Annotated in this window: 64 protein-coding genes and 1 tRNA gene (2 of these 65 running past the window's edge); 25 read left to right on the forward strand and 40 right to left on the reverse strand. The window is 70.4% G+C overall.

Features of this window, described 5'->3' with window-relative positions; all coding sequences use genetic code 11:
• From ACQP10_RS33740 to ACQP10_RS33765, 6 genes are all read right to left on the reverse strand, one after another.
• On the reverse strand, window positions 1–1758 hold the 5' portion of the coding sequence (locus ACQP10_RS33740) for an ABC-F family ATP-binding cassette domain-containing protein (protein ID WP_433540346.1). Its footprint begins 57 nt before the window's first position; 1758 of the gene's 1815 nt are visible here — the first part of the coding sequence; its start codon is at window positions 1756–1758; its stop codon lies beyond the left edge, outside the window.
• Window positions 1759–1907: 149 nt separating this feature from the next.
• The gene (locus ACQP10_RS33745) at window positions 1908–2819 is read right to left on the reverse strand and encodes a 4-(cytidine 5'-diphospho)-2-C-methyl-D-erythritol kinase (protein WP_346018917.1); all 912 of its coding nucleotides are present in this window, start codon (window positions 2817–2819) and stop codon (window positions 1908–1910) included.
• A 142-nt stretch (window positions 2820–2961) separates the two neighbouring features.
• Window positions 2962–3810 (reverse strand): 16S rRNA (adenine(1518)-N(6)/adenine(1519)-N(6))-dimethyltransferase RsmA, encoded by an 849-nt coding sequence (gene rsmA / locus ACQP10_RS33750; protein WP_390000987.1) that lies wholly within the window; start codon window positions 3808–3810, stop codon window positions 2962–2964.
• A gap of 159 nt (window positions 3811–3969) precedes the next feature.
• Window positions 3970–4830: a TatD family hydrolase gene (locus tag ACQP10_RS33755; RefSeq protein WP_433540347.1), complete on the reverse strand. Its 861-nt coding sequence runs from the start codon at window positions 4828–4830 to the stop codon at window positions 3970–3972.
• 7 nt (window positions 4831–4837) lie between these two features.
• Window positions 4838–6625 (reverse strand): methionine--tRNA ligase, encoded by a 1788-nt coding sequence (gene metG / locus ACQP10_RS33760; protein ID WP_433540348.1) that lies wholly within the window; start codon window positions 6623–6625, stop codon window positions 4838–4840.
• A 213-nt stretch (window positions 6626–6838) separates the two neighbouring features.
• Window positions 6839–8101 (reverse strand): glycosyltransferase family 2 protein, encoded by a 1263-nt coding sequence (locus tag ACQP10_RS33765; protein ID WP_179825643.1) that lies wholly within the window; start codon window positions 8099–8101, stop codon window positions 6839–6841.
• A gap of 100 nt (window positions 8102–8201) precedes the next feature.
• Between ACQP10_RS33765 and ACQP10_RS33770 the strand changes: the two genes are divergently transcribed.
• Window positions 8202–9782, forward strand: a complete 1581-nt coding sequence (locus ACQP10_RS33770; protein WP_433540349.1) for a hypothetical protein — start codon at window positions 8202–8204, stop codon at window positions 9780–9782.
• Between the two features lie 73 nt (window positions 9783–9855).
• Here the strand turns inward: ACQP10_RS33770 and rsmI are convergent, their stop codons facing one another.
• Window positions 9856–10710: a 16S rRNA (cytidine(1402)-2'-O)-methyltransferase gene (rsmI, locus tag ACQP10_RS33775; protein WP_386151220.1), complete on the reverse strand. Its 855-nt coding sequence runs from the start codon at window positions 10708–10710 to the stop codon at window positions 9856–9858.
• 282 nt (window positions 10711–10992) lie between these two features.
• Here rsmI and ACQP10_RS33780 point away from each other — a divergent pair, with 282 nt between their 5' ends.
• The 3 genes from ACQP10_RS33780 (at window position 10993) to ACQP10_RS33790 (ending at window position 15113) form a co-directional block, all read left to right on the forward strand.
• Window positions 10993–12510, forward strand: a complete 1518-nt coding sequence (locus ACQP10_RS33780) for a dolichyl-phosphate-mannose--protein mannosyltransferase (protein ID WP_346019712.1) — start codon at window positions 10993–10995, stop codon at window positions 12508–12510.
• A gap of 46 nt (window positions 12511–12556) precedes the next feature.
• The gene (locus ACQP10_RS33785; protein ID WP_433540350.1) at window positions 12557–13756 is read left to right on the forward strand and encodes a hypothetical protein; all 1200 of its coding nucleotides are present in this window, start codon (window positions 12557–12559) and stop codon (window positions 13754–13756) included.
• A gap of 157 nt (window positions 13757–13913) precedes the next feature.
• Window positions 13914–15113 carry an AI-2E family transporter gene (locus tag ACQP10_RS33790; protein WP_346018912.1) on the forward strand — a complete coding sequence of 400 codons (1200 nt, stop codon included), beginning with the start codon at window positions 13914–13916 and terminating at the stop codon, window positions 15111–15113.
• 69 nt (window positions 15114–15182) lie between these two features.
• Here ACQP10_RS33790 and ACQP10_RS33795 read toward each other — a convergent pair whose 3' ends face one another.
• A complete protein-coding gene (locus ACQP10_RS33795; RefSeq protein ID WP_433540351.1) occupies window positions 15183–15806 on the reverse strand; it encodes an NAD(P)-dependent oxidoreductase in 624 nt (207 codons plus the stop codon).
• Between the two features lie 102 nt (window positions 15807–15908).
• On the opposite strand from ACQP10_RS33795, the gene ACQP10_RS33800 reads away from it, so the two are divergent.
• Window positions 15909–16334 carry a winged helix-turn-helix transcriptional regulator gene (locus ACQP10_RS33800; RefSeq protein ID WP_346018910.1) on the forward strand — a complete coding sequence of 142 codons (426 nt, stop codon included), beginning with the start codon at window positions 15909–15911 and terminating at the stop codon, window positions 16332–16334.
• 148 nt (window positions 16335–16482) lie between these two features.
• Here ACQP10_RS33800 and ACQP10_RS33805 read toward each other — a convergent pair whose 3' ends face one another.
• Window positions 16483–17529: an SMP-30/gluconolactonase/LRE family protein gene (locus ACQP10_RS33805; protein WP_346018909.1), complete on the reverse strand. Its 1047-nt coding sequence runs from the start codon at window positions 17527–17529 to the stop codon at window positions 16483–16485.
• A gap of 120 nt (window positions 17530–17649) precedes the next feature.
• Between ACQP10_RS33805 and ACQP10_RS33810 the strand changes: the two genes are divergently transcribed.
• A complete protein-coding gene (locus ACQP10_RS33810; protein WP_346018908.1) occupies window positions 17650–18111 on the forward strand; it encodes a MarR family winged helix-turn-helix transcriptional regulator in 462 nt (153 codons plus the stop codon).
• A 108-nt stretch (window positions 18112–18219) separates the two neighbouring features.
• Here ACQP10_RS33810 and ACQP10_RS33815 read toward each other — a convergent pair whose 3' ends face one another.
• A complete protein-coding gene (locus ACQP10_RS33815; protein ID WP_390000968.1) occupies window positions 18220–18735 on the reverse strand; it encodes a DoxX family protein in 516 nt (171 codons plus the stop codon).
• Window positions 18736–18864: 129 nt separating this feature from the next.
• Here ACQP10_RS33815 and ACQP10_RS33820 point away from each other — a divergent pair, with 129 nt between their 5' ends.
• From ACQP10_RS33820 to ACQP10_RS33830, 3 genes are read left to right on the forward strand one after another with little or no spacing between them, the layout of a single operon-like run.
• A complete protein-coding gene (locus tag ACQP10_RS33820) occupies window positions 18865–19497 on the forward strand; it encodes a TetR/AcrR family transcriptional regulator (RefSeq protein WP_346018906.1) in 633 nt (210 codons plus the stop codon).
• A gap of 2 nt (window positions 19498–19499) precedes the next feature.
• Complete coding sequence (locus tag ACQP10_RS33825) at window positions 19500–19940, forward strand: acyl-CoA thioesterase (protein ID WP_179825658.1); 441 nt, start codon at window positions 19500–19502, stop codon at window positions 19938–19940.
• Entirely contained in the window at window positions 19934–20401 is a 468-nt protein-coding gene (locus tag ACQP10_RS33830; protein WP_433540352.1) for a hypothetical protein, read from the forward strand. The genes ACQP10_RS33825 and ACQP10_RS33830 overlap by 7 nt, the downstream gene beginning before the upstream one ends.
• Here the strand turns inward: ACQP10_RS33830 and ACQP10_RS33835 are convergent.
• The 4 genes from ACQP10_RS33835 to ACQP10_RS33850 form a co-directional block, all read right to left on the reverse strand.
• On the reverse strand, window positions 20347–20616 hold the full coding sequence (locus ACQP10_RS33835; protein WP_346018904.1) for a hypothetical protein: 270 nt from the start codon (window positions 20614–20616) through the stop codon (window positions 20347–20349). The genes ACQP10_RS33830 and ACQP10_RS33835 overlap by 55 nt on opposite strands.
• 301 nt (window positions 20617–20917) lie before the next feature.
• Window positions 20918–21607 carry a hypothetical protein gene (locus ACQP10_RS33840; RefSeq protein ID WP_399501757.1) on the reverse strand — a complete coding sequence of 230 codons (690 nt, stop codon included), beginning with the start codon at window positions 21605–21607 and terminating at the stop codon, window positions 20918–20920.
• On the reverse strand, window positions 21604–22176 hold the full coding sequence (locus ACQP10_RS33845) for an RNA polymerase sigma factor (RefSeq protein ID WP_346018902.1): 573 nt from the start codon (window positions 22174–22176) through the stop codon (window positions 21604–21606). Before ACQP10_RS33845 ends, ACQP10_RS33840 begins: the two co-directional genes overlap by 4 nt.
• 373 nt (window positions 22177–22549) lie before the next feature.
• The gene (locus ACQP10_RS33850; RefSeq protein ID WP_433540353.1) at window positions 22550–23482 is read right to left on the reverse strand and encodes a hypothetical protein; all 933 of its coding nucleotides are present in this window, start codon (window positions 23480–23482) and stop codon (window positions 22550–22552) included.
• Between the two features lie 334 nt (window positions 23483–23816).
• On the opposite strand from ACQP10_RS33850, the gene ACQP10_RS33855 reads away from it, so the two are divergent.
• A complete protein-coding gene (locus ACQP10_RS33855; RefSeq protein ID WP_189246409.1) occupies window positions 23817–24173 on the forward strand; it encodes a helix-turn-helix domain-containing protein in 357 nt (118 codons plus the stop codon).
• 27 nt (window positions 24174–24200) lie between these two features.
• On the opposite strand, the gene ACQP10_RS33860 is transcribed toward ACQP10_RS33855, so the two are convergent.
• The 3 genes from ACQP10_RS33860 to ACQP10_RS33870 form a co-directional block, all read right to left on the reverse strand.
• Entirely contained in the window at window positions 24201–24791 is a 591-nt protein-coding gene (locus tag ACQP10_RS33860; protein WP_189246408.1) for a ClpP family protease, read from the reverse strand.
• Complete coding sequence (locus tag ACQP10_RS33865) at window positions 24788–25414, reverse strand: ClpP family protease (RefSeq protein WP_346018900.1); 627 nt, start codon at window positions 25412–25414, stop codon at window positions 24788–24790. The genes ACQP10_RS33860 and ACQP10_RS33865 overlap by 4 nt, the downstream gene beginning before the upstream one ends.
• Before the next feature lie 488 nt (window positions 25415–25902).
• Complete coding sequence (locus tag ACQP10_RS33870) at window positions 25903–26787, reverse strand: NAD(P)-dependent oxidoreductase (protein WP_433540354.1); 885 nt, start codon at window positions 26785–26787, stop codon at window positions 25903–25905.
• A 49-nt stretch (window positions 26788–26836) separates the two neighbouring features.
• On the opposite strand from ACQP10_RS33870, the gene ACQP10_RS33875 reads away from it, so the two are divergent.
• Complete coding sequence (locus ACQP10_RS33875) at window positions 26837–27244, forward strand: MerR family transcriptional regulator (protein WP_433540355.1); 408 nt, start codon at window positions 26837–26839, stop codon at window positions 27242–27244.
• Between the two features lie 80 nt (window positions 27245–27324).
• On the opposite strand, the gene ACQP10_RS33880 is transcribed toward ACQP10_RS33875, so the two are convergent.
• On the reverse strand, window positions 27325–27741 hold the full coding sequence (locus ACQP10_RS33880) for a VOC family protein (RefSeq protein ID WP_390000949.1): 417 nt from the start codon (window positions 27739–27741) through the stop codon (window positions 27325–27327).
• Window positions 27742–27820: 79 nt separating this feature from the next.
• Here ACQP10_RS33880 and ACQP10_RS33885 point away from each other — a divergent pair, with 79 nt between their 5' ends.
• Window positions 27821–28399: a TetR/AcrR family transcriptional regulator gene (locus ACQP10_RS33885; protein ID WP_179825681.1), complete on the forward strand. Its 579-nt coding sequence runs from the start codon at window positions 27821–27823 to the stop codon at window positions 28397–28399.
• A 402-nt stretch (window positions 28400–28801) separates the two neighbouring features.
• Here ACQP10_RS33885 and ACQP10_RS33890 read toward each other — a convergent pair whose 3' ends face one another.
• From ACQP10_RS33890 to ACQP10_RS33915, 6 genes are all read right to left on the reverse strand, one after another.
• Window positions 28802–29230 (reverse strand): DUF4267 domain-containing protein, encoded by a 429-nt coding sequence (locus ACQP10_RS33890; protein WP_433540356.1) that lies wholly within the window; start codon window positions 29228–29230, stop codon window positions 28802–28804.
• A gap of 28 nt (window positions 29231–29258) precedes the next feature.
• On the reverse strand, window positions 29259–29747 hold the full coding sequence (locus ACQP10_RS33895; RefSeq protein ID WP_433540357.1) for a cupin domain-containing protein: 489 nt from the start codon (window positions 29745–29747) through the stop codon (window positions 29259–29261).
• A complete protein-coding gene (locus ACQP10_RS33900; RefSeq protein ID WP_433540358.1) occupies window positions 29738–30310 on the reverse strand; it encodes a TetR/AcrR family transcriptional regulator in 573 nt (190 codons plus the stop codon). The genes ACQP10_RS33895 and ACQP10_RS33900 overlap by 10 nt, the downstream gene beginning before the upstream one ends.
• A 383-nt stretch (window positions 30311–30693) precedes the next feature.
• Window positions 30694–31017, reverse strand: a complete 324-nt coding sequence (locus tag ACQP10_RS33905; protein WP_433540359.1) for a hypothetical protein — start codon at window positions 31015–31017, stop codon at window positions 30694–30696.
• A 593-nt stretch (window positions 31018–31610) separates the two neighbouring features.
• Window positions 31611–32069 (reverse strand): Clp protease N-terminal domain-containing protein, encoded by a 459-nt coding sequence (locus tag ACQP10_RS33910; RefSeq protein WP_346018885.1) that lies wholly within the window; start codon window positions 32067–32069, stop codon window positions 31611–31613.
• Between the two features lie 6 nt (window positions 32070–32075).
• The gene (locus ACQP10_RS33915; RefSeq protein WP_101787230.1) at window positions 32076–32279 is read right to left on the reverse strand and encodes a helix-turn-helix domain-containing protein; all 204 of its coding nucleotides are present in this window, start codon (window positions 32277–32279) and stop codon (window positions 32076–32078) included.
• 74 nt (window positions 32280–32353) lie between these two features.
• Between ACQP10_RS33915 and ACQP10_RS33920 the strand changes: the two genes are divergently transcribed.
• The gene (locus ACQP10_RS33920; RefSeq protein ID WP_390000938.1) at window positions 32354–33004 is read left to right on the forward strand and encodes a DUF998 domain-containing protein; all 651 of its coding nucleotides are present in this window, start codon (window positions 32354–32356) and stop codon (window positions 33002–33004) included.
• 502 nt (window positions 33005–33506) lie between these two features.
• Here ACQP10_RS33920 and ACQP10_RS33925 read toward each other — a convergent pair.
• From ACQP10_RS33925 to ACQP10_RS33935, 3 genes are all read right to left on the reverse strand, one after another.
• Window positions 33507–33668, reverse strand: a complete 162-nt coding sequence (locus ACQP10_RS33925; RefSeq protein ID WP_433540360.1) for a transposase — start codon at window positions 33666–33668, stop codon at window positions 33507–33509.
• Between the two features lie 105 nt (window positions 33669–33773).
• Entirely contained in the window at window positions 33774–34184 is a 411-nt protein-coding gene (locus ACQP10_RS33930) for a VOC family protein (RefSeq protein WP_399501765.1), read from the reverse strand.
• Between the two features lie 36 nt (window positions 34185–34220).
• Entirely contained in the window at window positions 34221–34505 is a 285-nt protein-coding gene (locus ACQP10_RS33935; RefSeq protein WP_433540361.1) for a DUF7710 domain-containing protein, read from the reverse strand.
• A 545-nt stretch (window positions 34506–35050) separates the two neighbouring features.
• Between ACQP10_RS33935 and ACQP10_RS33940 the strand changes: the two genes are divergently transcribed.
• The 5 genes from ACQP10_RS33940 to ACQP10_RS33960 all read left to right on the forward strand — a co-directional run bounded on the left by ACQP10_RS33940 (window position 35051) and on the right by ACQP10_RS33960 (window position 37803).
• Window positions 35051–35497 (forward strand): hypothetical protein, encoded by a 447-nt coding sequence (locus ACQP10_RS33940; RefSeq protein ID WP_433540362.1) that lies wholly within the window; start codon window positions 35051–35053, stop codon window positions 35495–35497.
• Window positions 35498–35590: 93 nt separating this feature from the next.
• Window positions 35591–35881: a hypothetical protein gene (locus tag ACQP10_RS33945; protein WP_433540363.1), complete on the forward strand. Its 291-nt coding sequence runs from the start codon at window positions 35591–35593 to the stop codon at window positions 35879–35881.
• Between the two features lie 83 nt (window positions 35882–35964).
• On the forward strand, window positions 35965–36510 hold the full coding sequence (locus ACQP10_RS33950; protein WP_433540364.1) for a tyrosine-type recombinase/integrase: 546 nt from the start codon (window positions 35965–35967) through the stop codon (window positions 36508–36510).
• Window positions 36511–36592: 82 nt separating this feature from the next.
• Window positions 36593–37186, forward strand: coding sequence for a hypothetical protein (locus tag ACQP10_RS33955; RefSeq protein WP_433540365.1), 594 nt, complete (start codon window positions 36593–36595; stop codon window positions 37184–37186).
• A 359-nt stretch (window positions 37187–37545) separates the two neighbouring features.
• Window positions 37546–37803, forward strand: a complete 258-nt coding sequence (locus ACQP10_RS33960) for a tyrosine-type recombinase/integrase (RefSeq protein WP_399501416.1) — start codon at window positions 37546–37548, stop codon at window positions 37801–37803.
• 840 nt (window positions 37804–38643) lie between these two features.
• On the opposite strand, the gene ACQP10_RS33965 is transcribed toward ACQP10_RS33960, so the two are convergent.
• From ACQP10_RS33965 to ACQP10_RS33985, 5 genes are all read right to left on the reverse strand, one after another.
• On the reverse strand, window positions 38644–39075 hold the full coding sequence (locus tag ACQP10_RS33965) for a type II toxin-antitoxin system VapC family toxin (protein ID WP_399501417.1): 432 nt from the start codon (window positions 39073–39075) through the stop codon (window positions 38644–38646).
• A 1-nt stretch (window position 39076) separates the two neighbouring features.
• A complete protein-coding gene (locus ACQP10_RS33970; RefSeq protein WP_399501418.1) occupies window positions 39077–39280 on the reverse strand; it encodes a hypothetical protein in 204 nt (67 codons plus the stop codon).
• A gap of 167 nt (window positions 39281–39447) precedes the next feature.
• Complete coding sequence (locus ACQP10_RS33975) at window positions 39448–39666, reverse strand: hypothetical protein (RefSeq protein WP_433540366.1); 219 nt, start codon at window positions 39664–39666, stop codon at window positions 39448–39450.
• 17 nt (window positions 39667–39683) lie between these two features.
• Complete coding sequence (locus ACQP10_RS33980) at window positions 39684–40640, reverse strand: IS481 family transposase (RefSeq protein WP_433539829.1); 957 nt, start codon at window positions 40638–40640, stop codon at window positions 39684–39686.
• A gap of 60 nt (window positions 40641–40700) precedes the next feature.
• A complete protein-coding gene (locus ACQP10_RS33985; protein ID WP_433540367.1) occupies window positions 40701–40991 on the reverse strand; it encodes a hypothetical protein in 291 nt (96 codons plus the stop codon).
• A 295-nt stretch (window positions 40992–41286) separates the two neighbouring features.
• Here ACQP10_RS33985 and ACQP10_RS33990 point away from each other — a divergent pair, with 295 nt between their 5' ends.
• Window positions 41287–41553 (forward strand): hypothetical protein, encoded by a 267-nt coding sequence (locus tag ACQP10_RS33990; protein WP_399501421.1) that lies wholly within the window; start codon window positions 41287–41289, stop codon window positions 41551–41553.
• Between the two features lie 86 nt (window positions 41554–41639).
• On the opposite strand, the gene ACQP10_RS33995 is transcribed toward ACQP10_RS33990, so the two are convergent.
• On the reverse strand, window positions 41640–42611 hold the full coding sequence (locus ACQP10_RS33995; RefSeq protein WP_433540368.1) for a zinc-binding dehydrogenase: 972 nt from the start codon (window positions 42609–42611) through the stop codon (window positions 41640–41642).
• Between the two features lie 751 nt (window positions 42612–43362).
• Between ACQP10_RS33995 and ACQP10_RS34000 the strand changes: the two genes are divergently transcribed.
• Window positions 43363–44445, forward strand: coding sequence for a DUF6461 domain-containing protein (locus ACQP10_RS34000; RefSeq protein ID WP_433540369.1), 1083 nt, complete (start codon window positions 43363–43365; stop codon window positions 44443–44445).
• A 152-nt stretch (window positions 44446–44597) separates the two neighbouring features.
• Here ACQP10_RS34000 and ACQP10_RS34005 read toward each other — a convergent pair.
• Window positions 44598–44674: transfer RNA gene (locus tag ACQP10_RS34005), tRNA-Ala, on the reverse strand.
• 318 nt (window positions 44675–44992) lie between these two features.
• Here ACQP10_RS34005 and ACQP10_RS34010 point away from each other — a divergent pair.
• From ACQP10_RS34010 to ACQP10_RS34020, 3 genes are read left to right on the forward strand one after another with little or no spacing between them, the layout of a single operon-like run.
• Entirely contained in the window at window positions 44993–45388 is a 396-nt protein-coding gene (locus ACQP10_RS34010; RefSeq protein WP_346018875.1) for an ArsR/SmtB family transcription factor, read from the forward strand.
• Window positions 45321–45803 carry an SRPBCC domain-containing protein gene (locus ACQP10_RS34015; RefSeq protein ID WP_433540370.1) on the forward strand — a complete coding sequence of 161 codons (483 nt, stop codon included), beginning with the start codon at window positions 45321–45323 and terminating at the stop codon, window positions 45801–45803. The genes ACQP10_RS34010 and ACQP10_RS34015 overlap by 68 nt, the downstream gene beginning before the upstream one ends.
• Window positions 45790–46377 (forward strand): TIGR03086 family metal-binding protein, encoded by a 588-nt coding sequence (locus tag ACQP10_RS34020; protein ID WP_346018873.1) that lies wholly within the window; start codon window positions 45790–45792, stop codon window positions 46375–46377. The genes ACQP10_RS34015 and ACQP10_RS34020 overlap by 14 nt, the downstream gene beginning before the upstream one ends.
• Before the next feature lie 127 nt (window positions 46378–46504).
• Here the strand turns inward: ACQP10_RS34020 and sepX are convergent, their stop codons facing one another.
• The 6 genes from sepX to galU all read right to left on the reverse strand — a co-directional run bounded on the left by sepX (window position 46505) and on the right by galU (window position 51412).
• Window positions 46505–47188, reverse strand: a complete 684-nt coding sequence (gene sepX / locus ACQP10_RS34025; RefSeq protein WP_386151200.1) for a divisome protein SepX/GlpR — start codon at window positions 47186–47188, stop codon at window positions 46505–46507.
• Window positions 47189–47312: 124 nt separating this feature from the next.
• On the reverse strand, window positions 47313–47966 hold the full coding sequence (locus tag ACQP10_RS34030; RefSeq protein WP_179825727.1) for a GNAT family N-acetyltransferase: 654 nt from the start codon (window positions 47964–47966) through the stop codon (window positions 47313–47315).
• 367 nt (window positions 47967–48333) lie between these two features.
• On the reverse strand, window positions 48334–48807 hold the full coding sequence (locus ACQP10_RS34035) for a MogA/MoaB family molybdenum cofactor biosynthesis protein (protein ID WP_346018870.1): 474 nt from the start codon (window positions 48805–48807) through the stop codon (window positions 48334–48336).
• Window positions 48808–48849: 42 nt separating this feature from the next.
• On the reverse strand, window positions 48850–49320 hold the full coding sequence (moaC, locus tag ACQP10_RS34040; protein WP_179825729.1) for a cyclic pyranopterin monophosphate synthase MoaC: 471 nt from the start codon (window positions 49318–49320) through the stop codon (window positions 48850–48852).
• Window positions 49317–50504, reverse strand: coding sequence for a molybdotransferase-like divisome protein Glp (glp, locus tag ACQP10_RS34045; RefSeq protein WP_433540371.1), 1188 nt, complete (start codon window positions 50502–50504; stop codon window positions 49317–49319). The genes moaC and glp overlap by 4 nt, the downstream gene beginning before the upstream one ends.
• A gap of 8 nt (window positions 50505–50512) precedes the next feature.
• A complete protein-coding gene (gene galU, locus ACQP10_RS34050; protein WP_179825733.1) occupies window positions 50513–51412 on the reverse strand; it encodes a UTP--glucose-1-phosphate uridylyltransferase GalU in 900 nt (299 codons plus the stop codon).
• Between the two features lie 25 nt (window positions 51413–51437).
• On the opposite strand from galU, the gene ACQP10_RS34055 reads away from it, so the two are divergent.
• Both ACQP10_RS34055 and ACQP10_RS34060 read left to right on the forward strand, forming a co-directional pair.
• The gene (locus ACQP10_RS34055) at window positions 51438–52010 is read left to right on the forward strand and encodes a 5-formyltetrahydrofolate cyclo-ligase (RefSeq protein WP_433540372.1); all 573 of its coding nucleotides are present in this window, start codon (window positions 51438–51440) and stop codon (window positions 52008–52010) included.
• 379 nt (window positions 52011–52389) lie between these two features.
• On the forward strand, window positions 52390–53705 hold the 5' portion of the coding sequence (locus tag ACQP10_RS34060; protein ID WP_346018867.1) for a potassium/proton antiporter. 190 nt of this gene lie beyond the right edge of the window; the window shows 1316 of its 1506 coding nt (coding positions 1–1316); its start codon is at window positions 52390–52392; its stop codon lies off the right edge, out of view.

Below are 53705 nucleotides of genomic sequence, written 5' to 3' on the forward strand. Positions count from 1 at the left end.
GGCCAGGATCTCCTTGAGCTCGGCGTCCAGCGAGGCCAGCCGGCCGTAGTCGGAGGCGGCCTCGGCCATGGCGGCGTGCAGCTTCTCCTCCCGGCCGCTCAGCTTGTCGAGCTGGCGCTCCAGGCGGGACAGCTCCTTGCGCAGCTCCCGCTCCTCCTTGGCCGACAGGCCCGTCTGAGCCTTCGTCCCGTCCGCCGGCGCGGACGTGGCCGGGGAGGCGGGCGCGGACCCGCCGGCGGCGGCGCGGGCCGACAGCGCCGCGCCTGAGGCCCGCCGGGCGAGATACTCGTCCACCCCGCCGGGCAGCATCGACAGCTTCCCGTCACCGAGCAGCGCCACGACCCGGTCGCACACCCGCTCCAGGAAGTAGCGGTCGTGGCTGACCAGGATCAGCGTGCCGGGCCAGCCGTCGAGCAGGTCCTCCAGCTCGTTCAGCGTCTCGATGTCGAGGTCGTTGGTCGGCTCGTCGAGCAGCAGCACGTTGGGGTCGTCCATCAGCAGCCGCAGCATCTGCAGCCGCCGCCGCTCGCCACCGGACAGGTCGCCGACGACCTTCCACTGCGCCTCGCCCTTGAAGCCGAGCCGCTCCAGCAGCGCCGAGGCCGTCCACTCCTTCTTGCCGACCTGGACGAACTTGCGGACCTCCTCGACGGTCTCCAGCACCCGCCGGGCGGGGTCGAGCTCGGCCAGCTCCTGCGACAGGTGCGCCAGGCGGACCGTACGGCCCCGCACGACCCGTCCCGCGTCGGGCTCGACCGTGCCGGACAGCAGCCGCAGCACCGAGGACTTGCCCGAGCCGTTCACGCCGATCAGGCCGATCCGGTCACCCGGGCCGAACTGCCAGGTCGAGTGGTCGAGCACCAGCGGGCCCCGGCCGGGACCGCCGGCGTGCAGGGTGACGTCCTCCAGGTCGTAGACCGTACGGCCCAGCCGCGCCGCGGCGAACTTGACCAGCTCGACGGTCTCCCGCGCCGGCGGCTCGTCGGCGATCAGCGCCTGGGCGGCCTCGATGCGGAACTTGGGCTTGGAGGTGCGGGCGGGCGGGCCGCGCCGCAGCCAGGCGATCTCCTTGCGCATGAGGTTCTGGCGGCGCGCCTCGGCGGCGGCGGCGATCCGGGCGCGCTCGGCCTTGGCCAGCACATAGGCGGCGTACCCGCCCTCGTAGCGCTCGACCGCGCCGTCCACGACCTCCCAGGTGCGGGTGGAGACGGCGTCCAGGAACCACCGGTCGTGGGTGACCACCAGCAGCGCCGACCTGCGGCCGGTGAGGTGCCGGGCCAGCCAGTCGATGGCCTCGATGTCGAGGTGGTTGGTGGGCTCGTCCAGGACGATCAGCTCGTGCTCGCCGATCAGCAGCCGGGCCAGCGCCGTACGGCGCCGCTCGCCGCCCGACAGACTCCCGACCGGGACGGTGAGGTCGATGTCGCCGAGGAGGTTGGCGAGGATCTCACGGATGCCCGCGTCGCCCGCCCACTCGTGCTCGGCCCGGCCGCCGAGGACGGTCTCGCCCACCGGCCGGTCCGGGTCGAGGTCGTCGCCCTGGGACAGCACGCCGATCTGCAGGCCGCGGTTGTGGGTGACGCGCCCCTCGTTGGGCTTGAGGGCGCCGGCGATCACCGAGATGAGCGTGGTCTTGCCGCCGCCGTTGCGGCCGACCACCCCGATGCGGTCGCCCGCCTCGATGCCGAGGGAGACGTCGCTGAGAAGGGGCTTGGGGCCGTAGGAGTGGGAGACCGACTCAAGATTGACCAGATTCATCGCCCTACAAGGGTATCCGCTCCCGGACGGCGCGGCCGTCGCCCCGGAGAGGGTCGGGCGGCCGACCGGTCACCGCGGACACGGGCCGCACAGACCGCACGGACGGCACGGCCGGCGCCGACGGCACGGACAGCCGTGAGCGGACCGGTTCAGGGGCGCTGCCCGACCGTCGGGCCGGGGACGGGGCCGTGGGCGGTCACCGCGTCGCGGGCCACGCCCTCGGCCCGCAGAGCGGCGGCCAGCTCGACCGCGTGGCTCTCGGAGTCGGCCAGGAAGGCGCAGGTCGGGCCGGAACCGGAGACGATCGCGCCCAGCGCGCCGTGCTCGCGCCCGGCGTCCAGCGTCCGGGCCAGGGAACGGCGGAGCATGACGGCGGCGGGCTGCAGGTCGTTGGCCAGCTCCGCGCCCAGCGCCTTGGCGTCTCCCCGGCGCAGCGCGTCCAGCAGCGGCTCCGACGCCTGCGGCCAGGCGGCCTCGGTGCCCGTCGCCTCGCGGATCCGGTCGCACTCGGCGTAGACGGCGGGCGTGGACAGGCCGCCCTCGGCCAGGGCGAACACCCAGTGGAAGGTGCCGCCGACCTCAAGCGGGGTCAGCCGCTCCCCCCGGCCGGTGCCGACGGCCGTGCCGCCGAGCAGGGCGAACGGGACGTCGCTGCCGATGTCCGCGCCGATCTCCATCAGGTCCGCCAGCGGCAGGCCCAGGCCCCACAGCTCGTTGCAGGCGACCAGCGCCGCGGCGGCGTCGGCGCTGCCGCCCGCCATCCCCCCGGCGACCGGGATCGACTTGCGGATCAGCAGGCTCACGCCGTACGACCGGCCGGCGTGGTGGGCCAGCGCGGAGGCCGCGCGGATGGCGAGGTTGTCGTCGTCCTCGGGCACCTGGCCGGCGCTGTCGCCCTCGACGCGGACCCGCATCCCGGTCTCGGCGGTGGCGGTCACCTCGTCGAAGATCGAGACGGCGTGGAAGACGTTCACCAGGTCGTGGTAGCCGTCGTCACGCAGCGGCCCGACCGCCAGTTGCAGGTTCACCTTGGCCGGCACGCGGACGGTCACGGAGTTCATGTTCCTCAAGGCTCTCGCTCAGGGGATGATGAGGTCCGATCGTAACCGGGCGCGTTCCCGCCTCCCCGCCAGCCCCGGCGTTTCGCCACGCTAGAGCCGGTTTTAAGGACCCACGACGCGACAAAGATCCGCGAAACAGAACCTAAGGGCGGTTCTCCGCGATACGCGCGAAGTCCTCGACCGTGAGCTGCTCGCCCCGGCGGGACGGGTCGATCCCCGCCGCCCGCAGCGCCCGCTCGGCGGCGGCGGGCGAGCCGGCCCAGGAGGCCAGGGCGGCGCGCAGGGTCTTGCGGCGCTGGGCGAAGGCGGCGTCCACGGCCGCGAAGACGTCCTCGCGGGACACCCCGGTGGTGGGCGGCTCGCGGCGGGTCATCGCGACGAGGCCGGAGTCGACGTTGGGCGCCGGCCAGAAGACCGTGCGGCCGACGGGGCCGGCCCGGCGCACGTCGGCGTACCAGGCGGCCTTGACCGACGGGACACCGTACACGCGGGAGCCGGGCGCCGCGGCCAGCCGGTCGGCCACCTCGGCCTGGACCATGACCAGCACGGTGCGCAGCGACGGCAGGGTCTGCAGCAGGTGCAGCACCACCGGGACCGCGACGTTGTAGGGGAGGTTGGCCACCAGCGCGGTCGGCGGGTCCCCCGGCAGGTCGCCGGGGGCGACCCGGAGGGCATCGGCGTGCACGACGGAGAGCCGGTCGGCCAGCTCGGGGGCGTGCTCGGCGACGGTCAGCGGGAGCTGCCCGGCCAGCACCGGGTCGATCTCCACCGCCGTCACGCCGCGGGCCTCCGGCAGCAGCGCCAGGGTCAGCGAACCCAGGCCGGGGCCGACCTCGATGACCACGTCGTCGGGGCGCAGCCCGGCGACGCGGACGATCTTTCGGACCGTGCCGCCGTCGATGACGAAGTTCTGGCCGAGCTTCTTGGTGGGGCGGATGCCCAGCCGCGCCGCCAGGTCGCGGATCTCCGCCGGGCCCAGGAGGCCGCTCATGACCGGCCTCCGCGCGCCGCCGGCCGTGTCCCGCGCGCCGCCGGCTGTGCCCCGCGGGTCACCGCGCCGTGCACGGCGGGACCGCCGGCCGCGTCGCGCACGCGGCGGATCTCACCACGCGCGCCGCCGCAGACCTCACCGTGCGCGCCGCCGCCGGTCTCACCACGCACCGAAGACCGCCTCGCCGTTCACACTGATCACGCGGGCCAGGGCGTCCGGGTCGGCCCCCCGGACCTCGGCCAGGCAGCGCAGGGTGAGCGGGATCAGGTAGGGGGCGTTGGGCTTGCCCCGGTGCGGCGTCGGCGGGAGGTAGGGCGCGTCGGTCTCGACCAGCATCAGCTCGTCGGGCACGATCGCGGCGGCCTCGCGGAGGCCGGCGGCGTTCTTGTAGGTGACCGGCCCGGAGAAGGACATGAAGTATCCCGCCCGGGCGCACCGCTTGGCCAGCTCGGCGTCGCCGGAGAAGCTGTGGAAGACCACCACGTCGGGGGCGCCCTGGTCGGCGAGCACGGCCAGCACGTCGTCGTGGGCGTCGCGGTCGTGGATCACCAGGGCCCGGCCGGTCCGCTTGGCGATCTCGATGTGCGCGCGGAAGCTCGCGTGCTGGTCCTCCTTGGAGGCCCAGTCGCGGTAGTAGTCGAGGCCGGTCTCGCCCACCGCGCGGACGTGCGGCAGGCGGGCCAGCTCCTCGATCTCGGCGAGGACCTCCGGGGTCGCGGCGTGCGCCTCGTTGGGGTGGATCGCCACCGCGGCGTACACGTCGGGGTGCGCCGCGGCGGCCTCGGCGTTCCACCGCGAGGACGGCAGGTCGTAGCCGACGGTGACCAGCCGGGTCACGCCCACCTCGCGGGCCTGCCGGACGATCTCCTCGACGCTCGCCCGGGCCGCCTGGGCGGCCAGGGCGACCGGGTCACCCGAGGACGCCTGGCGGTGGCCCACCATGATGTCCAGGTGACAGTGGCTGTCGAACACCTCCGTGGCGAGGGGCTCGGGGGCTGCGGGAAGCCTGGTGTCGCTCATCGTCGCGTCAGTCGCCCAGCCGGGCGAGCTCCTCGTCCACGATCTTGGGGTCCAGCTTGGAGAACAGCGGGGTCGGCGGCGCCAGCGGGACGCCGGCCCGGATGGGCGTGGACTCCCAGCGCGCGGCGCCGTCGTAGGACCCGGTGATGATCGGGTAGCTCCGGCCGGGCTCGTCGAGGTCCTCGACCTCCTGGATCTCCGGCATGCCGGACCAGGCGCCCTCACCGCCGAGCATGGCGTGGACCTTGTCGGAGGAGGCGGGCAGCACCGGGGTCAGCAGGGTCTTGGCGTCGTCGACGACCTGCAGGGCGACGTGCAGGATCGACTTCACCCGCTCCGGGTCTTCCTTGCGCTTCCACGGCTCCTGCTCGGCGAGATACTTGTTCGCCTCGCGGATGACGTCGAACGCCTCGTTCGTGGCGTTCTTGAACCGGGAGCGCTCGAACTCGGCGGCGACCCGGGGGAAGGCGGCCCGGCTGCGCTCCAGCATGGCGCGGTCGGCGTCGGTGAGGTCGCCCGCCTCTGGGACGACCCCGAAGTTCTTGGCGGCCATCGAGATCGAGCGGTTGACCAGGTTGCCCCAGGCCGCCACCAGCTCGCCGTTGTTGCGGTTGAGGAACTCCGACCAGGTGAAGTCGGTGTCCTGGGTCTCCGGGCCGGCCACGGCGATGTAGTAGCGCAGCGCGTCGGCGTCGTAGCGCGCCAGGAAGTCGCGCACGTAGATGACGACCTGGCGGGAGGAGGAGAACTTGCGGCCCTCCATGGTCAGGAACTCGCTGGAGACGACCTCCGACGGCAGGCTCAGCTCGCCGAGGGAGCCGGGCCGGCCGTCGCGGGCGCCCTGGCCGTTGTAGCCGAACAGCAGCGCCGGCCAGATCTCCGCGTGGAAGACGATGTTGTCCTTGCCCATGAAGTAGTAACCCCGGGCGTCGGGGTTCTGCCACCACTGCCGCCAGGCGTCGGGGTCTCCGGAGCGGCGGGCCCACTCGACGGAGGCGCTGAGGTAGCCGATGACGGCGTCGAACCACACGTACAGCCGCTTGTTGGGCTGGTCGCGCCAGCCGTCCAGCGGGATCGGCACACCCCAGTCGAGGTCGCGGCTCATCGCGCGGGGCTGCAGGTCGCCCAGGAGGTTCAGGGCGAACTTCAGCACGTTGGGCCGCCACTCGCCCTGCTTGGACTGCAGCCAGGAGCCGAGGACCTCGGCGAACGCCGGCAGGTCGAGCATGAAGTGCTCGGTCTCGACGAAGATCGGGGTCTCGCCGTTGATCCGGCTGACCGGGTTGATCAGCTGGATCGGGTCGAGCTGGTTGCCGCAGTTGTCGCACTGGTCGCCGCGGGCGCCGTCGAAGTGGCAGATCGGGCAGGTGCCCTCGATGTAGCGGTCGGGCAGGGTGCGGCCGGTGGACGGCGAGATCGCCCCCATGGTGGTGCGGGGGAAGATGTAGCCGTTGTCGTACAGGCCCTTGAAGATCTCCTGCACCACCGCGTAGTGGTTGGCGGTGGTGGTGCGGGTGAACAGGTCGTAGGACAGCCCCAGGCCCCGGAGGTCCTCGGCGATCACCCGGTTGTAGCGGTCGGCGAGCTCGCGGGCGGTCACGCCCTCCTTGTCGGCCTGGACCTGGATCGGGGTGCCGTGCTCGTCGGTCCCGCTCACCATCAGGACCTTGTTGCCCGCCATCCGCTGGTAGCGGCTGAAGATGTCGGACGGCACGCCGAAGCCGGACACGTGCCCGATGTGGCGGGGGCCGTTGGCATAGGGCCAGGCGACCGCGGTCAGGATGTGGTGGGACATGTGCCCAAGCCTAAGGGACACCACCCGGGCTTCGCCGCCCGGAATCGGGAGGCGCCGCCCCGCGAGGCCGCGCCGCCGTACCGGAGTCCGCCCGTACCGGAACCCGGCGCGCGGCCCGATGCGGCTCGGGCGCGCTGCGCGGGGATCAGGGCTACGCGGGGATCAGCGCTGCGCGGAGATCAGGGCTGCGCGGAGATCAGGGCTGCGCGGGGATCAGGCGGCGCCGCCCCGGCTGCCGGCCGGTTCGTCCCGGTTCGCGGCTCGGCCGTCCTCCCGGCTGACGGCCTCGGCCGCCTCCTCCGCCGCGGAGGCCGCCACGTCGATGGGCGTCTCCTTGGTACGGCGGATGCCCAGGATGCTGACGAACAGGGCCGCGAAGATGGTCTGGAAGCTCATGATCAGCGCGGTGGCCGAGGGCACGACCAGGCGCAGCGACTCCGACGGGATCAGCGTGCCGAAGCTGCGGGTCTGCCAGTGGACCAGCGAGGCGGCCAGGCCGCCGAGACCGGCCAGGGCCAGCAGGCCGCCCACGATCAGGCCCTTCTCCAGGGTGACCACGTCGACGAGCTTGCGCACCCGCCGGTCCTCCGGCAGGAAGCCCTCCTCGGCCGCGTACACCTTGGTGAACACCGCGAACAGCGTGGCCTGGAAGCCGATCACCATCGCGGCCGACGCCCCGACCAGGGTGTCGACGTCGAAGGCGAGCTTGCCGATGTAGACCGGGCCGAAGGTCAGCGCGGTGCCCGCCACCAGGCCCAGGGTCATCAGGATCATGCCCGGGATCAGGAACAGCCAGCGGGGGCTGTACAGGAGCAGGAAGCGCAGGTGGCGCCAGCCGTCGCGCCAGGAGCGCAGGTGCGGCGGGCGGGAGCGGCCGTCCGGCGAGAGCGTGGTGGGCACCTCGCGCACGTCGAGGCCGGAGAGGGTCGAGCGCACCACCATCTCGCTGGCGAACTCCATGCCGCCGGTCTGCAGGCCGAGCCGCAGGATGGAGTCGCGGCGGAAGCCCCGCAGGCCGCAGTGGAAGTCGCCGATGGCGCTGGGGAAGAACAGGCGGCCGATGAAGGACAGCACCGGGTTGCCGAGGTAGCGGTGCAGCGGGGGCATGGCCCCCGGCGCGATGCCGCCCTTGAACCGGTTGCCCATCACCAGGTCGGCGCCGTCGCGCAGCTGCTCGACGAACGGCAGCAGCGAGGTGAAGTCGTAGGAGTCGTCGGCGTCGCCCATGATGACGTACTTGCCGCGCGCCGCGCGGATGCCGCCCATGAGCGCGTTGCCGTACCCCTTGGCGTCCACGTGCACGACCCGGGCGCCGGCGTCGCGCGCCAGCTGCTGCGAGCCGTCGGTGCTGCCGTTGTCTGCGATCAGCACCTCACCGTCGATCCCGTGGTCCCGCATGCAGGCCAGCGCCTTGCGTACGCAGGTCTCCACGGTCTCCGCCTCGTTCAGGCATGGCATGACCACGGTCAGTTCCACGTCTCAACCCTTCGATCCGGCACAAGCCAATCTCATCATGATGCCCTGTGCCGACTCGCGCGCGGGCCAACTCCGTGAAAGGACTGGCATCCTGTAAGGCATGGTTACCGTGGCCGAACGACCATGCCTGGACGAGCCTCCATCTGGCTGGAGAGCGCGTCTCCTGGCGTTCGTCCGCCGTCACCGCGTCTTCCTCGCCGCCCTGACGGCGGCGTTCGCGCTGCGGCTGGTCACCATGATCGGCTACGGCCCGGCGTTGTGGTTCAACGACTCCTACGACTACGTCTCCGGGGCGGTGAACCCCGAACGGCCCAGTGCCCTGCGGCCGAACGGTTACTCCTTCTGGCTGCTCCTGCTCAGACCATTTCACAGTTTCGGACTGGTCGCCTTCACCCAGCACCTCATGGGCCTGGCCGTCGCCGTCCTCGTGTACGCGCTGCTGCGCCGGAAGTTCGGGCTGCCCGCCTGGGGGGCGACGCTGGCGACGGCGCCGGTGCTGTTCGACGCCTACCAGATCCAGCTCGAACACCTGGTCATGTCCGACACCATGTTCATGCTGCTGGTCGTCGGCGTCGTGACGCTGGTGCTGTGGCACCGGAAGATGTCGTGGCGGCTGGGCGCCGTCGTCGGCCTGCTGCTCGCCCTGACCGCGCTCACCCGGTCGATCGGCCTGCCGATCCTCGCGCTGGTGGTGGTCTACCTCCTGGTGAAGCGGACCGGCTGGCGGCCGGTCGCCGCCATGGTGACGGCCTGCGCGATCCCGGTGACGGGGTACATGGCGTGGTTCGCCTCCGCGCACGGCAACTTCGCGATGACCAACAGCGACGGCGCGATCCTCTACATGCGCACGGCCCTGTTCTCCGACTGCAAGAAAATGGGCGTCGACCCGCGCGAGGAGCTGGAGCTGGCGCTGCTGTGCATCACCGCGCCGCCGAGCCAGCGCCACTTCTCCGGCCAGAACTACCTGTGGTGGGCCAACGGCGACGGCCAGCGCTTCCACGCCTTCGGCTCCGGCGTCACCTTCACCCCGGAGATGAACCGGGTCGCCGGGCAGTTCGCCAAGCGGGCCATCCTGTCCCAGCCGGGCGACTACCTCGCCCGGGTCGGCCTCGACTTCGTCCGGGCCTTCCACTGGGGCCGGCCGCGCTTCCCCGACTACAAGACCTACCTGCAGTACGAGTTCCCCTTCGAGGACAAGGTGCTGCCCTCCTGGTCGTCGTACAAGGGCACCACCGACGGCGACGCCCAGATCTACGACCCGGGCCTGCGGACCGCGTCGATCGACGGCCGGGCGAAGGTGATCGGCACCCGGGTGAACGACCCGTGGGCCGCGTTCATGCAGGGCTACCAGCGGATCGTACGGCTGCCCGGCCTGGTGCTCGGCGTGCTGCTGCTGATCGGCCTGGCCGGGGTGGCGGTGCGCTGGCGCAGGCTGGGCGGCCCGGTGCTGCTGCCGTGGCTGGCCTCATTCGGCCTCCTCCTGGCCCCGGCGGCCACCGCGGAGTTCGACTACCGCTACGTGCTGCCCGCGGTGCCGCTGGCCTGCCTGGCCGCCGCGATCTCGCTGCGGCACGGGGTGCCGTGGCTCCGGGGGGTCGCGCCGCGGCTCGCGGGCGCCCGGCCCGGCGCGCGCCCGGTGTCCGGGACGGCCGCGCGGCGCCCGGGACGCACCCGGCGCTGAGGCCCCCGCACACCAGGGCCCGTACACCGGGGACCGCGCGCCGGGTCCCGCGGCGGCCTCCGGATCGAACGGGTCACGCCTGGTGGACGGCGTCGTACAGGACCCGCTTGGGCACGCCCGCGCCCTTGGCGACGTCGACGATCGCCTGCTTCCTCGACGTGCCCGCCTCCTCCCGGCGGGCCACCTCCTCGACCAGCTCCTCGATCGACGGGGGCGCGGCGTCGTGGACGCGTCCGGCGACGACCACGGTGATCTCGCCCCTGACCCCGCCGGCCGCCCATTCGGCCAGCTCGCCGAGGCCGCCCCGCCGTACCTCCTCGTAGGTCTTGGTGAGCTCGCGGCAGACGGCGGCGGGCCGGTCCGGGCCGAACGCCGCGGCCATCGCCTCCAGCGCGGCGGCCAGCCGGTGCGGCGCCTCGAAGAACACCATCGTGCGCTCCTCGGCGGCCAGGGCGGCGAGCCTGCGGGCGCGTTCACCGGGCTTGCGCGGCGGGAAGCCCTCGAAGCAGAAGCGGTCGCTGGGCAGGCCGGACACGGCCAGGGCGGTGGTGACCGCCGAGGGTCCCGGCAGCGAGGTGACCGTGATCCCGGCCTCCACGGCCAGGCTGGTCAGGCGGTAGCCGGGGTCGGAGACGCCGGGCATGCCGGCGTCGGTGATCACCAGGACGGTCCGGCCCTCCTGGAGCGCGGCGAGGAGCTCGGCGGCCCGGCCGGACTCGTTGGCGTCGTAGTAGGAGACGACGCGCCCGCCGATCTCGGCGCCCAGCTCGGCGGCCAGCCGGCGCAGGCGCCGGGTGTCCTCGGCCGCGACCACGTCGGCGTTCTCCAGGGCGTCGCGCAACCTCGGGGAGGCGTCGCCCGCCTGCCCGATCGGGGCTCCCGCCAGCACCAGCCTGCCGTTGTCCGTCACGCCCCCATCCTCGCGCATCCGGGGGCGGGCCCCCGCCCGGGGGATCGGCCTCCGTTCACCGGCGCCGTCACGGGGGCGGACCCGCCGGAGGACCGTCCCACCCGGCGGCCAACCCGGATCACCCGGGAATATCACCCTCAATTGGGCATGCGGCCGGGGTTTCCCTGGGTGGCCGGGCGGGGTGGCCCGTACGATGGCCGGGTGGCCGTGACCGATTTCACCAACAAGGGGTTCGAGCAGCCCGACCCCTCGCCGACCCGCGAATCGGCACGCTCCGTGCGCGACCGCCTGGTCCCGCCGATGCCCGGGAGCGCCCTGTGGGGATGGCTGGGCCCGGCGCTGGTGGCGGCGTTCGGTGCGATCCTGCGCTTCGTCGACCTGGGCCGCCCGAAGGCGGTCATGTTCGACGAGACGTACTACGCCAAGGACGGCTTCGCGCTGCTGAACTTCGGCACCGAGCACACCCCGGTGGACAACGCCAACGCGCTGCTGATCCAGGGCAACACCGACATCTGGCAGCGATGCGCGGCCGACCAGCTCGACAAGTGCGCCTCCTACGTCGTCCACCCGCCCCTGGGCAAGTGGATGATCGCGCTGGGCGAGCAGATCTTCGGCATGACCCCGTTCGGCTGGCGCTTCGCCGCCGCCCTCACCGGCGTCGTGTCGATCTTCGTCCTGGCCCGTGTCGCCCGCCGGATGACCCGCTCCACCCTGCTCGGCTGCCTCGCCGGGCTGCTGCTGGCGGTCGACGGCCAGCACTTCGTGCTGTCCCGCACCGCGCTGCTCGACATCTTCCTGATGTTCTGGGTGCTGGCCGGCTTCGCCTGCCTGGTCACCGACCGCGACCGGGCCCGCGCCCGCCTGGCCGCCTGGTACGAGACCTCCCCGCTCGACGAGCACGGCCCCTGGCTCGGCTGGCGCCCCTGGCGCATTGCGGCCGGCGTCTGCCTGGGGGCGGCCTGCGCCGTCAAGTGGTCCGGCATCTTCTTCCTGATCGCCCTCGCCATCATGTCCCTCGTCTGGGACGCCGGCGCCCGCAAGGCCGTCGGCCTGCGCAGGCCGTACGGCGGCGCGGCGAGCAAGGACCTGCCGACTGCGCTGACCGCCATGGCCCTCGCCCCCGCCGTCGCCTACACGGCCTCCTGGAGCGGCTGGTTCGCCACCGCCGGCGGCTGGGGCCGCAACTGGGAGCGCGCCACCTCCCACGGCCCCGCCTACTTCGTCTTCGACTCGATCCGGTCGTGGCTCGCCTACCACTTCCAGGTCCTCGGCTTCCACAACGGCCTGTCCACCCCGCACAACTACCAGTCCGAGCCGTGGAGCTGGCCGCTGCTGCTGCGCCCGGTGGCGTTCTTCTACGAGTCGCCCAAGACCGGCTGCGGCGCGCAGAACTGCTCGCAGGCCGTCCTCGGGGTCGGCACCCCGATCATCTGGTACGGCGGGCTCGCCGCGCTCGTCGCCATGTTCACCTGGTACGTCTCGGCCCGCGACTGGCGGGCCGGGGCCGTGCTGCTCCCCTACATCGCGGGCTGGCTGCCCTGGTTCTACTGGGCGATCGCCGACAACCGCACGATGTTCCTGTTCTACACGGCCCCGATGGAGCCGTTCATGATCCTGGCACTGACCCTGGCCGCCGGGCTCGTCCTGGGCCGCGCGGACGCCCCGCCGCGCAGGCGTATGGTCGGAGGGGTGGTCGTCGGCGCCTTCACGCTGCTGGCGATCCTCAACTTCTGGTGGCTGTACCCCGTCCTCACCGCCGAGATCATTCCCTACACGGACTGGAGCGCGCGGATGCTCTTCAAGAAGGGCTGGATCTGATCGTTCCCATGTGGTGCTCGGATGCGGATTTCCTAGGGTAGGCACGGTGCACGAACCACTGCGTCACCTCCATCGCCAGGGCAGGCCCGGCCACGGCAGGCTGCGGAGCGTGCCCGCGCCGGACGTTGCCGCGCTGCTGGCCGAGCTGGAGCGGTCCGAGCCCGGCCACGCCGGGCACGCCCGCGACGCGATCGACCGGCTCACCGGCGGCGAGCCGCTGGAGACCCTCACCGAGCTGACCGTGTGCGAGTTCCTCTGGTACACGCTGCCGACCCAGGTCGCGGGCGACCGCGAGGCGGTCGCCACGGCGCTGGGCAGGCTGCTGGAGCTGGGCGGCCTCGGCCGCTACGCCGCGCTCTGCTCCTCGCCGCTCACCGCGCGGATCCTGCGGACCTACGAGCGGTCCGGCGAGGAGGCCGGGACGGCCGCCTGCCGGCGCGCCCTGGACGCCACCGGCCTGCTCCCGCCCGACCTCCCCGAGCTGCGGTGGAGCTCGATCATGGGCCCCGAGGAGCTGGGCGCGCACGGCGCCTGCTCGGCCGCGCTGGAGCTGGCCCGCGTCTGCGGGGAGCCGGCCGTGAACTCGGCCGCCGGGCGCGAGGCGCTGACCCGCCGCTGGCTGACCGAGCCCCGTGCCGACCTCGGCGGCGACAGCTGGCTGCACCGGGTCCGGGGCGAGCGGCTCAACCGCTGGGTGCTGGGCCGGGGCGCCGCCTGGCGCGAGCTCGCCCAGCCCTTCGAGGCGCACCTGCACGCCCCGGTCCCGGCTCCGGCCGGAACATTCCTCGCCGCGCTGCGGTGGCTGCTGGAGCTGGGCCGCCGCCCCGACGGGATCCCGCTGCCCCAGGACCGCGACCCGGCCCGCCCGGCGCCCGACGGGAGCCGCTGGAGCGACGGGGAGCTGGAGGCGGCCCGTGAGCTGGCCGAGGGACGCATGGGCGCGCTGCGCCGCGCGGGCCGGAGGCTGGTGACCACCCGGGAGGGGCGGCGCCTGCTCGGCGACCGCGATCTGCTGTGGGAGACGGCGTCCGCCGCGCTGCTGGCCCCCGCTCCCGGGGAGGACGCCTTCCGCGCCTCGGCCCGCGAGGCGGCGCTGATGCTGCTCGCCGAGGGGCCCCCGCCGACCGCGACCGCGTCGCCGGGGTGGTCGGCCGCGGGGAGGGACGGGCCAGGGAGGTGGACGCCGTCCTGGCCGACCTCGCGCGGCGCCTGGCCGCCTTCGGGCTGCGGACCGGCGGGCGGCTGACCCCCGCGGGCCGGTCGGCGGCCCTGGCGGCGCTGCGCAGCCACGCCCTGCGTCCCCGCACGTACGCCAAGGCGTCATGACCGCTCCCAGTGCCGCCGGTGGTGGTCATCACCCGTTGAACCCGACTATTCGCCCAAACGACGGGCAGGTCCCCTCCGTGTCCGAGCACCACTCCCCCGCCCCCGAGGCCCCAGAAGCCCCCGACCCGGTCGCGGCCGACTCCGCCGACGCGGCCGGGCCCGCCGAGCCGATCCTCACCTCGGCCGGCCCCCTGCGGCCGCTCGACGCCCCCGAGGACCCGCCGGACCTGCCCTTCGGGCGGCCGGGCCGGTCCATGCGCAACCACCCGTTCGTGTTCGGCTTCACCGCCGCGCTCGGCGTGCTCACCGCCTGGTGGCTGGTCCAGGCCGTGATGAGCGCCAGCTCGGTGATCATACTGATCGTCGTCTCGCTCTTCCTCGCCATCGGCCTGAACCCGGCGGTCGAGGCCCTGCAACGGCGCGGCCTGCCCCGCATGGTGGCGATCACCGCGGTCTTCCTCTGCGTCACCGCCGTCTTCGTCGTCTTCGGCCTGGCCGTGGTGCCGCCGCTGACCACGCAGTCCACCGACTTCGTGGAGAAGCTCCCGCAGTACGTGCGGGAGCTGCAGGACAACCCGCTGATCCGCGACCTGGACGAGCGCTTCCAGATCCTGGAGCGGCTCCAGCAGTACGTGACGAGCGGTGACTTCGGCAGCCAGATGTTCGGCGGCGTGCTCGGCTTCGGCCAGGTGCTCATCGGGGCGGTCTTCAACTCCCTGACCGTGTTGGTCCTGACGCTGTACTTCCTGGGCTCCCTCAACTCCCTGAAGAAGATGGCCTACCGCCTGGTGCCGCGCTCCCGCCGTACCCGGGCGAGCCTGCTCGGCGACCAGATCATCGCCAGCATCGGCGGCTACGTCGCCGGGAACCTCATCATCTCCCTGATCGCCGGGGTGACGACCTTCTTCTTCCTGGTCCTCATGAAGGTCCCCTACGCCCTGGGGCTCTCCCTGATCGTGGCCCTGACCGACCTGATCCCGATGGTGGGCGCCTTCATCGGCGCGGGGATCGCCTCCCTGGTCGGGTTCTTCGTCTCGCCCACGGTCGGCATCGTCTGCATCGTCTTCTTCACCATCTACCAGCAGATCGAGAACTACTGGATCGCGCCGAGCGTGATGAAGAGCTCGGTGGACGTCCCGCCGCTCGCCACGGTCGTCGGGGCGCTGCTCGGCGGCGCCCTGCTCGGCGTGGTGGGGGCGCTGCTGGGCATCCCGCTGGTCGCGGCCATCCTGCTCATCATCCGCGAGGTGATCATGCCCCGCCAGGAACAGGCCTGACCACGACGGGCGCCGCCCGCCCGGAGGCCCGGCGGCCCGGGGGGCTCGGGCCGCCGTGGGCCTCGGGCCTCACGCCTCCCGGACGCTGACGGTGGCGCGGCGGGTCCGGGGATCCTCGACCTCGTCGAGCAGCGCGATCGCGAAGTCCGCGTAGGTGATGCGGCTGGCGGCGTCCCCGTGCTCGGCGACCCGGTACCGCCCCGTCGGGACGCCGCCGTGGTCGAAGTCGCCCGCGGGCGCGACGTACGCCCAGTCCGGCTCGCACGTCCGCAGCTCGTCGAGGCCCGCCGCGTGGCCGAGATAGAAGGCGCGGTACTCGTTCGGGTAGCCGGGCTCGTCCATCAGCGGCACGCCGGACGCGCCGGGCAGGACGGACGCGAGGCCGACCACCACCAGACGGCCCACTCCCGCCTTCGCCAGGCCGGCCGACAGGGCGCGGGCCGAGGAGGTGAAGAAGTCGCGCGGCGGCACGGCCAGGTCCGCGGCGGCGCTGATCGCGGCGTCGTGCCCGGCGGCGACCCGCTCGACGCCCGCCTCGTCCGTGACGTCGCCCGCCACCACCCGCGCGCCGGTCAGGTCACCGTGGCGCGCGGGATCGCGCACCACGGCGGTGACCCGGTGGCCGCGCCGGAGCGCCTCGGCGACGGCCTGCCGCCCGGCCCTGCCGCCCGCGCCGAAGATCACGATGTCCATGGGGAACCGCCTTTCACCGGGGCCGGGTCCCGTGCGCCCGGCCTGCTCGCGGACGCTATCCGCAGCCGCGGTTACCGCCGGGATACCGGCTATCGTGAGGTCATGAGGGAGCCTCTGCCCGCCGACATGTTCGACGAGCTGTGCCCGTCCCCGCTCAACCCGATCCGGTTCGGCGACAAGTGGGCGGCGCTCATCGTCCGGTGCCTCGAAGACGGGCCGCGCCGGTTCTCCGAGCTGCGCGTGCCGCTGCGTCGCGTCACTCCCAAGGTCCTCACCGGGTCGCTGCGCTCCCTGGAGCGCGGCGGCCTGGTCAGGCGCACCGTCCTCGCCGGCGCCACCCCGCACGTCGAGTACGAGCTGACCCCGCTGGGCCGCAGCATGCTCGTGCCGCTGGCGGCCGCGTGCGCCTGGACGGAGGAGCACTGGGACGAGCTGATCGACGCCCGCGAGTCGTACGACGACGCCACCGGGCCGCGGCCCGCGCACGTCCACGCCCCCGGCCCGGCGGCCGGACGTCCCGGCGGGTGAGACGGGGCCGGCTTCGCGACGCCCGCGCCGCGACCCCTGCCGGGACATCCGGGCGGGTGAGGGCAGGCCGATTTCACGACACCCGCGCCGCGACCCCTGCCGGGGACATTCGGGCGGCTGAGGCGGGGCCGCCCGGGCTCCTGAGGGCTCAGATGCCGTGCACGGCGGCGACGGTGAAGGGCGTCTCCGGGGTTCCCTCCCCCATCGGGCCGCCCTTGTCGAACTGCGAGCGGACCACGTAGAGGGTCCCGCGGACCCGTACCAGCGTCGTCGGGAGCTGGAGCGCCTCGTCGGCCGCCCGCCGCTCCAGCCGGGCCGAGGAGCCGTCCCCGGAGACACGCCACCGGCTGATGGCGTCGTCGGTGTTGTGGACGACCCAGAGCGTGCCGTTCCGCAGCTCCAGCCCGTCGGCGTGGAGCATGTCGCCGCCGCGCAGCTCGACCCGGCGGATCGCACCGGAGGTGACGTCGAGGCGGTAGAGGTCACCGCCGGCCATGTCCGCGGCCAGCAGGTACCGCCCGGACGGGTCGGCGACGATCCCGTTCAGGGCGTACGCGTCGGACGCGTGGGCGCCGGGGAGACCGCCCAGGTCGAACCGGGGGGTGAGCGCCACGGGCTCGTCTCCCGCGCCGGCCAGTTGCCCGGGCGTGACCCGGTAGACCACGGCGCGGACACTGTCGGTCAGGTAGGCACTGCCGTCCGGGGTGACGGCGAGATCGTTGACGAAGCGCGCGTCCTTCCCCGGGACCACGAAGCGGGCTAGCAGGCGGCGGCTGCGCGTGTCGTACACGGAGACTCCGGTGGTGGAGTCGGTCACCCACAGCCGTCCGAACCGGTCGACCTTCAGCCCGTTGGCGGTGTGCCGGCCGTCCACGCCCGCCGGCAGGAAGATCTGGGCCGTGCGCCGTCCCGGGGTCATCTTGAAGACCGTGCCGTCGGTGAACGACCCGGCGTAGAGGTCTCCGGTGCGCGGGTCGGCGGCGATGCCCTCCGGATAGACCCGCTCCCCCGGCAGTTCGTACGCGGTGGAGATCCGGAGGCGCGCTCCGGAGGGGGTCGACGCGGACCGGTCGGCCGCGGCGGCCGGGGACGGGCCGGCCGCGGCGGTGGGGACCGCCTGGGCCGCCGGGGCACAGGCGAGGGCGGCGGCGAGAGCCGCGGTCGCGACGGTGACGGACCTGCGAACTCGGAACACAGGCTTCTCCATTCGACTGCTCAAGGTTCTTAGATGGCTACGCTCAAATCGAGCTCTAACGATAATTAGAGTTCTAATGATCGTCAATCCGCGAATCCTCCAGGCCGTTAACATGCAGGAATGACCTCGATGCCGGTTCCGGAGCGCCTGGGATCCCACCTCAAGCGGGCGGAGCAGGCACTCAGCGCGGCCAAGCAGTCCGCGCTGAAGCCGGCTCACCTGACGGTGTCGCAGTACGCCGCACTGCTGCACCTGTCACGGAACCCCGGGATCTCGGCCGCCGCACTCGCCCGGGCGTGCGCGGTCACCCCGCCGACCATGAACACCGTGCTCAAGAACCTCCAGGAGAACGGCCTGATCGAGCGCACCCCGCACGAGTGGCACCGGAACATCCTGGAGACCCGGCTCACCGAGAAGGGCGAGCGGGTGCTGGCCGACGGTGACGCCCGCGCGGTGCGGGTCGAGCGGGGACTCGCCGCCGAGTTCAGCCCGGAGGAGCGGGAGACACTGGTCGCCCTGCTGGGCCGCTGCATCGAGTTCCTCCAGTCGGCCCGCTCCGACCAGCCGGACGGGCGCGGCTGACAGGGCGAACCCGGCCGTTCCAGCCCCCACGCCGGGACGGCCGGACGAGACGGGTCCCCGGCCGGCGGGACATCCGCCCCGCCGGGCGCCCCGGAGAGGGCGGGAACCTCAGAGCACCGGGGACGCGCCGCCCACGGGGGCCGTACGGGCGGCACGCCTCTCCAGGACGCCCGCGGCCCAGAGCGCCACGCCGATGTAGAGGATCTGCTCGGGGACGCGCTGCCACAGCGGCGTCGCCGGCTCTCCGCCGAGGGTCGTCCCGGCCAGCGCGGCGTGGACGTTGGCCGGGAGCATGAGCACGAACAGCAGTGCCAGGCAGATCCCGGCCGCCCGCCGGGTGGCCGGCAGCGCGAGACCCACCGCCCCGGCCAGCTCCAGGACGCCGGTCAGATAGACCACGAAGGCCGGGAACGGGACGAACGGCGGGACCATCGCCACCATGTCGGCGTGGTTCGGCATGAAGGTCACGCCCGGCGGGACGAAGTGGGCACTGGCCGTCATCACCAGCATGACGGCCAGGCCGTGCGCGGCGCTCACCCGCCAGGTGGCGAAACGGTCCAGGTGGAGCACCGCGCCCAGCAGGCGGAAGACCAGCGTGGCCACGATGAGGACGATCAGCGTCATGAGACTCGCTCCTTTTGGATAGTTACAGTATCCAATTATGGATAATTTGACTATCCAATGGAAGTCCCGGCGGACGGGATCTCCCGCGGAGATATACAAACGATCGGTCGTTAATGTAGTTTGGCGCCCATGACACACGACGGCCGACGGCTGCGCGGATCGCGCAGCCGGGAGGCGATCCTGGAGCGGACGGTGAGCCTGGCCTCCGTCGAGGGGCTGGACGGGCTCTCCCTGGGACGGCTGGCGGCGGCGACCGGCACCAGCAAGTCCGGGTTCTTCGCCCACTGGCGCGACAAGGAGCAACTCCAGCTCGACGCCGTCGAATGGGCCGCCCGCCAGTGGACCGAGTCGGTGGTGGCGCCCGCCCTGCGGGCCCCCGCCGGCGTGCGGCGGCTGTTCGCGCTGCACGAGGCGCGGCTGAAGTTCTACAGCGACGGCGTGCTGCCCGGCGGATGCTTCTTCTTCGCCGTGCATGCCGAGTTCGACGACCGCCCCGGGCCGGTGCACGACCGCATCGCGCGGGCCATGCGCGAGTGGCTGAAGTTCGTCCGGCGGCAGGTGGACGAGGCCGTGGCGCTGGGCGAACTGGCCGGGAGCACGGACCCGGCCCAGCTCGCGTACGAGATCGACGCGCTCGGCGAGATGGTCGTCCCGCACTCCCGCCTGCACGAAGGACAGGCCGTGTTCGCCCACGCCCGCCGCGCCGTACTGCAACGCCTGCGCGCGCTCTGCCCGCATCCCGAGCTTCTCCCGGAGGACTGACCATGACTGAAGACGGTGTGTTCGAGCCGGTCCAGGTGCATTTCGATGATCTCGACGCCATGGGGCTGCTGCACAACTCCCGGTACGCCCTGCTGGTCGAGCGGGCGGTCGGCACGTACTGGCAGCGCCTGGGCTGGGCGGCGGACCCGGCCCGGTCGGTGTTCAAGGACGTGTTCCTGGCCGTGCGCGAGTTCAAGGTGACCTACCACGTCCCCATCGCCGGGGCCGGTGAGCCCGTGGTGCAGTTCTGGATCGAACGCCTGGGCCGCACCAGCAACATGTACGGCTTCCGCGTGCTGTCGCCCGACCGCGCGGTGGTGCACGCCGACGGCTACCGCGTCAACGTCAACCTGGACCCGGCCACGCTGCGGCCGACGCCGCTCAGCGACGAGCTGCGCGCCGCCGCCGAACCCCTGCTCCGCCGTACGGCGGCGGCGTGCTGAGGACCCGCTGGATCGCCGGTCCGGCGGCCGGTCACCCCGGCCCGCTGGTGGCCGTGCTGACGGACTACCGGATGGACCGGCTCCTCGACCTGCCCGGGATCGCCCGGCACGGCCTCTCGCTGAGCCGCCTGTGGCCGACCCTGCCGGGCGCGGTGGGCATGTGGCTGTGGGCGGACCTTCCCGGACGCCGGGTCGGTTCGCTGTCGGTGTGGCGCGAGGAGGACGATCTCCAGGCGTTCGTACGGCTGCGCGCACACGTGCAGATCATGCGTGAGTACCGCCACCGGGGCGTGCTCCGATCCCGTACCTGGCAGATCGACAGCCTGGACCGGGTCGTCCCGCCCGGGCCCAGGACCTGCTTCGTGGATCCTCACCACGGCAAGGATCCACAGAGGCCCTGGCCCGGCTACGCCGCCTCGGCGGCCTGCCCGGCCCCGCGCAGGACACGAGAGCGCTGCTGACCGGCCAGGAGATGCCCGGCCCCGATGACGAGCACGATGGGCCAGTCGATGATCTCCAGGGCTCCCAGCGCGCCCAGCACCGCGTAGAAAGCGAGGTGCTCGGGAGGCGGAAGGGTCACCTTGCCGATCACCGGCACGGTGACGTGCAAATCCTGGAGCTTGCCGAGTCCGCCGCCCCGCTTGCCGGGCGCAGCCGATGTGGATCTCGCCGCCATGATGGCCTCCATCGGATCTGGCGAGAGGGCTATCGGATCCGCCCGGCGGAGAAGTCGCCTCCCCCGCGACGGCCCGCGTGTTCGGAACGGGCAGGGCTTGTCCGTCGCCCACCTCGGCCGAGGGAGGCGAGAGCCACTCCCTCGGAGAGCGGAGGAGTCACGAATCAGGGTCCCTCAGCTGGGATGCCCGCTCCCCCGCGAGCCGTAACACGGCCGCCGAGAGCTTTACGGTCGCCCGCCGGCGCGTCGACCGGCGGGCGTGAGAGGGGCGCGCGGTGAGCCCTCGGTCACCCGGCCGGGGTCAGCCGCCCGCGGGCGGGAACGCCTCCGGGTTCTTCAGCGGATCGGTCGGGGCGTCCCAGGACGGGTCGTCGACGAGCGCGCAGGGCTTGACCGGGCCGTCGGTGACCTGGAAGAGGTACTGCCACAGGGCTCTCGGCTTCTCCGGCCCCGAGGTCTGGTCCTCGTTCTCGGTGAACTCCATGACCACGGTCCAGTCCGGCTTGATCCTGTCCGGGTAGATCCTCAGGCCACCGCCCGGCACCGTGTCATGTGCGCGCGCGGAGGGCGTGTTCTCGATCGCCTTCCTCACCCGGTCCCGGACCGCGGGGTCCTTGCTCCCCAGTTCCCCGGGTGTGAGACGCGGCTCTCCGATGGTGGAGAAACGACCCGGGGCGCACCTCTTGCCCGGCTTGACGTATGAGACGTCCGCCTTCACGCCCAGCTCGGCGAGATCCCGCTCGACCTGTTCCGGGTCCCGGAACTCGTTGATCTTCAGGACGATGGACCCGTCGGGGTCCCGGGTCAGCGCGTACGCCGCGTTCTCCGTCCCGGTGATCATCGGCACGGCCACCAGTGCCGCGGCGGCCACGCCCGCGACCGCGACCACCGCCGGCAGGCGACGCCGCAGGGGGCTGCGGGCGGGCCTCCGTGCCGCCCGCTCGTTCATCTCGGTCTTGAGCTCCATGAGCAGTCTCTCCTCGAAGTTCATCGGAGTCCTTCCATGACCGTGGGGGAGATGACGCCGGGAATGCGGCGCAGTGCCTTGCGGGCGCGGTGCAGCCGGACCCTGGCGGTCCCCTGCCGGATGCCCAGCGCGGCGGCCGCCTCGGGGACGGAGAGCTGGTCGACGGCGACCAGCTCCAGGACGGCACGCTCGCTGTCGGGCAGACCGGCCATGGCCTCGAAGGCCCGCCGGGCCGGGCTCTCCGCGTCCAGACGTTCCTCCATCCGCGAGAGGTCGTCCGCGTCGAGGAGCCGCCGCCCGCTGATCCTGGTGGTCAGCCGCAGCTCGCTCACCGCCCGCCGCCGTTCGGCGGACAGGGTGTTGCGTGCCACGCCGTACAGCCAGCCGATCTCGCTGCCCAGGCCGGGGCGGTAGGTGTGCGCCGAGTCGAGCACCGCGACGAAGACCTCCGCGACCAGGTCGGCGACCGTGTGGGGGTCGTCCACCCGGCGGGCCATGAACCGCGTGACCGCTTCGACATGGCACCGGTAGAAGGCTTCGAATGCCTCAGGGTCGGTGGAGATCCCCACCGGCCCCGTTCGTCTGAAGCGCACCGGCCGTGCTCCCTTCGTCGTCCTCCCGAACACGCCAATGCTTGGAAGAAGACCGACGAAGCGTTACATGGTCAGCGAAAGGCCCTTTCCGGTGAGTTGCTCCCCGCTGCCGCACCGCGGCGGGGCGTGATCATGCGGCACCGGGGCCGTCCGCCGCGGAGCCGGTCCGCGTCCGCCTCCCCGCCTCGTCCCGGAGCAGAGAGCCGACCCAGGCGTCGACGCGCATGCCCCGATGGAAGAGACGCCTGCGAAGCGTCGCCTCGACCACGAACCCCGCCTTCTCGGCGACCCGTCTCGACGCCGTGTTCCCGGCTTCGCACCGCTCACCGCGGTCCGGTCCGCATGCGCCGGTGTGCGATCCGCGCCCGCGGGGTCAGCCTCGCCACCAGTCGAGCACCCTGAGCGCACGGAGGGTGTTCCAGCGGCTCGGCTTCCCCACACCCTCCTCGAAGGGGAAGTGGACGCGGCCCGGGTGGACGCGGTCGAGCGGCCAGCGGCCGTCGGGCCGCCGCTTGGAGCGGACGACCTCCACGGCCTCCGCCATCCGGGGATCCGGCTCGGCCCCCGAGCGCCTGAAGTAGTCGAGCGCGCGCAGCACGTCGTGGTGCCAGTAGTACGGGAAGGCGAAGTCGAGGTACGCCGCGTCGGCGACCTCCCCGGTGCTCCTGCGGCGGAACAGGCCGCGTTCGAGCAGGTACTCCTCCGCGCCGCGCCGCGCCTGGCGCACCGCGGCGGACCCGCCGGTCGCGCGCTCGAATTCGAGCAGGCCGTCCAGCACGTTGATCGTCGTGTCGAACGAGGAGCGCACGGATCCGTTCTCGGCCTCGCAGTTCCATCCACCGTCGGCGAGCCGCTCGCCGATGACCCGCTCCACGATCGCCGAGACATCCACCCCGAAGTAGGCGCCGGTCTCGATCGTCCTGCCGTTGATGCACGGCTCGACCTCACCGTCGAAGTACCGCTGCCCGGCGTGCTCCCATCGCCCGTGCCGGGCGACGAGCGGGATCGCGCGGCGTGCCGCCTCCGACGCCGGGTCGAGCCCGAGGATCCGCAAGGTCTGCAGGGTGTGCATCGTCGGCGTCCAGGGCTGCCCGGGTTCACCGCCGGTGTAGGACGCCGGGAAGCAGGCGCCGCCGTCCCACAACCCGTCGGGGCCCTGAAGCGCCAGGAGACGGGCGCCCCAGCCCTCGTGCTCCACGCGCGCCCGCTCGGCGGCGACCTCGTCGGGCGAGGAGCCGGTGAGGTCGCGCGACACCTGCCAGCGGATGGCTGGGTCGGATTCGAACAACCAATCGATCACGCTCACCGCTGCACCCTAAGCCATCCGGACCGCCCGTTCACGGAATACGAGAAGTCCGATCCCGGCCACCGAGATCGCGGGTGGCGGTTCGGGGTTCACCACGGGCTCCCCGGCAAAACCACGAACGGTGGGCCGTCCCCGCGGAGACGGCCGAGGACGCGTGGTCGCACGGCAACGCGGGAGGCCGCTCCCGATCCCTCGGGAACGGCCTCTGACCTGGGTCGCGTCCACACGGGTCGCGATCCTCACCGGCCCCGAGGACGGTACGGAGGAGGCGGGGACGGTTCCGCTCTGCGCGAAGTCAGCGGAGCTCGAACGCGTCGTCTACCTATGGTGAGGTATGGCCTCCTCTGTCCCGCCGCTACGTCCGGCGACCGATCGGACCGCCCCCAAGCCGTCTCCGGCTCGCGAGCCGCTGTGGCGGCACGTGCTCGGTGAGCGTCTCAGAGGTCTTCGTCACGAGCGGGGCGAGAAGTTGAGCGAGACGGCGCGTCGCGCCGGCGTCTCGCCGCAGTATCTCTCCGAGATGGAACGAGGCGTCAAAGAGCCATCGAGCGAAATGATCGCCGCGGTCGCCGGCGCGCTGGACGTCACCCTGGTCGATCTGACCCTTGCCGTCGCCGAGAGCCTGCGGTCCGCTCAGAACAGCACGTCGAGGGGTGCCACCTGCTCGGCGGCGTACGCTCTGGCCGCTTGACGCGGCCCGCCGGGATCGTTCACGAGCCTATGAGCGCTCCTCGATGATCTGATCGAGGAGCCCGTACTCCAAGGCGGCGGTCGCGGTGAACACGCGATCGTGGTCGGTGTCGGCGCGCAGGGTCTCGACGGTCTGGCCCGTGTGCCGTGACAGTATGCGCTCGATGTCCGCCCGGATACGGACGACCTCGTCGGCCTGCAGGATGAGATCGGGGATCGTTCCGCGCCCCTGGGCGGCCGGCTGGTGCAGGATCACCCGTGCGTGCGGGAGAGCGGCGCGTTTCCCTTCGGCGCCCGCGGCGAGAAGGACGGCGCCCACCGCGATGGCCTGCCCGACGCAGGTCGTCTCAACCTGCGGGCGGATATAGCGCATGGTGTCATATATCGCGAGCATCGCGCTCGGGTCGCCGCCCTCACAGTTGATATAGAACTGTATGCCGGCCTCGGGGTTGTCGGACTCCAGAAAAATAAGCTGTGCGATGAGCGCGTTCGCGACGCCCGCATCGATCGCGGTCCCCAGATAGACGATCCGCTCGGTGAGAAGATGCGAATAGACATCCATGATCCGCTCGCCCCGGGGATTCTGGGCGATGACGTTGGGGATCGTGTACGTGCTCACTTACCGACTCCTTCGGTGACGCCGAATCCGGACCGCGGGCGGCTGCGTGGCGCTATTTCGTCGAAGCTCTGGACGATCGCGTCGATGAAGCCGTAGTCCAGTGCCTCCTGCGCCGTGTACCAGCGATCGTGCAGGGAGTCCTCGAATACGCGCTCCACGGGCTGACCCGTGTCCTCGGCGATGAGACCGAGCACCGTGTCGCGGGTGTGCCGGAGGTCGTCGGCCTGCAGCTCGATGTCGACCGCGGTGCCACCGATCCCGGCCGAGCCCTGGTGCATCAGGACGCGTGCGTGCGGCAGGGCGCGGCGCTTCCCCCGGGTACCCGACGACAGCAGGAACTGCCCGGCGCTGTACGCGATACCCATCGCGAGGGTCGACACGTCGCAGGGAATGAGCCGCATGATGTCACGGATCGCAAGCATCGATGGAACCGAGCCGCCCGGGGAATGAATCCACAATGCGATATCGGCCGACGCGTCCTGCGTGGCGAGTGCTATCAACTGCGTGGCGATCAACGTCCCGTTGTCGTCATCGAGAGGACCGTCGAGAACGAGAACACGCTCTTCGTAAAGCTGACGTCTCACCCGCGCGTCGAAAAGTGGAAGTTTCGATTCTTCGCCCATGCGTCCATCATGTGGGGCGTTCTGTATCGACGTCGACGCGATCCGCCTGCGGCAGCTCTGCTCTGAGCAGCGCGGACCCGGTTTCCGGCCCGGCCGGACGCGTCCGGCTCACCCTCGCACGAGGCGAGGAACGGCGGATCCCGTCCTTCTCGCACTCCTCCAGGAGGCCCCGGACCGACGCCGAAGCCGGCCGGAGCTCCACTTCGGGCACCTGATCCACCAGGTGGTGCAGTTCCTCGCGCGGGGCACCCGTGTCTCCGGGCGCAGGCGGGCAGCCCTCGGCACGCCCCGTCCCTGAGGAAGCGCCGCAGGCCCGGCTCCATGAGCTGGAGCCGGGCCTTCCGTCTGGCGGAGTGTTCACGAGCGGGTTCGAGCCGGGGCGGGCCGGAGCCCTGGAAGTCCACCTCCCGGGATGGAGATGACCGCTTCCCACGGACCGCATGGAGCCGGCTTCACCGAGACCGCTGAGAACCCGGTGCCGGGGCTGGTCAGTCCTTGCGGGGTCTGCTGAACTCCTCGATCAGCACGGGATACTGCTCCCCACCGTGCCCGGCGGCGATCGAGCGGTCGGCCATCGCCTTGATCAACTTTGGCAGTTCGGCGTTGACACCCACCGCCTCGCTCTCCTCGATCAGGTGTGCCATCGCCCGCGCGTCGGTCTCCAGGGCCGACACCTCGGCCGGGAAGGAGCCGCTGTCGATCTGCTCGGCGTACCCGGGCAGCCATTCGGCGACGGTGGCAGCGATCTGCCGCGCGAACGGCGCATACGTCGCGGCGTCGACCCCGGCCGTCCTGAGCAGGGCGGTGCCCTGGAGCCAGGCGTTCAGGACGCTCCACATCATGGCGAGGCCGGCCACGTCGTACAGGGACGCCAGCCCATGGTCCGCACCGAGGTAGGTGACGGTGCCAAGCGCGTCGAGCGTCGGCCTGTACGCCTCGAAGTCCGGCTGCGGCCCGCTGTGCAGAATCACCGCCTCGGCGGTCCCGATCACCGATGGGATGGCCATTATGGCGCCGTCCAGGTAGTGGGCGCCGCGTTGCCCGGCCCATCGGGCGGCTTCCCTGGCCTGGGTCGAGTCGCCCGAGGTCAGGTTGATCAACGTCTTGCCGTCCAGCTCGCCATCGCTCGCGCCGAGCAGTTCGTACATGGCCTGGTAGTCGGTGACGCAGATGATCGCCAGGGAGCTCGCCCCGAGCGCGTCGCCGACCGTCGGCGCCGGCCGGGCGCCCTCGGCCACCAACCGGTCGGCCTTGGAGGTCGTGCGGTTCCACACGGTCGTGGGATGCCCGGCTCTCAGGAACGCGCCGGCGAGCGCCCGTCCCATCAGCCCGAGTCCGATGACCGTCACGGGTGTATCGGTTCTGCTGTTCATGGCAGCATCGTCAGCGTTGATACCGGTATGAAGGTCAAGCGAGGGTTCGATGCTGATCGGGGAACTGAGTCGTCGGACGGGCGTGAACACCCATCAGCTGCGTTACTACGAAGCCCAGGGTCTGCTGGAGGCGAACCGCGGCGCGAACGGTTACCGCGAGTACGACGAGAACGCCGTACTGCGGGTGAAGCAGATCCGGCACCTGCTCGGCGCGGGCCTGTCCTCCGAGGACATCGCGTACCTGCTGCCCTGCGCGGTCGGAGAAGCACCGGAGCTACTCGGATGTCCCGAGTTGCTGGCCGCGATGCGGTCACGGCTGCGGCGACTGGACGATCAGATGGACAGGCTCGCCCGATCCCGCGACGCCCTCGCCGACTACATCGACGCGGCCGAACGAATGGCCGGCGAGAACTATCCCCCCTTCGAAGCCCCTGACCAGGAGCCCGTCCCCGCCTGAGCCTGTGCTTCCCGCCCGCCCTCGTCCCGCTCGGCCTCGCCCCCGCGGTGGCCGGCCCGACCCAGGGGATGATCGCCCTCTTAACCTGCCGTGAACTGCTCCGCGTACTCGGCGGACGGCTCGATCGGCGTGATCACGTCGATCAGCACGCCACTCGGATCGGCGACGATGAAGTGCCGCTGCCCGAAGCCCTCGCTACGCAGCTCCAGCTCGGGCCGCAGGCCGTGCCGTACGACCAGTCGCTCCCACTCCGCGTCGACGTCCTCCACCTCGAAATTGAGCAGCAACCCCCGCACCGGCACCCGGTACGCCTCGGGCAGCGTCGGGTGCTCGTGGTCGAGCAGGGCCAGCTCGTACGGCCGCGCGCCGGGCCGCCGCAGGCTCACGTACCAGTCCGCCTCGAAGGTCGGCTCGAAGCCGAACAGGCCGACGTAGAAGTCCCGGCTCTCGGCCAGGCGCTTGGTGCAGATGACCGGATAGAAGCTGGTCAGAATCATGGCGAATCCCTTTCGCATACCGTCGGTATGTGAAAGCTATTTGGCGTACCATCGGTATGTCAACAGCCCGAGGAGCGACATGAGCAGAGCCGAGCAACGCGAACAGACCAGACGCGCACTGCTGCGGGAGAGCAGGCGGCTGTTCGCGGCCGAGGGCTACGGCGCCGTGGGCCTGTCCCAGATCGTCAACGCCGTCGGCGTCACCAAGGGCGCCCTCTACCACCACTTCGATGACAAGACGGCGCTGTTCCGAGCCGTCCTCGCGCAGGTGCAGGAAGAGGTCGGCCGGCGCGTGGCCGCGACCGCCGACGCCGAGCCGGATCCCTGGGACCAGTTCGTCGCCGGATGCCACGCCTTCCTCACCGCGAGCGCCGACCCCGCCATCCAGCGGATCATGCTGATCGACGGCCCCGCCGTACTCGGCTGGAACGAGTGGCGCGCGTTCGACGAAGCCACCTCGGCCCGCCACCTCACCGACGCGCTGACCCGCCTGATCGAGGCCGGCATCATCGCCAGGCAACCGATCGCCCCCCTCGCCCACCTGCTCTCCGGCGCCATGAACGAGGCCGCCCTGTGGCTCGCCACCTCGGCCGACCCCGGCGCCCTCGCCGACACCAAGGCCGCCCTCACCCGCATGCTGGAGTCCCTGCGCACCTGACCGGCGGTCCGGCCGGCGAGAACGCCCCGTCATCCGGGCGGGAGAGACGGGACTCAGGTCCTCGTACGGGGTGAGCACCGGAACCGGCACCGTGACGCGCCCGCAGGTGGCCGGACACCGCCCGCCCCCTCTCCGCGCCGCCACACGCGCTCGAACGAGCCCTCCAACGGCCTCACCGACCCGGAGAACGACGGAATCCCATTCGATCAATTCGATCGGACGGGATCTCGTCAACCGGCCACCGGCCGTCTCAGGAGCGGCCCTGACCGGAGGTGTTCAAGAGTGTGTACGGCCTGGCCGGACATGTCGTCGTGGAAGATCGCTTCCCGGTGGGAAGGCGACCGTTTCCCGGCCCTTGCTGGAACTCGGGCAGATCACCGACCCGTCACGGGAACTGCGGGGCTATGCGAGACGTGCGGAGGGCTGGGGCTGGGGCCTGGAACCGCTGAGCAGCAGGCCACCGGCGAGCATGACCGCCAGGGCGGTGGCGCCGTGCACGCCGAAGGCGGTGGCGGGCGCTCCATCGGAGAACAGCACGATGAACATGTCGCCGATCGGGGTGAGCGCCATGGCCAGCATGACCCACCCCAGGACACGGCGGTTCCCCACCAGAGCGACCGAGAGGATCACCAGGCCGGACACCACGTCCCGGATCCCCTTGACGGCCAGGAATCCCGCGCCCTCACCGTGCGGCCAGGTCGGCAGGCCGAAATCGGGCGCCATGGACTGGGGAGCCAGCAGATAGCTCACCCCGACGTAGCCGATGAAGAGGGCACCGACGACAGAGAGGACGGTGCCGATCGTGACACGGGACGGCAGTTTCGCGGACATGGAAGGTCTCCTTCAGCACGGGTGAGGGTCAGGACGCCTGGCGGTCGCGGGTCCAGGCGGGGCTGTCGAGGAAGTGGTTGTCATAGAGGTCCTGGGACGCGATCAGTTCCTCGAGCGTGGCCTCGCCCCGGCGGAGGCGGTCGAGCAGGCGGAAGTACTCGAAGCGCTGGATCCCGGGGGCGACGACGATGAGGAGGTCGGCGGTGTGGCCGGGGGCGGCGGCGAACGCGTGGGGCGTCAGCGGGGGCACGGCCGCCACGTCGCCCTGTTCCAGCGTCACGATCTGCTCGCCCGACAGGATGCGGGCCTTGCCCCCCAGGATGTAGAAAAATTCGGTGGAGGTGGCGTGGTGGTGGGGCACGGCGCCGTCCGCGCCTTCGGCGAGCGTCATCCGGATGGTGCTCAGCGCGCCGCCGGTGTCGCCGGAGTCGAGCAGCAGCCGTCCGGTCGCCGTGGGCGAGACGATGGTCTCGGCGTCGACTTCGCGGACGATGGCGGTTTCCACGATCAGTGACATGTCAGGTTCCCTTCGAGCGCGGAGGACACGAGCCGTTCCGCGTAGGCCCGGTCGACCGGCGCGCCTGTGATCATTACTCGGTAGTAGAGGGCGCCGGCCATCTGGTCGAACAGCGCCTCGGCGTCGAGGTCCGCGCGCAGCTCACCGCGCACGCGCGCCCGCTCGATCAGGGCGAGCGCGAGAGCGTTGCGCTCGGCGTACTGCTCGCGGGTCAGCCGGCCGATGTCCTCGTGCCTGGCCGCGGCGGCCACGAGCTCGCCGACCGTTCCGGCGGAGGGGCCCTGGCGGTGCCCGGCCGCGCGCATGCGGTTGAGCCCGGCGGCGATCTTCTCCAGGTAGTTGACGAGATCGGCCCGGATGTCGCCGGTGTCGGTGATCTCGTCGTCGGCCTGCAGTCGCGCCACCACCGCGACGGCCAGGTGGTCCTTGGTCGGCCAGCGGCGGTACAGCGTGGTCTTGGCCACTCCCGCCTGCTCGGCCACCTCGTCGATGGACAGACCGGCGTAGCCGCGCTCAAGCATCAGGGCGGCGGCGATCCGCAGCACCCGCTCGTCAACCTGCATGTCACGCGGTCGTCCTCGAGACACCATGCCGACCTCCCCATTACGAAACTCAGGTAGCGAAAAAGAAGCTACTCCTCGCCCCCGGATTACGCAACTACAGTTTCGTAATTGGTGGCACGACCCCGGGGACGGCGGGGGCGTGCACCGCCCCGATCGGCATGCCGCCCGGTCCTGCGGCGCCGAAGATTCCCGGACGGCGCGGGAGGTCATCCGGCCCTGCGGCGCCGAAGGCTCCGGAGATGAGGGGATCCGAACCCCCGCCTCCTTCGACGCGCGACCAGGCCACCACCGAGACCGTGGCCGACACCGTCCGACAGCGAGGAGGCGGTCCCCGGCGGTTCATGAGCCGCCCGGTGCCATCTATGGCCGTTGTCGTCGGTCGATCACTCAGCGCCGAGGACTTGGCCGTTGAGCGCCTCCGGCCCGCCGTGATCCTTTTCCGGCCCGACGAGCCGGCGGGCGGCAGAGACAGGGGGCGGGCCCTGGTCGACGACATCCGGGTCGTCGACGAGCTGACAGGCGGCCACGGAACCTTCCGCGATCTTCACGGCCATGACGTATTCCCCATCTCCGCCCGCGAAGGTCATCACCACGGTCTGCTCAGATGTGATCCGTTCTCGGTGAACGGTGATTTTCAGCGCCTCCGAGCCGGACCTGCGTTCGACCAGACGCCGCCACAGCACCCACCAGCACGAGCCGCCGTGCACGTGGATCCGGCAGGCCGGGCCGAGCGGGCCCCCGCCCCACTCGGCCCGCGCGCAAGAATCGTCTCCAAAGAGGCTCCGGAGCGGTGACCTCCTGTTCCTCATCCGGCTGCGAGTTGTCTCCTCGCAGGAGTTTTCGACACCTGGGCCGACAGGGCCGGCTCCGACGACGCGGCAGATGCGTGGCCGGAGAAGAGACCGTTCCCGTCAGCCGGGAGCGATCTCCAAGAGAGATGAGGGCCGGGGAGCCGGTGAAGTCACCGAACAGGAGATCAGGCGCTGAACAACGAAAAGGCCCGGCTCCATGATCTGAAACCGGGCTTTCCGTCTTGTGGGGTGTTCACAAGTGGACCTGGCCTGGAGCGGAGGCGGGCACAAGAAGATCGTTTCTCGGCATGGAGGCGATCCTTTCCCAGCTCCGAACGGGTGCCCGGGATGCTGGAGTACAGGACAGCGGCGTGAGGGTTCCTTGATCCGCAGTGACCCGACGGTGGGTGCCACGGCGGCCGGCTCGTCGACGTCGAAGTCCTGGCGCGCGTGGCCCGCTCACCACGAGACCGCCCAGGTCCACGGCACTCACCTCGTCGCGCCATCGGCTACGGTGCGAGACGGGCACGGACGGTCACCCGGTCCACGCCGAGCTCGGTCAGCACGTCGGACGCGGGATCGGTGCGGTCACCGTCCAGGAGCCCGGCCAGCAGGTGGACTGCGGTGATCCGGCGCGCGGGACCGCGCCTGGCCACGACGACAGCCCGGGACAGCGCGGCCTTCGCACCGGAGGTGAAGGGCATCCGTTTCGACGGTGCCGAAATCATGGCCCGCTCGACGCCACGCGCGTCCACGCCGATTGCGGCAAGGGCGGCCTCATCCAGGACGGCGAGCGCGGACCGCGCCGATTCGACGTCCACCCCGAGTGCCTGTGCCGCCTCTGCTTCATGGAGCACGCCGAGGAGTAGATGTTCTGTGCCGATGCGCCGATCGCCGCGCCACCGCGCCTCCGCCGGTGCGTGCACCACGACTGCGGCCTGGGCACCGGCCGTGAACCGTTCGAACATCGCGACTCACTTCCCGTGCTTGGCGTGGGCGGACTGACGCGAGACGCCGAGCGCGTCGCCGATCTGCTCCCAGGACCAGCCTTCGGCTCGAGCGCGGGCCACTGCGGCGGCCTCGACCTGCTCCGCGAGCCGGTGCAGGGCACCGACGGCGCGCAACCCCACCGCCGGGTCGTGCGAGCGCAACCGGGCGACCAATTCGGACTCCTCCATGTCTGTCAGTTTGGATTGACAGTCGCCGCTTGTCAATTCAAACTGACAAGCCTCAAACGCTTGAGGAGGGCTCGATGTCCAAGGCCACGTTCATCTGCGGCATCGCCGCCGGTCCGCTGTTCGTGCTCAGCTTCCTGATTCAGGGCGCCGTTCGGAACGGCTACGATCCGCTGCGCCATCCGGTGAGTTCTCTCGCCCTCGGCGATCACGGCTGGGTGCAGAGCGCCACATTCCTCGTCACCGGCGCGTTGACCACCGTCTTCGCCGTCGGGCTCCGGCGGAATCTGCGCTCAGGGCCCGGCAGGTCATGGGGCCCATCGCTCGTGGGCGTGTGGGCGCTCGGCCTCGTCGGAGCCGGCCTGTTCACCACGGACCCGGTGAGCGGATACCCGGCCGGCAGCCCGGATCTGCTGCCTGCCTATGGCAGCACCCAGGCGGCCCTGCACGACGCCGTGTCGCTGGTCGCCTTCGTCGCAATCCTGGGGGCCTGCATCGTGTTCGCCCGCCGGTTCGCCGCCGCCAACCGGCGAGGCTGGGCGCTGTACTCGGCCGCGACCGCCATCGTCGTCCTCGTCACCCTCGGGCTCTCGAACGCGGCCTTCGCCCAATCGCCGAACCTCGTGGCCTTCGGCGGCCTGTTCCAGCGAATCATGATCGTTGCCGCCTGGTCATGGCTGACCCTGCTCGCCCAGGACGTGAAGTCGCGTGCTCGACGAGTGACCTGAGCCGAGCGAGCGGTGACAAGCGAACCGGCCGGATCGTCCGCCTGTCGGCCATGAACCGAAGCGGTTCCACGGCTCACGCCGGGTTCGCTTCCACAGCCTTCCGGAATCCAAGCGGTATGCGGATACACCGGCCGAGTACGCGATCCCGCTGGGCCGACAGCCCGGCGTCACGACGGATCGGACGGGAAAGAGCGAACATGGCGGGTCGCTTCCCAGGTCGAACGGGATGAGACGACCAGGGCCTGTACGGAGTACGGATCCTCACCTGGGCCGAAGGCTTCGGAACCACAGGATGGCTCCGCGTGGCCACAGGTCGGCGAGGTGACTGTCGGCGGCCTCCTGGAGCGCGGTGACCATCGTGCCGTCAGGGTCATCCGGCGGCATGGTGGTGGGCGCGGGCCGTGGTGGAGTCCACGCCGGCCAGGCCGAGATCGGTCTGCCCTCGGGCCGCGGCCTCGTCGATCACCACCTGCATCAGGCGTTCGAAGACGCCGGCGGTGGCTCAGGAGCGGAACCGGTCATGGACGGCCGACCACGGCCCGTACTCAGCGGGCAGATCCCGCCACGGGCCGCCGGTACGAAACCGCCACATCACGGCGTTGAACCGCTGCCGCAGGTCCGGGATCGGGCACCGCTCACCCAGGGGCAGGTGAGGCCCGATCAAGGGTCATTCCTCATCGGTGAGGTCTCCACACGCCATGACGATGGCCTATCAGACCCGGAGACCAAAGCGCAGACGAATCCCCCTGATCTCGACTCCGTACAGAACCTAGTCGCGCTTGGACCAGGTCAGGCCCTGGTCGGTCCAGATGACGCCCTTGTTGCGGCACAGGCAGAAGGGGTGGCCGATCGGGTCGGTGTAGACCCGCCAGCCGTAGCCGTCGGGGCCGATGAAGTCCTGCCGCAGCGTCGCACCGAGGTCGAGGATGCGGCGCTGCTCGGACTCGATCTCGTCCACTTCGAAGTCAAGGTGGAACTGCTTGGGGTGCTCGCTGTCGGGCCACTGCGGAGCGCGGTAGTCGTCCACCCGGATGAAGGCCAGCTCGACCTCACCGAACTTGATGCCGGCCCAGTTCTCGTGGCTGTCTTCCTTGATCGGACGACCCGTCACCTCAGAGTAGAAGGCCGCAAGCTTCATCGGGTCCGGACAGTCGATGATGAAATCGGTGAGTCGCAGCATCCCGCGATCCTGTCACAAGATCTTTGATGCAGGCGCCTAGTCCAGGTTCCCATCGATGTAGTGGAAGTGCTCCTGCTGCGCGGTCGTGAAGCGCCCGACGAACGAGGAGGTCCGCTGATGGGCGGCGCGGGGCCGGAAGTGGCCGTGCTCGATCGCCCAGTCGTAGACACCCGTGTCGAGGGGGTACTCCGTGAGCATCCCCGTCAGCTTTCCGGCCTTGATCCAGGACTCTGCGCGTTCCTGTGTCCGGAACACGCCGGACGGCCACTGAGCGTCCTCGCCCAGGAAGACCCACACGGTCACGGGACTGGAATCACTCACCGCTGAGACACCTCGTCACTGGACTCTGCGAAACCCGGAGGGAACGGAGCCGGTGGATGAACCGTAATCACTCGGTTGGTCACCCGGCAATGCAAGGGGCCACTCCCGATCTCTCGGAAGCGGCCTCTGAACTGGGTGGAGATGAGGGGATTCGAACCCATGACCCTTTGATGCGAACACTGGTGAGGCACGCCGGACCGGCTCATCGGATTCGTCCGGCGTCGTCAGGTGCCGCGTCAGTGCCGTCTGATGATCTCGGCCGCGTCCTCGTATCAGAGGTTCGCTGACTCGGCACACCCACCCATCGGAGCCCATTACGGCTGGAGCAACCCGCTCCGATGCCGTTCCTGGGTGGTCGCCACCACCCGCCACACTCCGGCGACATCTCAAGATCATGGCTGGGATCTATGTCATCCACGCCAAGGCCCTGCCCGTCCAGCGCCGGTTCTCCGCGTCCCAGGTCTGCCCGGAGTCGGGTAGACCATCGCCGGCTTCTCCCCGGTCTGGGCGATCAGGCTGGGCAGAGGATTTGCTGTGCCGAGGTCGTGATCATCATCCGTGATGATCGGCGCATGAAACGCATGAGCGTCGCGCTGGTGGTGGCCGGCCTGTTGAGCGTCGCGATTCCCGGCGGCGCCGTGCACGCGGCTCCCGAATCGAAGTCTCTCGACTCCGTCGCCAAAGCAATCAAGAAGCAGTTCGCGAAGAAGAGCAGCGTGCGCTTCTCCGTCAAGCGACGTGGCGGGCCCCCAGCCACCTGGGACATGAAGGCGTCCGGTGCGTACCGCTTCAGGGCTTCGGGCGTGTACGCCGCCGACACCACGACGATCCACCAGGAACCACAGGGGACAGGCCGGTCCCGGGAAATCAGCATCGGCCGGGAGTTCTACTCGCAGGCCTACGTGCGTTCCAAGGACGGCAAGTACGTCTGGAAGTCACCGTCGACGGTGGGGAGATGGAGTTACGGGCGGAACTTTGCCGGGGTCATCTAGGGAGAGGACCTGATCAACGGGATCAACCCGGGCTTCCTCAAGCTGGCCACCTCTCACGCTGAGATCAGCGCCAACGGCGGAACGTTCGAGGGAGTGAAGACGACCCTCCACAGCGGCACGGTGACGGTTCCCGAGCTGGGTGAGAGGCAGGCCGGGATGACCTTCGGGACCGAGAAGGAGAGTGGCTCGTGGAGTGGGCCGATCACCTGGAAACTCTGGGTGGGCCCGGACGACCTGCCGCGACGCTTCTACGCCATCATCAGGTTCACCCGGCCGGAGGGCGGTGACGCCGAGACCATGACGATGAACATCATATATCGAGGATGGGGAGAACCCGTCAAGATCACGGCCCCGCCCGAGCGCCTCATCACCGACGACTGGTGATCGACGATCCCTTGCGAAGGACCTCGCCCTTGTATGCCTGTCGCAGGCATCACCATCAAGCCCTATCCGAAGTCCAGGGCCGGGTGCCGGGAGGTGCCGCCCCCGGGTTCGCGGTCGACCTCCTCACCCGGCACCGGGCCGCCTTCCCCGCCGGACCGCTCGGCGAGGTCTTCACCGGTCGTAGTGGCAACCTGATGAGCCGGCACACCTTCCGCGCCCGCGTCTGGTGGCCGTCCCTCGTCCGGGCCGGTCTGCTCGGCTCGGTCACCGATCTCGGGGACGGCTTCCTCGGCACCTGGACCGACAAGACAGGCACCGAACGACGCAAGCGGTTCCCGACCCGGGAAGAGGCCGTCTCCCACCTCGCTCAGCACGCGGGCGAAAGGCTACGGTTCCACGACCTACGGCACCACCACGCCACCTGGCTCGTCTCCGAGGGCGTCCCCGTCAACGACGTGGCGGGGCTCATCGGGCACGAGCAGATCTCGACCACGCTCAACCGCTACACACACGCCTCCCGCGACCGCGGCAGCAGGGCTCGTGCGGTGTTCGCTGACTTCTCCCTCAATCCGATCGTGGAGAAAGCAGCGATAGCCGAACCGTCCATCTCCGAAGAACCGACCGCATAGTTCCTGGTCGCCCAGAAGGCCCGATTCCACTATCTGGGGTCGGGCCTTCATCATGCTGCCCGGCCCTCACCATAATGATCATTTGATCGATCACTACCGCAGCCTCTTCGAGCGGCACCAGTGGCTGGAGAACGGACTCTGCTGGATCATCGTGCAACCTCTCAACGAGGAGATCACAGTGGACGATCTCCTCCGGCGGCTGAACGGGGGTCGCGACCCCGAGCATCGCATCATGGAGTACCCCACGGAGGAGGCTTTCACGGAGGACCGGCCCGTTCTCTTCGTCTTCCAAGGCCAAGGAGGCTGGGGTTTCCTCGAATTCAGCTACGGCATAGCCCCGTCCGACCTCGTCCTCACCGAGCTCAGCAAAGAGGCACGCGTATGGATGACGACCTGGCACTTCAAGGGGGGCGAGACACTCCTCTACGCGGCCGGCGGCAGGATCCGGGCACGGATGCGTGACTTCCTCTTCCCCGAGCACACCATCCAACAGGGAGACCCCGGCATCCTGACCGGCTTCCGCGCCATGCTCGACAGCCTCGACCTGGAGGACTACCGCGGCAAGCGCAGCGCGCCGTTCGCCTTCATGGAAGCGGCCACCGGCATGAGGCTTGAGAGCGAGTTGCTGGATGTGGAAGAGGCGCCCGTCGTCATCCTCGACAATCCCGATGCCTGACTCGGCCGTCGCCCAGCGCCTCGCCACAGTGCCACGGCTCACCCGCTTCAAGGACGTCCGCTGACTTTTCACTGACTCCCGCCCCGGAGCTCCCAGCGGGCACCGCGCCGCACGATCCCGGCCACCGACGACCCGCATACCCCTGAGCAGCGAAAAGGCCCGGCTCCATGACCTGGAACCGGGCCTTTCGTCTTGTGGAAATGAGGGGATTCGAACCCCTGACCCCTTCGATGCGAAGCCATTTCGCGTGGACGGGGACCTTGGCTGATGTGCCGTCTGAGCTGCGGGGGCAGTCCCCGACAGTCCACGATCATCCGGACTCGTCCGCAGTCGTTGTTACTCAGTCCGCGGTGCTTGCCGTGCCCGAAGTACCCGGCGCCAGGGGCCGGCGCGGGGCTCGTCACTCCGCCGGTCTCAACGCCCAGGAGTGGACACCTCGGGAGATGCGCCACAGCTTCGTCTCGCTGCTGCCCGACTCCGGGGCGCCATTGGAGAACATCTCCCGCCTGGTCGGCCACCGCAACACCTCGGTGACGGAGACCGTCTACCGCAAGCAGCTCCGCCCGATGCTCCTGGAAGGGGCCGAAGCGATGGACCAAATCTTCCCGCACGACTGAGCACCGCTCACGGCCGCGCGCCGGCGTCCGCTCGGCGGCTGCGCAACGTACCGGCGATGAGGAGTGCGGCTATACCTCCATAGAGCAGAAGAACGAACCAAAGTCCCTGTGAACCCGAAGGGCAGTAGTGGGGGGAGAAGAACATGACGATCGAGAGCGCGTAGTAGGCGGCCGTCATGAGCGCCGTACCGGCCCCGACCCATGTCAGGGAACGGAGCCTCCTCCGCGGTGATCGCCATACGGCTGCTGCCAGCGTCACCAGGACAACGGGAAGAAACGTGGACATAGCGCCGAAACCGAGGGCAAGCACGTCACGACCGGTGTACCCACCCTCAGTGTTCAGATAAGCGCAGATCTGAATCCCTGAGTCAGGAACCAGGAATCCCCAATGAGGAAGGAGCGACAGCAGAACAGCGCTCGCCCAGCACAGCAGCACGTGGGGCTTAATCGACTTCCTCCCAGACCCGCAACGTTCTCTCCTCCGTAAGGATCTCGGGAGGAGGAGATCCATGATCCCGCGACGAGCGGGATCTCCGAACGGGGTACGGCCGACCGTAGTCACTCAGTTGGTCACCCGGCAACGCAAGAGGCCGCTCCCGATCTCTCAGAAGCGGCCTCTGACCTGGGTGGAGATGAGGGGATTCGAACCCTTGACCCCTTCGATGCGAACACTGGTGGGGCGTACCGGGAGGGCCCATCGGGTGCCGTCCGGTGTCGTCAGGTGCCGCGCCGGTACTATCTGATGATCTCGGCCACGCCCTCGTGTCAGCGGGTCCGCTGACTTTTCGCTGAATCCAGTTGGTCTTCACTGATCATGAGTCCTGTCCCGGCCCCGGCCGTTCAGCCGAGGCTCGTGATCCCTTCCGGCAGGAGGGTGAACGCATCGACATGGCGGGGTCTCACCGCGCGGAAGTGCCGATGATCGACCGTGGCGATCGTCGACAGCCCCAAGCGTTCGGCCACCGCGATGACCGATGCGTCGACGATTCCCAGAGGGAAGCCGATGTACTGCTGCGCCAACTCCGCCATGCGGACGAGGTCTCTCTCCTCAAGTTCGGCCAGCCGGAAGCCGTTGCCGCCGAAGGACCTCAGGAAGTTCAGCTCCGCCTCGGGACCGACCCGGGCCGTCAGGTAATACCCCACCTCACCAAGCACCGGCGACGGCACAAGGATCGGTCCTTTGGTACGGCGCAGCAGATCGAGGCACGCGTGATGGTGCCTGTCCTTCTTGCTCCCGACCGCGATAAGCACGCCCGAGTCGCACAGGAGCACGTCAGAAGCCCGACCTGGAACGCAGGATCTCTCGATACTTCTCGGACGCGTCCGGCTCGTCCTCGAACGAGGCGAAGAACGGCAGATCCCGCTCGCTCTCCTCATGCTCCTCCAGGAAGCCCCGGATCAACTCCAAGGCCGGCCGGAGCTCTGCCTCCGGCACCTGATCCACCAGGTGGTGAAGCTCCTCACGCATGGCACCCATGTCTTCGAGTGTAGGCGGACAGCCCTCAGCACACCCTGCCCTCGGCAGGATCTCAGCACGTCGAAGGCCCGACTCCATGACCTGGAGCCGGGCCTTTCGTCTGGTGGGGTGTTCACGAGTACGGCTGACCTACAGCGCGAGAGCTACTTCGAAGATCGCTTCCCTATTCAGGAATGATCGTTTCCCGAGAGTAGATGCAGTTCACGCTTGATCGCCTCACGCATCGCATTGTGCTGTGGCCCCAGAGCGAATTGCTGATCGCTCCAGTGTTCGTGCGGGTACAGCCACACCGGGCGGCCGACCAGATGGGCGGGCTCCCATTCGTAGCGCGGCCACACATGCGCATGAAGGAAGGCATCGGTGTTGCCGAGGATCTCCAGGTTCACTCGCCGAAACGCTGGGTCTAGGTGTATTGACCCGCAGGGTTGTTGACGCGGGTGATTGGTGGCTGTCCGCCGAGTGCGGTGTGGCAGCGGTGGTGGTTGTAGGTGTGGATGAAGTCTGCCAGGGCCTGGGTCCGTTCGTCGTTGCTGGTGTAGGTGCGGATGTAGGCCCACTCGTCGAGCAGGGTGCGGTTGAAGCGTTCGACCTTGCCGTTGGTCTGTGGCCGGTAGATGCGGGTGAGCTTGCCTGTCGCGCCGATGTCGGCTAGTGCCTGCCGCCAGGCGAAGCTCTTGCGGTAGGGCCAGGCGTTGTCGGTCAGGACCCGTTCGACGCGGTCGATCCCGCAGGCGGCGAAGAAGGCGGCGGCCCTGCGCAGGAAGGCGGCGCAGGTGGCGGCCTTCTCGTCGCTGTGGATCTCGCTGTAGGCCAGCCGGGTGTGGTCGTCGACGGCGGAGTGGATGTAGTCGAACCCCACGCTGCTGCGGTTGGCCCGGCCGGCTTGGCGGCCGAGGACCTTGTGGCCGCCGCCGGCGGGGATGCGGCCGAGTTTCTTCACATCCACGTGGACCAGCTCGCCGGGCCGGGCCCGTTCGTAGCGGCGGATCACTTCTCCGGTGGGCCGGTCCAGGAACGCAAGACGGTTCAGCCGGTGCCGGGTCAGGATGCGGTGCACCGTGGATGAGGGCAGGCCCAGGATCGGGCCGATGCGTGCCGGGCCCAGCTTGCGGTCCTGTCGCAGCCGGCAGACACGCGCCTCGACGTCCGCCGCGGTCCGGTGCGGTGTTTTGTGAGGGCGGCTGGAACGGTCGGCCAGCCCGGCGTCTCCTTCCTGCTTCCACCGGCGCACCCACTTGTGTGCCGTGGTGCGGGAGATGCCCATCTCGGCGGCTACATGGGCGACGGGGCGGCCCGAACGGACACGCTCGATGAGCAGACGCCTGCCGTGAACGGTCAGCCGGGCGTTACGGTGGGACACGAAGACCTCCGTGTGGTGCGTTCCTAGACAGCTCCACCACACCGGAGGTCTTCGCCATGATCAAGCCCAATCAGCGTTAACAACGCTTGTGGTCAATACATCTAGGTCGCGGCAGGCCCGCTCAACCGCCTCGCCGAGCCGATCCATGTCGGAGAGGAACGCCAGTCGCTTGGCGCGGGGTAGGTCCGATAGCCGCTGAGCGTCGGGCTCGTCTGCCAGCAGGACCGAGTAGCCCGGCAGGAATTGGGTATCGCCGATCACCGCGAAGCCGGCTTCGAGCCGTCGCAGCACGGTGGGATTGCCGCCCTCCAGGGCACTTCCGATCCGGTCCGCTCGCCAGTTGTTGATCATGGTCGTTGACCCTATTGCCTCCAGGATTGCCCTTTGGCAACCCCCTACGAACCGTAGAGACTTCCGATGTGGTGATCTTGCACTTTTAGGATCTTGCCGGTGCGCCGCGCGCCCTCGCCGGGGCAGGCCCCGGCCTGCCCCCAACCCCTGAGCACAAGACCAGCGAACTGCCGAAGATCTGCCACCAGCACACCATCACCCTGCGTTCCGGCGACCTCGACCACCTCGACAAGCTCCGCCAGGACCTGCCCTACCTCAGCCCCTCGTGGCGGGGGACATACTCCATGCCAGGGCGATGACGGAGGGGCTGAACGGCTGTCTCAAGGGCCATGACCTCGACCTTGGTGATCCGAAGAACCGGCTCGCCCATGGCCGCGCCGCCCAGACCATTCTGGTCGCGTTGCTCATCGCTGTTGCCAACGACCACTTCCTCGACCAGTGGCGCCACATCCACCAGCCCCCCAGCGGGCCCGACACACCCGCCGACACCTTCAAGATCCCAGCAGAGCACCTCGACCGCTCGCCGCTCACAGGCAGAAGCCGACCACCACCGGCCCGATAACCCGCACTTCAGATCACTTCGCTGACTCCCTCCGGCCTCTATCGACTAGAGATGATCTGGTCGGGGGAACACCGCGCTAAGCATCATCAGATAAGCAGGAGAGTCTTGCCCAGGGCACTTCGCGACTCGATCGCGGCATGCGCGTCCGCAGCACGCTCCAGAGGGAAAGCCTGCCCGATGATCGGCCGGATCCGACCCGCCGCCGCCTCCGACAGCACCCGCTCGGCCCAGCCCCGCATCTTCGGCCCGAAACCGAAAAGCTGCTCGATCCCGATCACCTCGACTCCGCGCCGTTGCGCCTGGGCAGGATCGATCTCCGTGACTTGACCGCTGGAAGCACCGTGGATGGAGAAGCGGCCACCGGCCGCCGTCACCTCGAACGCGGCCCGGCCGATCGCTCCGCCGACCCCGTCGAACACCACATCGGGCCCCGCGCCACCGGTCGCCTCGCGTACTTGCTTCGCCCAGTCCGGGTCCGAGTAGTCGACCGCGACATCCGCGCCCAGACCACGGATCATGTCCAGTTTCCGTGCACCGCGTGCGGCTCCCACGACTCTGGCGCCTGCCGCCCGAGCCAACTGCACCAACAGAGTGCCGACACCGCCACCTGCCGCCTCGACCAGCACCCATTCCCCGGGAAGGATCCGAGCTCCCTCGACCAGCCCCAGCGCGGTGCTGCCGTCGGTATGAAGAGCGGTGGCCTCGGGCAACCCCAGCCCGTCCGGCACCGGGATCAGATCCTCCACTACGGCCACCGCGCGCTCGGCGAAGCCGCCGGTCTCCCCCACATCGGCGATGACACGCCGTCCGGACCAGCTCGGATCCACGCCCTCCCCGACCGAACCCACCTGACCGGCCACCGTACCGCCCGGCACGTACGGCAGTGCAGGCCTGGTGTGCCATTTGTCGACACCCCGCCGGATCTGAGTCTCGACGAACGTGATGCCGGCGACGGATACGTCGACCACCGCCTGTCCCGGTCCGGCGACCGAGTCCGGCACCTCGCCCGGAACCAAAACCTCGGGACCTCCGAAACGCGTCACCTGCACCACTCGCACGTCAGCCGCCTCCTGCATTCAGCTTGTCCGACACCGACGCAGAGCACTCTTCATCCTCAATCGAAGTTGAGGTCAAATAATCACAAATTACGGCATACGGCCCTGAATCATCCCAGATGAGCCACATCCGCCCACCGCGCCTCCGTCGATGGCAGCCAAGCCACCGCCGGAGCCCCAGCACTCAGCCCGGAAAGCAGGACGCTCGGCCAGAAAGCTCTTCACTGAGGACGATCTTTCAGGGCGCCCTCTCCGCCGACCGGCTCTACTCCCTCCAGGACGACGAAGGCCCGGCTCCATGTTCTAGAGCCGGGCCTTCCATCCTGGTGGAGATGAGGGGATTCGAACCCTTGACCCCTTCGATGCGAACACTGGTGAGGCATGCCGGGTGGGCTCATCGGGTGCCATCCGGTGTCGTCAGGTGCCGCGTCGGTGCCGTCTGATGATCTCGGCCACGTCCTCGTGTCAGCGGGTCCGCTGACTTTTCGCTGACTCTGATCAGCCCTCCGCGGGCCAGTTCTCCTCGCCGGTCGCGAAGTCTCCACGTTGCAACAAGGTGATCATCTGCCCCTCCTCGCGTAGCATGGCCACCGCCTGGCGAGCGATGCCTTAACTTCTCACCGTCTCGGGCTTGATCGCAGTATGGGTCAGTCGCCGTCCGTCGTCTTCCCCACCGTTGACTAATACGACGGATGCGTCTCCGACAGCTCCCGGATCGTTGCCCCCTGCCATGCCACACGCAAAGGAGCGCCCCATGGATCCGATCCATGCGCGATACGCCGAACTTCTCGAAGCGGGTTTCCCTGACGGCCAAGTGTGCGTGACCTGGTGTAAGAACAACGACTTGGAAGAGGTCGCCCACTGCTTCGGCGCGGCTCCCGGAACAGGGTCGTGGGCCACGCTCGACGAACTCGAGGATCTGGAGGAGGAGCACGGAGAGGAACTGGTCGAGCTCACCACGACGGGCGAATGGACGATCGCCCTGGAACCCAGCGGATTCCAGGGAGTGCGCTCCGCGGTCCTGGAGCCTCTGTCGGTCGGCGGATGTGCCTTCAGTGTGTTCTGGAACGGCGAGTGGGACAACGAGGTGGCTTACGCCGTCGACGGCCGGGTCGTCACGTCCTTCGGCTTGCTGGACATCAGGCAGCGCTCAGGCAGTGATCCGACCGCCCTGGACGGGCTTCTGCGTCAGGTCGGCCTGCACGACGGCCTGCCGGGGCAGGCGCGCAAGGCACGGGTTCTGGCCCTGGGCGAAGCGATCAGCGGGCAGCGCCTCACCCCGCAGTGGCTGCGCTCCGATCAGTTCACGATCCTTGTCACCGACCCACTGCCCAACCCCCTCGTGCCCGCCACCCTTCGGAATCCGCGCGCCTCCTTCCTGGACGAGCCGGAGATGGCTCGGATTCTCGCCGCCCCCTCGCCGGCTGTACTGCTCGACATCACCAAGCTGGCCGTCTCCCTCGCCGCCCCCGCGATCGATTTGGAAGATTCACTCGGCGAGGAGACACTGCGGGTGCTGGAGCACGGCGAGCGCTCGCCCGGCGAACGTGAGGCGCTGCGGTCGCGGCTGGCCCGGCTGTACACCGAGACCGATCGGCAGGCCAAGCAGATCTTTGCGCGCTCCACGCCGGGCGCGACCGACGAGGTGACGCCGCTGTGGCGGAAGAGCGCCGCGCTTGTCCTTCTGGAGCAGGCTCTGGGTCCTTCTCCCATCGACGCGGCCCGTTCCGCTGCCGAGCGAGCGGTAAATTTCTGCACGACCGAAACAGACCACATGCGCCTGCGCGTGCTGAGCAACGTTGTCGAACGCATTGCATATGACCTGCGACACCCTTGACCGCCTCAGATCAAAGATCCGTGTGTCCGTCGGCGACCAACACACCGCATAACCGACTGCCACATGCATGATCGATGGCTTGTCGAACTGCCACATAGATCCTGAGCAACAAAAAGACCCGGTTCCACAAGCTGGAACCGGGCCCTTCACCTTGGTGGAGATGAGGGGATTCGAACCCCTGACCCCTTCGATGCGAACGAAGTGCGCTACCGGACTGCGCTACATCCCCAAGACCTGCACTAGGTTAGCAAACTTCTGGAGCCGCTCGCGCCACCCGAGTGCGGGTAGATCGAGGGGATCGCGCGGGAGGCGGGAAGAGGCGGCGCGGTGCGGCGGGAAGCCGCAGGCAGCGGCACCCGGGCCGGGTACCGGTCGCGCGGTACGGCGCGGGAGCAGGTCGTTCGGCGTGAGCCACATCACGGTGCCGGAGCCGGTGACCCGAGACGGTCGGCATCGGCGGGGAACGAGGCTTTCAACCGTGGGGTTGATAGATGGATGATCTACGGCCTATGATTCTTTCAACCGTTGAGTTGAAAACCGGAGGGTGATGAGCACGGACGCGCTGTCCCGGGTCTTCGCCGCCCTCGCGGATCCGACCCGGCGTGACATGGTCGCCCGGCTCTCGGAGGGCGACGCGACCGTGAGCCGGCTGGCCGAGCCGTACCGGATGACGCTGCAGGCCGTCTACAAGCACCTGCGGGTGCTCGAGGACGCCGGACTCGTCAGCCGGCCGCCGGGGCCGCAGCCCCGGCCGGTGCGCCTGGAGGCCCAGGCATTCGACCTGATGGACACCTGGATCGAGCGCCACCGGAGCCGCGTCGAGCAGCGCTACCGCCGCCTTGACGCCGTCCTGGCGGAGATGAGGGGAGACGAGCATGAACAGGATCATGGAGACGGCCATCGAAGCCGATCCGAGACTGCCGGTCATCCGGATGACGCGTGACTTCGCGGCGACACCCGGGCAACTGTTCCGCGCCCACACCGATCCCGCGCTGTTCGCCCGGTGGGTGGGTCCTGACGCCACGGTCACCCGGATCGAGCACTGGGACGCGCGCACCGGCGGCAGCTGGCGGTACGTCTCGGCGCACGGGGGCACGGAGTACGGGTTCCACGGCTGTTTCCACGAGATACGGCCGGACCGCATCGTGCAGACCTTCACGTTCGAGGGCGATCCCGACGGGGTCGCGCTGGAGACGCTGTGGTTAGAGGACCTGGGCGACGGCCGCACGCGGCTGCGGACGCAGTCGCTGGTCGACAGCTTCGAGAGTCGTGACGCGTGGCTGCGCGGCGGCATGGAGGTCGGTGTCGGCGAAGGTCACGCGAAGCTGGAGAGGATGCTCATCGATGGCACTGTCTGAACACCCGGCCGAGCGGCACCGGCAGATCGCCGGACTGTTCACCGACCGGGTCCGCGGCACCCGGTCCTGGGACGCGCCGTCCCCGGTCGCCGGCTGGACCGCCCGCGACGTCGTGCGTCACCTCGTCGAATGGCTGCCCGGGCTCCTCGCCTCCGGCGCCGACGTCGACCTGCCCCGCGGACCGTCGGTGGATGAGGACCCGGTCGCCGCGTGGCAGACGCACCGCGACGGTGTGCAGGCGGTGCTGGACGACCCGGAGACCGCGCACCGGAAACTCACCAATCCGCACATCGGCAGCCTGCCGCTGGACACCGCGATCGATCAGTTCTACACCGCCGACGTGTTCATGCACACCTGGGACCTGTCCAGGGCCACCGGCCAGGACGACCGGCTGGACCCCGGCTTCTGCGCCCGGCTCCTCGCCGGGATGGAAGAGATAGAGCAGGTCCTTCGCTCCTCCGGCCAGTACGGCGCCCGGATCAGGGTGCCCGATGACGCGGATGTCCAGACCAGACTGCTGGGTTTCATCGGCCGGAACCCGTTCTGGCCGGAGCCGGTGAGCCGAACGTCCTGACCGGGGCCGGTGAACCGAACGTCCTGACCGGACCGGGGGCCGATGGAAGCATGCCGGAACCGGAACCGGAACCGGAACCGGAATCGGGAACGGGCGAGGTCTCCGGTGGACGCCCCACCGACGGACGTCAGTCGCCGACCGCGCGGCGCGGTGTCTCGGCGTACTGGTCGAACAGTTCGTCGCGCAGCGCGGTGAGGTCGATGACCTCCGCCACCGGCCGCCGGACCTCCAGCTCGGCGCGCCGGCGGGCGCGCCTGGCACGCTCCGCCCTGGCCAGGGCGGCGGCTCTGCGCCGTTCGGCGTCGACCCTCACGGCGGTCCGCAGGACCATCAGGTAACCGGCCAGGAGGACGACCGAGGGGGTTATCCCCCACCAGGGGATCACCCCGGTCGCGGCCGTCACCACGGAGGCGAGGAGCAGCAGCACGCACCACAGCGTCAGCCGCCTGCGCTTGGCCACCTGGGCGGCCCTGCGCCGCCGTTCGGCGCGCCGGCGCTCGGCCGCGGACCGCGGGAGCCGGTGGCCGGGCGCTGCGGAGGAGGTGTCACCGGCCACATCATCCGCGTCGGCGGGGGGCTCGGCGCGCGTGTCACCGCCCCCGTCCCCATCATCGGACACCCGCGCGGCCGTGCCGTACGGCTCGGCGACGGTGACGGCGTCGGCATCGACGTCCGCCACGCCGTCGGCATCGGCGTCAGCGCCGGATTCGGTATCGGTGTAGGCGGGCCGGTCACGGCGCAACCACATGGGCACGAGCACGCACAGCCACATCACCACGATGGCCAGATAGAGAAGGACGCTCCCGCTCACGGCCACCTCCGGGCAGCACGAAAGCGCCGCTGGTCCGCTGGCGCTCTCGATGTGCTCACGTCACGCACCGTAAGACCGCGTGTCACTATTTGACGAGTATTCGATGCGGTGTGTCGCGAGATCTTCAAACCTCTTCGTGCGGAGCGCCTCCGTGCGCCGCCGCCTCGCGGTCCCTGCGCCACCTGGTCAGCAGCCCTCTGGGCACATCCTCAACGGTCAGCGCATAACAAATATGGTCACGCCAGGCACCGTCAATGTGCAATTGCCGACGTCTGATGCCCTCTTCCCGGAAACCGAGCTTTTCAACCACTCTACGACTCGCGTGATTTTCCGGACGGATATTCGCCTCGATGCGGTGCAGGCCGGTGGTGAAGAAACAGTGGTCGACGGCCATGGCCACGGCGGTGGGGATGATGCCCCGGCCCGCCACGGCGCTGTCCACCCAGTAGCCGACCTGCGCGGACCTGGCCGACCCCCAGACGATCGCGCCGACGGTCAGCTGCCCGGCGAACGCCCCCCGGTAGGTGACGACCCAGGGAAGCGCCAGTCCCTGCCTGGCCTCCCGGCGCAGCGTGGCGGTCATCGACACGTAGGGGCCGAGCCCCGTGCGGAACAGGGGCGTCTCGGGGTTGCTCGGCTCCCAGGGACGTAGCCAGTCGGCATTGCGCAGCCGCGACTCGCGCCAGACGCGCACATCCCTCAGCCGCAACGGCCGAAGCCCCACGGGTCCTTCCGTCAGGGTCACCGGCCAGCCACGTAGTCGATCCACGCCTTCCATCATCCTCCCAAGGCGTGCCACCGTGCCACGGACTCTCTTCCCCGGCTCGGCCCGAGCGGCACCGGCCCGCCCGAACGGCCCTGAACCGGCCCGAGCAGCCCCGGACCGTCCGAGCAGTCCCGGTCCGCTCCGAACGGCCTCGGCCGACCCGAGCAACCCCGGCCCGCCCAAGCGGCCCGCCCGACCCGAACGGCCCCGGCACGGCCGGAACAGCCCCGGGCCGGCCCCGGTCCCGGTCCCGAGAACCAGGCCCCGGCCCCGGTTTCCGGCCTCCGCCCCCGGCGCGCCGCCCGCCGTACCGGCGGGGTCCCCCCCCATACCGGCGGAGTCCCCCCCAGTAGCGGCGGGGTCCCCCGGGCCGGCACGGTCAGCGTGGGTGGTCTCCCCCGCGGATCTGGTCCACGACGTGCCTGAGGATCGGCGCGAGTACGGCCATGCCGTCGCGGACCCCGCCCGAGGAGCCCGGCAGGTTGACGACCAGGGTGTTCCCGGCCTGCCCGGCGAGCCCCCGGGACAGGATCGAGGTGGGCACCCTGTCGCGGGAGGACTGGCGGATGGCCTCGGCGATGCCGGGGACCTCCCGGTCGAGCACGCGGCGCGTCATCTCCGGGGTCAGGTCGGCGGGTGTCAGGCCGGTGCCGCCGGTGGTGACGATCACGTCGTGACCCTCGGCCACCCCGGCCCGCAGCGCCTCCTCGACCGGCTCGCCGTCGGGCACCACCCGCGGGCCCGTCACCTCGCACCCGGCCTCGGCCAGCAGCTCGGCGAGCAGCCTGCCGGACCTGTCCTCGTACACCCCCGCGGCGGCCCGGTTGGACGCCGTGATCACCAAAGCCCTCACCCGATCACCCGGTCCTCATCCGCGTCTGCTCAAGGCGGCCGGTCACGGGCGGGTCCAGACCCCGGTCTTGCCGCCCGTCTTCTCCTCCACCCGCACGTCGGTGATCACCGCCGCCGGGTCCACCGCCTTGACCATGTCGATCAGCGCGAGCGCCGCGACGGAGACCGCGGTCAGCGCCTCCATCTCGACGCCGGTGCGGTCGGCGGTCTTCACCCGCGCGGTGATCTCCACCCCGTCGTCGGTCACCGCCAGGTCGACCTTCACGCCGTGCAGGGCGATCGGATGGCAGAGCGGGATCAAGTCGGGGGTGCGCTTGGCGCCCATGATCCCCGCGATCCGGGCGGTGCCGAGCGCGTCACCCTTGGGGACCTCCCCCGACCGCAGCAGCGCGACCGCCTCGGCCGACAACAGCACCTTGCCGGTGGCGGTGGCCGTACGGGCGGAGACGTCCTTGGCCGAGACGTCGACCATGCGGGCCGCGCCGGTCTCGTCGATGTGTGTGAATCCGCTCACAGCGGGATGACCTCCACATTCGATCCCTCGGGCAGCTCGGTGACGTCCTCGGGGACCGCGATCAGGGCGTTGGCCGAGGCGAGGGCGGCGAGCTGGTGCGAGCCCTGCCCCCGGACCGGCGTGACCGTGCCGTCGTGGCCGAGCACGGCGCGCAGGTAGGACCGCCTGCCCTGCGGCGAGCGCAGCGGCGCGGTGGTCACCCCCCGAACGCTGTACGGAGGCCCGGCGGCCAGGCCGCGCATCTTCAGGAGCGCGGGCCGGACGAACAGCATGAACGACACGAAGGACGACACCGGATTGCCGGGCAGCGCGAAGATCGGGATCTGGTCCTGACCCACGACGCCGAACCCCTGCGGCATGCCCGGCTGCATCGCGACGCGTTCGAAACGGACCGTGCCGAGCGGCGAGAGCGCCTCCTTGACGGGCTCGTAGGCGCCCATCGAGACGCCGCCGCTGGTGATCACCGCGTCGGCCCGCAGCAACTGGGCGTCGAGCTGGTCGAGGAACCGGGCGGGGTCGTCGGCCACGATCCCGGCGCGGTAGCCCTCCCCGCCGGCCTGCTGGACGGCGGCGGCCAGGGTGTAGCTGTTGGACTCCCACAGCTGCCCGGCCTCCAGCGGCGCGCCGGGTTCCACCAGCTCGGCGCCGGTGGAGATCACCACGACCCGGGGGCGGGGCCGTACCAGCACCCGGCGGCGGCCGACCCCGGCGAGGATGCCGAGCTGCGCCGGTCCGATGGGCGTGCCCACCGGCAGTACGGCCTGACCCGCGGAGACGTCCTCGCCCGCGCGGCGGATGGCGTTGCCCTCCGGCGCCTGCCGGTCGATCCGCACTTCGACGGTGCCGCCGTCGGTCCACTCGACCGGGATCACGGTGTCGGCGCCCGGCGGCACCGGGGCTCCGGTCATGATCCGTACGGCCGTGCCGGGGCCGACGGCGAGCGTCTGGCCGGCGCCGGCCGCGATGTCACCGAGCACCTGCAGCTTCGCCGGCACCGTCGCGAGGTCCTCGGCCCGTACGGCGTAGCCGTCCATGGCCGAGTTGTCGAACGACGGCAGTGGCACCGGGGAGGTGACCTCCTCGGCGAGGGTGGTGCCCAGCGCCTGGTCGAGGTCGACCTCCAGCGGCGCGAGCGTCCGCACGGTCCGCAGGATGTCGGAGAGGTGGTCGTCGACCGTTCTCATGGGATGGTTCATCGAGACGCCAGGAATTCCTTCAGCCAGGGCAGGAAGTCCGGTCCGAGGTCGGGCCGGTCCGCGGCGAACTTCACCACCGTGCGCAGGTATTCGAGCTTGTCGCCGGTGTCGTAGCGGCGGCCGCGGAACAGCACGCCGTGGACCGGGCCGCCCTCGTCCTCGCCGCGGCCCGCCAGGGTGCGCAGCGCGTCGGTGAGCTGGATCTCGCCGCCGCGGCCGGGCCCGGTGTTCTCCAGAACCTCGAACACGGCCGGGTCGAGCACGTAGCGGCCGATGATGGCCCAGTTGGACGGCGCCTCGTCCGCCGGCGGCTTCTCCACCAGGTCCGTCACCCGCACCACGTCGTCGTCGGAGGTGGGCTCGATGGCGGCGCAACCGTACAGGGACACCTGCTCCTGGGGCACCTCCATCAGCGCGATGACGCTGCCGCCGTGGGTCTGGCGCACCTCGATCATCCGCTTGAGCAGCTCGTCACGCTGGTCGATCAGGTCGTCACCGAGCAGGCAGGCGAACGGGTGGTCACCCACGTGCTGCTTGGCGCAGAGCACCGCGTGGCCGAGGCCGCGCGGCTCGCCCTGCCGCACATAGTGGATGGTCGCAAGGTCGGCGGGCTCACGCACCTTGGACAGGCGCTCGTCGTCGCCCTTGGCCTCCAGCACGTCCTCAAGTTCGATCGCCCGGTCGAAATGGTCCTCGATAGAACGCTTGTTCTTCCCGGTCACCATCAGCACGTCCAGCAGACCGGCGGAGACGGCCTCCTCCACGACATACTGGATCGCCGGCTTGTCGACGATCGGGAGCATCTCCTTGGGGGTCGCCTTGGTCGCGGGCAGGAAGCGCGTGCCCAGCCCCGCGGCGGGGACTACGGCTTTGGTCACAGAATGGAAGTCGGTCATAACCGAAACCATAACGGAGGCGTCTGTGGACAAGTCGAGGCTGCGGTCGGTCATCGAGAGCGCGCGGGCCGCCGTTCCCGGCGACGCGCGGCACGCGGCCTCCGTCCGGATCAGGGATGCCCTGCTCGACCAGCCCTGGGTGCAGATGGCCGGATTGGTCGCCTGTTACTGGTCGATCGGCGCCGAGCCCGAGACCCACGGCCTCGTCTTCGCGCTGTGGAAGCACGGCGCGACCGTGATGCTGCCGGTGCTGCGCGACGACGACGACCTCGACTGGGCGGTGTACGACGGCCCCGACACCCTCGCCCCCGGCCGCTTCGGGATCATGGAGCCGGTCGACACCCGGCGCGGCGTCGACGCGATCCGCACCGCCGCCCTGGTCATCGTGCCCGCGCTGGCCGTGGACCGCGCGACCGGCGTACGGCTCGGCCGCGGCGGCGGATCCTACGACCGCGCGCTGGCCCGGGTCGGCCCGAACGTGCCGACGGTCGCGCTGCTGCACGAGGGTGAGCTGATGGACGGCGTGCCGGCCGAGCCGCACGACGTGCCGGTCCGCTACGCGGCCACCCCGGAGGGGATCGTCCGCCTGGCGGGATGAGCCGTACGGCCCCGCACCGGGAAACCGTTCGCCTGGTGGGGAGCCGTACGGCAGGGAGGCGAGAGGCCGAAGCGCCGCACGCCGGGGAATCGCCCGTCTGATGGGGTGAGCCGTACGGCAGAGAGCCGAGAGGCCGAAGCGCCGTACAGCCGCCATCCGCCTGGCCGGATGAGCCGTACGGCCGCATGCCGGGGAACCGTCCGCCTGGCGGGGAGCCGTACGGCAGAGAGCCGAGGGGCCGAAGCGACGTACGGCCGCGCGTCGAGGGGACCGGGTGAAGCGTGCGCCCGGACGTGCGGTACGGCTCGCCCCGAACGGGTGAGCCGGAGCAGTGGGCCGAATACGACAGAATGGTCGCCGAGGTAGGAGAGGGGGCCAGATGAACGTCGACGTCTGGCTTCTTCTGGGCGCCGGCGTGGTGATCGCGGCCATCGTCGCGGTGCGCGTCGCCCACCGCACCGGCCTGCCCAGCCTCCTCATCTTCCTCGGCATCGGTCTGCTCGTCGGCGAGTCCGGCCTGGGCCTGCAGTTCGAGAACCCGCAGCTCGCCCAGCAGATAGGGCTGATCGCCCTGGCCGTCATCCTCGCCGAGGGCGGCCTGACCACCAACTGGAACCACGTCAAAAAGACGGTTCCCCTCGCGGCGGTGCTCGCCACCGTCGGCGTGGGAGTGAGCATCGTGGCCGTCGCCGTACCGGTACACCTGCTGCTCCAGCTGGACCTGCGCACCTCCCTGATCATCGGCGCGGTGCTCGCCTCGACCGACGCCGCGGCGGTCTTCTCCGTCCTGCGCCGGCTGCCGCTGCCGCGCCACCTGGCGGGCACCCTGGAGGCCGAGTCCGGATTCAACGACGCCCCCGCCGTCATCGCGGTGATGCTGCTGAGCACTGCGCGCTCGCCCTCGCTGGGGCACGCGCTGCTGGAGGTGGTCGTCGAGCTGACGGTGGGCGCCGCCGTCGGTCTGGCGGTCGGCCCCCTGGGCGTGTACGCGCTGCGCCGGATCGCGCTGCCGGCCTCCGGTCTGTACCCGATCGCCGTGCTCGCCCTGGCGTTCGTCGCCTACTCCGGAGCCGTCCACCTGGGCGGCAGCGGCTTCCTCGCGGTCTACCTCGCCGCGCTGATCATGGGCAACTCCCGGATGCCGCACCGCGCCGCCACCCGGGGGTTCGCCGAAGGAGTGGCCTGGCTCGCGCAGATCGGCCTGTTCGTCATGCTGGGGTTGCTGGCCAGTCCCTCGGAGATGCCGTCGGCGATCGTCCCGGGGTTGGTGGCCGGGCTCATCCTGGTCGCGGTGGCCCGGCCGCTGTCGATCGTGGTCTGCTCCTTCCTGGTACGGATCGCCCGGGTGGACCGGCTCAACTGGCGCGAGCAGGCCTTCCTGTCGTGGGCGGGACTGCGCGGCGCGGTCCCCGTCGTGCTCGCCACCATCCCCTGGGCGGCGAGCACGGCCGGCGACGGATCCGCCAAGCTCGTGTTCAACGAGGTGTTCGTCATCGTGGTCGTCTACACCCTGATCCAGGGGCCGACGCTGCCATTCGTGGCCACGCGGCTCGGGCTGTCCAGGGTGGACGAGGCGCAGGACCTCGAAGTGGAGTCGGCGCCGCTGGAGGAGCTCAACGCCGACCTGCTGCAGATAAAGGTCCCGCCGACCTCCAAGCTGCAGGGTGTGGAGATCTTCGAGCTCCGGCTGCCCAC

The organism is Streptosporangium sandarakinum (genome assembly GCF_050942225.1).
GTDB lineage: Bacteria > Actinomycetota > Actinomycetes > Streptosporangiales > Streptosporangiaceae > Streptosporangium > Streptosporangium nondiastaticum.

Excerpts from the sequence above, each read along its gene's own strand:
- ACQP10_RS33745 (WP_346018917.1), bottom strand. The coding sequence starts at position 2,819 with ATGAACTCCGTGACCGTCCGCGTGCCGGCCAAGGTGAACCTGCAACTG.
- ACQP10_RS33865 (WP_346018900.1), bottom strand. The coding sequence starts at position 25,414 with ATGGGCGAAGAATCGAAACTTCCACTTTTCGACGCGCGGGTGAGACGT.
- ACQP10_RS34010 (WP_346018875.1), top strand. The coding sequence starts at position 44,993 with ATGAGCACGGACGCGCTGTCCCGGGTCTTCGCCGCCCTCGCGGATCCG.
- ACQP10_RS34015 (WP_433540370.1), top strand. The coding sequence starts at position 45,321 with ATGAACAGGATCATGGAGACGGCCATCGAAGCCGATCCGAGACTGCCG.
- glp (WP_433540371.1), bottom strand. The coding sequence starts at position 50,504 with ATGAGAACGGTCGACGACCACCTCTCCGACATCCTGCGGACCGTGCGG.
- galU (WP_179825733.1), bottom strand. The coding sequence starts at position 51,412 with ATGACCGACTTCCATTCTGTGACCAAAGCCGTAGTCCCCGCCGCGGGG.
- ACQP10_RS33915 (WP_101787230.1), bottom strand. The coding sequence starts at position 32,279 with ATGGAGGAGTCCGAATTGGTCGCCCGGTTGCGCTCGCACGACCCGGCG.
- ACQP10_RS33800 (WP_346018910.1), top strand. The coding sequence starts at position 15,909 with ATGAGGGAGCCTCTGCCCGCCGACATGTTCGACGAGCTGTGCCCGTCC.
- ACQP10_RS34000 (WP_433540369.1), top strand. The coding sequence starts at position 43,363 with ATGGATCCGATCCATGCGCGATACGCCGAACTTCTCGAAGCGGGTTTC.
- rsmI (WP_386151220.1), bottom strand. The coding sequence starts at position 10,710 with ATGCGCGAGGATGGGGGCGTGACGGACAACGGCAGGCTGGTGCTGGCG.
- ACQP10_RS33875 (WP_433540355.1), top strand. The coding sequence starts at position 26,837 with ATGCTGATCGGGGAACTGAGTCGTCGGACGGGCGTGAACACCCATCAG.
- ACQP10_RS33885 (WP_179825681.1), top strand. The coding sequence starts at position 27,821 with ATGAGCAGAGCCGAGCAACGCGAACAGACCAGACGCGCACTGCTGCGG.
- ACQP10_RS33920 (WP_390000938.1), top strand. The coding sequence starts at position 32,354 with ATGTCCAAGGCCACGTTCATCTGCGGCATCGCCGCCGGTCCGCTGTTC.
- ACQP10_RS33815 (WP_390000968.1), bottom strand. The coding sequence starts at position 18,735 with ATGACGCTGATCGTCCTCATCGTGGCCACGCTGGTCTTCCGCCTGCTG.
- metG (WP_433540348.1), bottom strand. The coding sequence starts at position 6,625 with ATGTCCCACCACATCCTGACCGCGGTCGCCTGGCCCTATGCCAACGGC.
- ACQP10_RS33880 (WP_390000949.1), bottom strand. The coding sequence starts at position 27,741 with ATGATTCTGACCAGCTTCTATCCGGTCATCTGCACCAAGCGCCTGGCC.
- ACQP10_RS33990 (WP_399501421.1), top strand. The coding sequence starts at position 41,287 with ATGACGGAGGGGCTGAACGGCTGTCTCAAGGGCCATGACCTCGACCTT.
- ACQP10_RS33895 (WP_433540357.1), bottom strand. The coding sequence starts at position 29,747 with ATGTCACTGATCGTGGAAACCGCCATCGTCCGCGAAGTCGACGCCGAG.
- ACQP10_RS33870 (WP_433540354.1), bottom strand. The coding sequence starts at position 26,787 with ATGAACAGCAGAACCGATACACCCGTGACGGTCATCGGACTCGGGCTG.
- ACQP10_RS33825 (WP_179825658.1), top strand. The coding sequence starts at position 19,500 with ATGACTGAAGACGGTGTGTTCGAGCCGGTCCAGGTGCATTTCGATGAT.
- ACQP10_RS33795 (WP_433540351.1), bottom strand. The coding sequence starts at position 15,806 with ATGGACATCGTGATCTTCGGCGCGGGCGGCAGGGCCGGGCGGCAGGCC.
- rsmA (WP_390000987.1), bottom strand. The coding sequence starts at position 3,810 with ATGAGCGGCCTCCTGGGCCCGGCGGAGATCCGCGACCTGGCGGCGCGG.
- ACQP10_RS33970 (WP_399501418.1), bottom strand. The coding sequence starts at position 39,280 with ATGGGTGCCATGCGTGAGGAGCTTCACCACCTGGTGGATCAGGTGCCG.
- ACQP10_RS33820 (WP_346018906.1), top strand. The coding sequence starts at position 18,865 with ATGACACACGACGGCCGACGGCTGCGCGGATCGCGCAGCCGGGAGGCG.
- ACQP10_RS33755 (WP_433540347.1), bottom strand. The coding sequence starts at position 4,830 with ATGAGCGACACCAGGCTTCCCGCAGCCCCCGAGCCCCTCGCCACGGAG.
- ACQP10_RS33910 (WP_346018885.1), bottom strand. The coding sequence starts at position 32,069 with ATGTTCGAACGGTTCACGGCCGGTGCCCAGGCCGCAGTCGTGGTGCAC.
- ACQP10_RS33930 (WP_399501765.1), bottom strand. The coding sequence starts at position 34,184 with ATGCTGCGACTCACCGATTTCATCATCGACTGTCCGGACCCGATGAAG.
- ACQP10_RS33770 (WP_433540349.1), top strand. The coding sequence starts at position 8,202 with ATGGTTACCGTGGCCGAACGACCATGCCTGGACGAGCCTCCATCTGGC.
- ACQP10_RS33780 (WP_346019712.1), top strand. The coding sequence starts at position 10,993 with ATGCCCGGGAGCGCCCTGTGGGGATGGCTGGGCCCGGCGCTGGTGGCG.
- ACQP10_RS34020 (WP_346018873.1), top strand. The coding sequence starts at position 45,790 with ATGGCACTGTCTGAACACCCGGCCGAGCGGCACCGGCAGATCGCCGGA.
- ACQP10_RS33900 (WP_433540358.1), bottom strand. The coding sequence starts at position 30,310 with ATGCAGGTTGACGAGCGGGTGCTGCGGATCGCCGCCGCCCTGATGCTT.
- ACQP10_RS33835 (WP_346018904.1), bottom strand. The coding sequence starts at position 20,616 with ATGGCGGCGAGATCCACATCGGCTGCGCCCGGCAAGCGGGGCGGCGGA.
- ACQP10_RS33810 (WP_346018908.1), top strand. The coding sequence starts at position 17,650 with ATGACCTCGATGCCGGTTCCGGAGCGCCTGGGATCCCACCTCAAGCGG.
- ACQP10_RS33840 (WP_399501757.1), bottom strand. The coding sequence starts at position 21,607 with ATGAACTTCGAGGAGAGACTGCTCATGGAGCTCAAGACCGAGATGAAC.
- ACQP10_RS33985 (WP_433540367.1), bottom strand. The coding sequence starts at position 40,991 with ATGATCAACAACTGGCGAGCGGACCGGATCGGAAGTGCCCTGGAGGGC.
- ACQP10_RS33855 (WP_189246409.1), top strand. The coding sequence starts at position 23,817 with ATGGCCTCCTCTGTCCCGCCGCTACGTCCGGCGACCGATCGGACCGCC.
- ACQP10_RS33890 (WP_433540356.1), bottom strand. The coding sequence starts at position 29,230 with ATGTCCGCGAAACTGCCGTCCCGTGTCACGATCGGCACCGTCCTCTCT.
- ACQP10_RS34030 (WP_179825727.1), bottom strand. The coding sequence starts at position 47,966 with ATGGAAGGCGTGGATCGACTACGTGGCTGGCCGGTGACCCTGACGGAA.